Here is a 55,402-nt window from a genome sequence, read left to right as displayed (position 1 = left end):
CGTCCTCGGCGCCGCCGGGGCGGGCCTGGTCATCGCCCAGGCAATGCTGATCGCCGAGGTCGTGGTGGGCGCGTTCCAGCACGGGTTCGACGTGGCTCGGCTGAGCACGCCGCTGCTGCTGATGGTGGCCGTGGCGGCCGGCCGGGGGCTCGTGTCCTGGCTGACCGAGCTGGCGGCGCACCGGGCGAGCGCGGCCGTGAAGTCGGAGCTGCGGGGCCGTCTCCTCGAGCGGGCGGCCGGGCTCGGGCCCGGCTGGCTCACCGGTCAGCGCACCGGTTCCCTCGTGGCGCTCGCGACCCGGGGCGTCGACGCCCTGGACGACTACTTCTCGCGCTATCTGCCGCAGTTGGGGCTCGCGGTGGTGGTCCCGGTGGCGGTGCTCGCCCGCGTCGTCACCGAGGACTGGGTGTCGGCGGCGATCATCGTCGGCACGCTGCCCCTCATCCCCGTCTTCATGATCCTCATCGGCTGGGCCACCCAGTCCCGGATGGACCGTCAGTGGCGGCTGCTGTCCCGGCTGTCGGGCCACTTCCTGGACGTCGTCGCCGGGCTGCCCACCCTGAAGGTGTTCGGCCGCGCGAAGGCGCAGGCCGAGTCCATCCGCACGATCACCGGCGAGTACCGCAGGGCCACGATGCGCACGCTGCGGATCGCCTTCCTGTCCTCGTTCGCCCTCGAACTGCTCGCGACCCTGTCGGTCGCCCTGGTCGCCGTCACCATCGGCATGCGGCTCGTGCACGGTGACATGGACCTCTACGTGGGCATCGTCATCCTCGTCCTGGCGCCCGAGGCGTATCTGCCGCTGCGCCAGGTCGGGGCACAGTTCCACGCGGCGGCCGAGGGGCTCGCCGCCGCCGAGGAGATCTTCGACGTCCTGGAGACGCCGCTGCCCGAGAGCGGCACGAAGGCGCTGCCCGAGGAGGGCGGCATCGCCTTCGACCGCGTCTCGGTCCGCTACGAGGGGCGCGACGCGGACGCCGTCTCGTCGGTCTTCTTCGAGGTGGCCCAGGGCGAGACGGTCGCCCTGGTGGGCCCGAGCGGTGCGGGCAAGTCGACGCTCCTGAGCGCCCTGTTGGGCTTCGTCCGGCCGCGCGACGGGCGCGTCCTGGTGGGCGGCGCTGATCTGTCCGAGGTGGCGCGGGAGGCCTGGCACGCGCGCGTGGCGTGGGTGCCGCAGCGGCCGCAGCTGTACGCGGGCTCCATCGCGGAGAACGTACGGCTCGCCCGGCCCGGCGCGGACGACGCCGCGGTGCGGGCGGCGCTCGGCGAGGCCGGCGCCCTGGACTTCGTCGAGGCGCTCCCCGAGGGCCTCGACTCCCGGCTCGGCGACGACGGGGCCGGGCTCTCGGCGGGACAGCGGCAGCGCCTCGCGCTCGCCCGCGCCTTCCTCGCCGACCGGCCCGTGGTCCTCCTGGACGAGCCGACCGCGGCGCTGGACGGTGACACCGAGGCGGGCATCGTCGAGGCGGTCCGCCGGCTCGCCGTGGGCCGCACCGTGGTCCTGGTCGTCCACCGCCCGGCGCTGCTCGCCGTGGCGGACCGGGTGGTACGGCTCGCACCGCCCGCCGCCACCGACGGCCCGGCGCCGGTGGCCCCGGCGGCCCCCGCGTCCGTCCCGGCGCAGACCCGCCAGGAAGTACCCGTGGCCGCTGCGGAGCACCCCGACAAGCGAGCCGAGGGACGGGGCGTCCTCAGCCGGCTCCGTGCCGCCGCCCGGCCGCGCCGCTCCCGGCTCGCCCTCGCGCTGCTGCTCGGGGCGCTCGCGCTCGGCAGCGCGGTCGGTCTGATGGCGACCAGCGGCTGGCTGATCTCGCGGGCCTCGCAGCAGCCGCCCGTGCTCTACCTGATGGTCGCGGTCACCGCCACGCGCGCGTTCGGCATCGGCCGGGCCTGCTTCCGGTACGCGGAGCGGCTCGTGTCGCACGACGCCGTGCTGCGGATGCTGGCCGACACCCGGGTCGCCGTGTACCGGCGCCTGGAGCGGCTCGCGCCCGCGGGCCTGCGCGCGACCCGGCGCGGCGACCTGCTGTCCCGCCTCGTGAGCGATGTCGACGCGCTGCAGGACTACTGGCTGCGCTGGCTGCTGCCCGCGTCGGCCGCCGCCCTGGTGGGCGTGGGGTCGGTCGCCTTCACCGCGTGGCTGCTCCCCGCGGCGGGCGCCGTTCTCGCGGCCGGACTGCTGCTCGCCGGGGTCGGTGTGCCGCTGCTGGCCGCGGCCGTCGCCCGCCGGGCCGAGCGCCGGCTGGCCCCCGCGCGCGGGTTGCTCGCCACCCGCGCGGCCGAACTGCTCACCGGCACCGCCGAGCTGACCGTCTCCGGCGCGCTGCCGCGTCGCATGACGGAGGCTCGCGAGGCCGACTCCGCCCTGACCCGGATCGCCTCGCGCGCCGCCACCGCGACCGCGCTCGGCGACGGGCTCACCGCCCTGATCACGGGCCTGACCGTGGCCGGGGCCGCGCTCGCCGGCGTCCAGGGCGTACGCGCCGGGCAGCTCGACGGGGTGGTGCTCGCGGTCGTCGTGCTCACCCCGCTCGCCGCCTTCGAGGCGGTGCTCGGGCTGCCGCTCGCGGTGCAGTACCGCCAGCGGGTCCGCAAGAGCGCCGAGCGGGTCCACGAGGTCCTGGACGCGCCCGACCCCGTACGGGAGCCGGAGCGGCCCGTGCCCGCGCCGCAGGACCCGTTCCCGCTCGTCGTGCGGGGGCTCACGGCCCGGTACGAGGGGCAGGCGCGGGACGCGCTCGCCGGGGTGGACCTCACGCTGGCGCGCGGGCGCCGGGTCGCGGTCGTGGGCCCCTCGGGTTCCGGCAAGACCACGCTCGCGCAGGTGCTGCTGCGCTTCCTGGACCCGTGCGCGGGGACGTACACGCTCGGCGGCGTCGACGCCACGCACGTCGACGGGGACGACGTGCGCCGCGCGGTCGGGCTGTGCGCCCAGGACGCGCACCTCTTCGACAGCACCGTCCGCGAGAACCTGCTGCTGGCCAGGAAGGACGCCACGGAGGACGAGCTGCGGGCCGCCCTCGGGCGCGTACGCCTCCTGGACTGGGTGGACGCGCTGCCCGACGGGCTCGACACCCTGGTGGGCGAGCACGCGGCGCGGCTGTCGGGCGGGCAGCGCCAGCGGCTCGCGCTGGCTCGCGCCCTGCTCGCGGACTTCCCGGTTCTCGTCCTCGACGAGCCGGCCGAGCACCTGGACCTGGAGACGGCCGACGCCCTCACCGCGGACCTGCTGGACGCGACCCGGGGCCGTACGACGGTGCTGATCACGCACCGGCTCGCGGGTCTGGAGGCCGTGGACGAGGTGCTGGTGCTGGACGGCGGGGCGGTCGTGCAGCGCGGCCCGTACGCGGAGTTGGCCGCCGTCGAGGGGCCGCTGCGCACCCTGCGGGAGCGGGAGGGCGCGCTTCCGGCCCTGTCCGGCCAGTGAACCCGACTTTCGTCGCCAAATAGGACTAATTACTCTCGGGGGCATGGTTGCACCCACGGACCCCGGCGCCCCCGCCCCCGCCCCCGCCCCCGCCAAGGAGACCACCCGGGCCACGCGCGGCCTCCAGGGGCTCTCGGCCGAGCTGACCTCGCGCGTGCCGCAGCTCCTGGAGGCGATGCGCTCGGTCGGCACCGGACTGGAGCTGCACTCCACCCTCGACCGCATCTGCGAGACCGCGGCCGAGCTCGCGGGCGCCCGCTACGCGGCGATCGGTGTCGTCGCCGAGGACGGCAAGGGTCTGTCGGACTTCGTCTACCACGGCCTGGACGAGGAGACGGCGCGCCGCATCGGCCGGCTGCCCGACGGCCACCGCGGGCTGCTCGGCGCGCTCATCCACGACCCGGTGCCGATGCGGATGGCCGACCTCGCCGACGACCCGCGCTCCTGCGGCTTCCCGCCGCGGCACCCGCCGATGCGCACGTTCCTGGGAGTGCCCATCCGCGTCCAGGGCGAGATCTTCGGCAACCTCTACCTGACGGAGAAGCGCGGCGGCGAGGAGTTCAACGACCACGACCTGAACATGGTCCGGGTGCTCGCCACGGAGGCGGGCATCGCGATCGGCAACGCGCGCCTGTACGAGGCGGCCCGGCAGCGGGAGCGATGGATCGACGGTTCCGTGGCCGTCACCACGGCGCTCCTGTCCGGAGGGGACGCGGAGGACGCCCTTCAGGTGGTCGCCGAGCAGGCCCGGCACCTGTCCGACTCGGCGGCCGGCCTCGTGCTGCTGCCCGACGCCGAGGGTGGCATGGAGGTCGTCGCGGTGGCCGCCGACCACCCCTCCGCGGCGCTCGGCGTCGTGCTCCCACCGGAGAGCGTGATCGTCACCGAACTGCTCTGCGGGGAGCCCGTGTTCATCGAGGACGCGGCCACGGACCCGCGGGTCACGACCGATCTCGCGAGCGCCTACGGCCCCGCGATGCTGCTCCCGCTGCGCAGCGAGGACCGGGTGCTCGGCACGCTGGTGACGCCACGCGCGCGGGGAGCGCGGCCCTTCAGCGAGGCGGAGCGCACGCTCGGCGCCCAGTTCGCCTCGCAGGCGGCGCTGGCCCTGATGATGGCCGAGGCGCAGCGGGACCGGGAGCGGCTGGCCGTCTACGAGGACCGTGACCGCATCGCGCGCGACCTGCACGACCTGGTGATCCAGCGGCTGTTCGCCACCGGGATGATGCTGGAGACGGCCCAGCGCCGCTCGGTGGTGCCCGAGGTGCAGCGGGGGGTCGGCAAGGCGGTCGACGAGCTGGACACCACCATCCAGGAGATCCGCACCGCCATCTTCGCGCTCCAGCAGGGGCCGACGGAGGCGCCCGCGGGGCTGCGCACGCGCGTGCTGCGCGAGATCAACATGGCGGCGGTGCCGCTCGGCTTCAAGCCCGCGCACCACTTCGTGGGCCCGGTCGACACCCTCGTCGGCGAGGTCACCGGCAAGAACCTCATCGCGGCCCTGCGCGAGGCGCTCTCCAACGCGTTCCGGCACGCGCGGGCCTCGTCCATCGAGGTCGTCGTCGACGCCACGGTGGCGCTGCCGGACGGCCGGCCGGGTGTGCGCCTGACCGTCGCGGACGACGGCGTGGGCATCCCCGACGGCGGTCGGCGCAGCGGCCTGAAGAACCTCAAGCGGCGCGCGGAGTCGCTCGGCGGCGACAGCTGGTACGGGCCCGGGACGGGCGAGGACGGGGGCGGCACGACGCTGGTGTGGCAGGCCCCGCACTGATGCCCGGCCGGCCCGTTCCCTGCCCTGCCTGAGGAGTTACGTTCCTGCGCCGTCCGGGGCAGCCGTTCCCCCGGGCGTACGCGCTCCACAGGTGCGCTCGGGCGGGGCGGGTGACGATCCGTTACATGTCCCAACGACCCCGCCGTTCCCGCAGTTCGCTCGTCGTCCCGGCGGCGCTGTGCGCGCTCGTCGCCCTCGGAGGCACCCCCGCGCTGTCCGTGGGGGCCGACGGCCCCGAGGCGAGCGCCGAGGTGGCGCGCCTGTACGAAGAGGCGTCGAAGGCCTCGCAGCACTACGAGGAGGGGCGCAGGGCCGCCGAACTCCAGAAGGCGGAGGCCCAGCGCATAGAGGGGCTGCTCGCCGAGGAACGGCGGGAGAGCGCCGTGCTCCACGACGACCTCGGGCGCATCGCCCGCGCCCAGTACCGCAACGGCGGCGACATCCCGGTCGCCGCCCAGATGCTGCTCTCCGCCGACCCCGAGGAGCTGATGCACGGTCAGCGTGCCGCCTGGCAGGCGGATCTGGCGCTGAACAACGCCGTCGCCAAGAGCCGGCGGGCCGAGAAGAAGCTGGAGGAGGGGCAGCGCAAGGCGACGGCCGCGTGGCTCTCCCTGAAGAAGCGCAACGACGAGCTGGCTGTCCTGAAGAAGAGCATCGCGAGCAGGCTCGAGGCGGCGCAGTGGACCTTGCAGGGCCAGGCCGACAGTTCGGTGGCCGCCGGTCAGTGCCGGGGCGCCGTCCGCCTCGACCAGCCCGCGTTCGCCTCCACGCGCGCGTGGGTGCCGCCGGTGGAGCGGTACGAGCTGTCGGCGGGCTTCGACAGCGCGGGGGCGCGCTGGGCGCACCGGCACACCGGGCAGGACTTCGCGGTCGCCATCGGCACGCCCGTGCGGTCGGTCGGGGACGGGCGCGTGGTGAGCGTGTCCTGCGGCGGCGCCTTCGGCATCCAGATCGTCGTGCGGCACGCGGGCGGCTACTACACGCAGTACGCGCACCTGTCGTCCGTCGCCGTCGACCAGGGCGAGCAGGTGAAGGCCGGACAGTGGATCGGGCAGTCCGGCACGACCGGGAACTCGACGGGGCCGCACCTGCACTTCGAGGTGCGGCTCACGCCGTATCTGGGCTCCGGGGTGGACCCGGTGACCTGGTTCGCGGAGCGGGGCGTGCCCTTGTGACGCCGACGCTGTGACGCGCCCCGCGAGGTCAGCGGCGCGCGAGGATCTCCTCGATGACGCGGGCCACGCCGTCCTCGTTGTTGGTGGCGGTGCGGCCGGTCGCGGCGGTCAGGACGTCCGGGTGCGCGTTGCCCATCGCGTAGGAGCGGCCCGCCCAGGCGAGCATCTCCATGTCGTTGGGCATGTCACCGAAGGCGACGACCTCGGACGGGTCGATGCCGCGCTCGGCGCAGCACAGCGCGAGCGTGCTCGCCTTGGAGACCTCACGCCCGCTGATCTCCAGGAGCGCGCTCGGGCTGGAGCGGGTGATGGCCGCCAGGTCGCCGACGGCCGCGCGGGCCAGCGCCAGGAACGCGTCCGGGTCGAGCTCGGGGTGGTAGGCGAGGAGCTTGAGCACGGGCTGGTCCGCGACGTCCTCGAAGTCGGCGGAGAGCAGCTTCTCCGCCGGGGCGACGGTCTCGCCCGGGTCCAGGTGCAGCGGCGGGTACGCCGGCTCGTGGTGCAGCCCGCCGGTGCGCTCGACGGCGTACGCGGTGCCCGGCGCCGCCTCCCGCAGGATCCGTACGACGTCCAGCGCGTCCGGCACCGCCAGCTCGCGGACCTTGACGAACCGGTGCCGGCCGGGGCCGTCGTGCAGGTCCACCACGGCGGCGCCGTTGCCGCAGATCGCCAGGCCGTGACCGTGGAGGTGGTCGGCGACCACGTCCATCCAGCGGGCCGGGCGGCCGGTCACGAAGAAGACCTCGATGCCGGCCTCCTCGGCGGCGGCGAGCGCGGCGACCGTACGAGGGGAAACGGTTTTGTCGTCGTGCAGCAGGGTGCCGTCGAGGTCCGTGGCGATCAGCCGGGGCGCGGAGAGGGCCGGGGTCCGGGGCCCAGGAGTCGATGAGGTCACCGCCCCATGGTCGCGCAGCTGCGTGCACGGGCGTGCGGCGGGGCGCGCAGATGAGTACGCACCTGGCGCGTCTGCGCACCCGCCCCGGACCGTCGGGAGCCGGATTCAGCCGAGCTGGGCGAGGGCGTCCGTGGCGATGGCCTCGAAGACCTTCTGGTCGGCGGCGAAGGCCGTGTCGGGGATCGGCCAGTGCAGCACGATCTCGGTGAAGCCCAGCTCCCGGTGGGCGCCCGCGAAGTCCACGAAGGCGTCGACGGACTCCAGCGGACGGGCCCGGTCGGGGGTGAAGCCGGAGAGCAGGATCTTGTCCATCCCGGCCACGTCCCGGCCGACGGCGTCGCAGGCCGCGGTCAGCTTCTCGATCTGTCCGCGAATGGCTTGAACCGACTCCTCCGGAGTGCCCGCCTCGAACAGCTTCGGGTCGCCGGTGGTCACCCAGGCCTGCCCGTGGCGGGCGGCGAGCTTCAGCCCGCGCGGTCCGGTCGCGGCCACCGCGAAGGGCAGCCGGGGGCGCTGCACACACCCCGGGATGTTCTGCGCGCCGCCCGCCGAGTAGAACGTGCCGTCGTAGGTCACGGTGTCCTCGGTGAGCAGGCGGTCGAGCAGCGGCACGAACTCGGCGAAGCGGTCGGCCCGTTCGCGCGGGGTCCACGGCTCCTGGTCGCCGCGCGCGAGGGCGGTGGCGTCGAATCCGGTGCCGCCCGCGCCGATGCCGAGCGTGATCCGGCCGCCGGAGATGTCGTCCAGGGAGATCAGTTCCTTGGCGAGGGTGACGGGGTGCCGGAAGTTCGGCGAGGTCACCAGGGTGCCCAGGCGCAGCCGCTCGGTCGCGGTCGCGGCGGCGGTCAGCGTGGGGACGGCGCCGAACCAGGGCCCGTCGCGGAACGGCACGCGCCAGGACAGGTGGTCGTAGGTGTACGCGGTGTGGAAGCCCAGCTCCTCGGCGCGCACCCAGGCCTCGCGGGCGCCTTCGTGCCAGCGGCGGTAGGGCAGGATCACGGTGCTCAGACGGAGCGGGGACTGCGGCGTGCGGGGCGATTCGGTCATGCCTGCGAGCCTAAGCGGCCCGGCTCCTTGGTGCCCTCAGCGGACCTGGCGGCTGAGCCAGGGGGTGAGCAGGGCCATCGGTACGAGCTCCTTGTAGGTGCGGTCGCCGGGCAGCGGGACCAGGAGCCGGTAGCCGGGCGGGAAGAACCGGCCGCGGACCTGGGCGAGACCGCTGAGGCAGGCGCGCAGGAAGGCGGGCACGTCGTCGCGGGGCACGTCGTGGAACTCGACGCCCTCGACGGTGATCCGCGCGTCCCCCTCCGGGAACAGCCGCACGTCGATCCGCGGCGAGCCGCCGAGCTCGACGTACGCCTCGTGCGGCAGCGAGCCGTCGGGATCGGTCGTGGTGCCGACGCCCGCGGCGGTGCGGCGGGAGGTGCGGTCGCTGCCGATGTCGTGCTCGACCACGCACTCCACGGCGAACTCGTCGGCGAGCGCGCGCAGCGCGGTGACGGCCGCCTCGGTGCTGGGCAGACGGGGCTGGGTGCCGGGTTCCTGGTCCATACCGGTCGATGATGCCTGAGCCGGGGCCCGGATCAGCCGGGAAAGCGCAGGTAGCGGGGAGGGACGGCGGCCGTCAGCCAGACTCCGTTCGCGCTCACGCGGAAGACGTGGCCGTCACGGTGCATGGCGCCCGCGTCGACGGACAGCACCACGGGACGGCCGCGCCGGGCGCCGACGCGGGTGGCGGTCTCCCGGTCGGCGGACAGGTGCACGTCGTGCCGGTCCATCGGGCGCAGCCCCTCGGCCCGGATCGCGTCCAGGAAGCGGGGGACGGTGCCGTGGTACAGGTACGCGGGCGGCTCGGCGGGCTCCAGGCCCAGGTCGACGGCGATCGTGTGGCCCTGGTTGGCCCGGATGCGGGTGCCGTCGATCGTGAAGCGCCGCTTGTCGTTCTCGGCGACGACACGGTCCAGCTCGGCGCGGGTGAAGGGGAAGCCGTGGGCGGCTGCCGCGGCGAGCAGCGTCTCGATCTCGACCCAGCCGGCCTCGTCCGGCGTGAGTCCGATGCGGTCCGGCCGGTGACGCAGATGGCGGGACAGGTACTTCGACACCTTCACGGTGCGGGGGTCGTCCATGGCGTCAGGGTGCCTCGGAAGCCCCGGCGAAGTCTTCGGAAATTTTTTGCTCGCATGTTTGATCCACAAGCAAGTCGCGTTATCCACAGGGGAATTGGCGATTCTGTGGACAACTCACAGGGTGATATGCCGGATTTGGCGAACTCAGTTATCTTTGTGGTGATTTGCGGCGAGCGAGTCCAATGTCCTGGCCTGTACCTCGCGTTCGGCCGCCGCCGCGATGAACGCGGAGACGTGCTCGGGCCCAACGAGCGTGCGGACGGCCCGCATCGTGCCGGCGGGCATCGTGATCGTCTGCGGTTCGTCGGGGGGCGTGGTCACCGGGCCCGCGGCCAGGTGCCGGTTGAGGTGCTGGGTCGCGAACAGGCGCATCGCGCGCGCCAGTTCGGCGTCCACCGACTGCTGGGCGAGCGGTCTCAGGCGCCGCACGAGCGAGGCGGCCTCGGCCGCTTCCGCGTCCGTCGGCGGGAGCGGACCGAGATAGCGGGCGAAGACGTGCTCGGTCGTGAACTCCAGGAAACGGGCGGCGATGTGCTCGATCTGCCCCCTCAACTCCCGCAGATGGCCCGAGATCGCGGACAGCGGGACGCCCGCGGCGTACAACTCCACGGCCACGGCCAGCTCTTGGGGACTCGGCACGAGGAACTCGTCGTCCCGGCCCGGAACTCGCTCCAGCACCCCGAGCTCGATCGCGTCCTGCACGGCGGCCTCGTCCGGGTCGCCGCCGAACCGCGCGTCGAGCTCCGCGCGCGTGATCCGCCCCGCCCGCTCGTCGGTCCACGGCTTGTCCACCTCGGCGACCAGACCGAGCACGCCGCCGAGCCCCCGGCCGGCGTCCCAGGCCTCCAGGAGCTCCTTGATCGAGGCCAGCGTGTACCCGCGGTCGAGCAGGTCGGCGATCTGCCGCAGCCGCGACAGATGCGTGTGCGTGTACACGTTGGACCGGCCGCGCCGCTCGGGCCGGGGCAGCAGGCCCCGGTCCTGATAGGCACGGATGGTGCGGACCGTGGCGCCGCTGTGGTGCGCCAGGTCCTCGATCCGGTATTCGGCGACCGACTGCTCCGTCACACCCCACGCCCCTCGGTCGTGCCGGCCCTGCGCGGCGAACCTTCCTGCGAGGGATGGTACGACCGGCACGGCCGGCCCACGACACTCACAACGGCGGCTCCATCCGCGCGAGCGCACGCAGGGCCCGGGGCGTGAAGCGGGACATCAGGTGCGCGCCGCGGGCCTCCGGGGTGACCGGCACGACCGCCTTGTTCTGCACGACGGCGCTCAGGATCGCGTCGGCGACCTTCTCCGGCGGATAGTTCCGCCGGCCGTACAGGCGCGAGGACTTCTCCTGACGGCGCTTCTCCTCCTCGGCGTCCGCGCCGGCGAAACGGGCCGTCGCCGTGATGTTCGTGTTCACCAGGCCCGGGCAGATCGCGGAGACGCCGATGCCCTGGCCGGACAGCTCGGCGCGCAGGCACTCGCTGAGCATGAGGACGGCGGCCTTCGAGGTGCTGTAGGCGGGCAGCGCCTTGGACGGCAGGTACGCGGCGGCCGACGCCGTGTTCACGATGTGGCCGCCCTGGCCGCGGTCGGCCATCTGCTTCCCGAAGAGGCGGCAGCCGTGGATGACCCCCCACAGGTTCACGTCGAGGACCTTCTTCCAGTCCTCGGGGGTCGTGTCGAAGAACGAGCCGGACAGGCCGATGCCCGCGTTGTTCACCAGCACGTCCACCACGCCGTACTCGGCCGCGACCTTCTCGGCGAGCTTCTCCATGGCCTGCTCGTCCGTGACGTCGACGGTCTCCGCCCACGCCTCGGGGGCGCCGATCAGCTGGGCCATCTCGGCGGTCCGCGCCACGCTCTCCGCGTCCCGGTCCACGGCGATCACGCGCGCGCCGGCCTCGGCGAACGCGAACGCGGTGGCCCGGCCGATGCCGCTGCCCGCGCCCGTGACCAGGACGAGCTGTCCGCCGAACCGGTCGGCGTACTTGCCGGACGCGGAGGTGCGCCGCGCGGGCACGCCGCCCTCCTGCTCCTCGTGCGCGGTGACGAACTCGCCGATCCAGGCCGACAGCTGGTCGGGCCGGGTACGCGGCACCCAGTGCTTGGCGGGCAGGCTGCGCCGGGTCAGCTCGGGCGCCCACAGCTCCAGCTGGTCGTAGAGCCGCGGCGACAGGAAGGCGTCCCCGAGCGGCGTGATGAGCTGCACGGGTGCGTGCGCGTACGCGTCCTCGCGGGGGCGGGTCAGCCGCGCCCGCACGTTGTCCCGGTAGAGCCAGGCCCCGTGGGCGGCGTCCGTGGGCAGCGACCCCGTCGGGTAGTCCCCGGCGGGGACACCCTCGACGCGCTCCAGGATCCTCGGCCAGCGCTTGCCGAGCGGGCCGCGCCAGGCCAGCTCCGGAACCACCGGCGTGTGCAGCATGTACACGTACCAGGACTTGGCGCCCTGGCCGAGCAGCTGGCCGACCTTGCGGGGCGTGGGCCGCTTCATGCGCTGCTTGATCCAGTGCCCGAAGTGGTCGAGCGACGGCCCCGACATCGAGGTGAAGGACGCGATGCGGCCCTCGGTGCGCTTGACCGTGACGAACTCCCAGGACTGCACGGAGCCCCAGTCGTGCCCCACCACGTGGACCGGGCGGTCAGGGCTCACGGCGTCGATGACGGCCACGAAGTCGTCGGTCAGCTTCTCCAGGGTGAAGCCGCCGCGCAGCGGGGACGGCGCCGTGGACCGGCCCATGCCGCGCACGTCGTAGAGGACCACGTGGAAGCGGTCCGCGAGGCGCGTGGCGACCTCGGACCACACCTCCTTGGAGTCCGGGTAGCCGTGCACCAGGACGACGGTGGGCCGCGCCGCGTCGCCGAGCTCCACGACGCACAGCTCGATCCCGCCCGTGGCCACCGTGCGCTCGCGCGCGCCGTGGATCTTCGTCAGGTCCGTCATCAGATGCCCTCCGCCCAGCGCCGCACGTGCGGCAGATCGTCGTCCAGCCAGAACGCGCTCTCCTCGGGGTCCTTGGAGTCCGTCACCACGAGGAGCTCCTCGAACTTGGCGCCCGTGCCGCGGAATCCGAGGTGCGGCTCCACCGCCCACAGCCCGGGCTGCGGCGGATGGTCGGAGAACCGGTACGGGGACCACAGCGGCGACCAGCCGTCCCGGTGCCCGTGCAGCGCGTCGCTCGCCAGGCCCTTGAGGGACTGGGCGCCGAAGCCGAACAGCGTCGGGTTCAGCCGGCGCTCCCTGACCCGGTCCACCTTGTGGGCGATGACGCCGAAGGGGTACGCCCGGTGCCGGTTCGCATACCCCTGGCGGACCATGAGCCGGTCCACGTCCTCGTAGATCTCCCGCAGCGTGCGGCGCTCGCGCACCTCGCGCAGGATCAGCTCGCGGTGCGCCTGGAGATCGGCGAGCAGTTTGTCGTGCAGGGGACTGGGGCCGAGACAGCCCGAGTAGCCGATGTCCGCCGTGTAGCCCTTGTGGACCGGGGCCATGTCGAGGATGAACGGCATGCCCGCCTCGAGCCTGCGGTTCGTCGGGAAGAACTGGAGCGGGACGCGGAAGTTCACGAACGCCGTGCGGTCACCGAACCAGGCGAAGGGCAGGTGGAACCAGTCCCGCACCCCGCGCTCACGCAGCCAGTCGCGCTGCATGCGCGCCGCCTCGCGCTCGGTCACCCCCGGCTTGAGCTGCGCCGCGACCGCCTCCGCGCACGCGTACGCGAGGGTCTGCACTTCCCTGAACCCCCGCAGCTCCGCGGAGAGTTCCCGTGCCACTGCTGTGGTCATGCCACCGTCCGTCCCGGTCCCGGCCGCCCGTGACCGGGACGTCGCCGTACGCGCTCGTAACTTGACACTGATGAATGTGACAATGACCGGCGTCGACGTCAAGGGCCCTGCGGCAGACTGTGGAAAACATCCGCGATGTGCACAACCGGGCCACCGCGACGAGTGACGCGCCGGTCCCGGGCCACTACTGGAGGCTGACCCCCTAGGGACCCGTACGCCTCAGGTCTCATACGAGGTCGACCCCACGGTCTGACGTCAGTTGTGGCCTGCGCCACTAGCGTCGAAGCGTGACTGTGATCGCGACCGAAAGCCTGAGCAAGCGGTTCCCCCGGGTGACCGCGCTTGACCGGCTGACCATGGACATCGAGCCCGGGGTGACCGGACTCGTCGGAGCCAATGGAGCCGGCAAGTCCACCATGATCAAGATCCTGCTGGGTCTGTCCCCCGCCTCGGAGGGCCGAGCCGAAGTGCTCGGGCTCGACGTCGCGACCAAGGGCGCCGAGATCCGCGAGCGGGTCGGGTACATGCCCGAGCACGACTGCCTGCCGCCCGACGTCTCGGCCACCGAGTTCGTCGTCCACATGGCGCGCATGTCGGGTCTGCCGCCCACCGCCGCCCGCGAACGCACGGCGGACACGCTGCGCCACGTCGGCCTGTACGAGGAGCGCTACCGGCCCATCGGCGGCTACTCGACCGGCATGAAGCAGCGCGTGAAGCTGGCCCAGGCCCTCGTCCACGACCCGCAGCTGGTCTTCCTGGACGAGCCGACCAACGGCCTCGACCCGGTCGGCCGCGACGACATGCTCGACCTGATCCGCCGCGTCCACTCCGAGTTCGGCATCTCGGTCCTCGTCACCTCGCACCTGCTCGGCGAACTGGAGCGCACCTGCGACCACGTCGTCGTGATCGACGGCGGCAAGCTGCTCCGCTCCAGCTCCACCCAGGACTTCACCCAGAGCACCGCGACGCTCGCCGTCGAGGTCACCGACAGCGACGCACACCCCGACGGCACGCGCGCGTTGCGCGAGGCCCTCGCCGGACGCGGCGTCGAGACCCACACCGGCGGCGAACTGCCCGGCGCCGGGCACATCGTCCTGCTCACCGCCCAGGGCGAGCAGACCTACGACCTCGTGCGCGACGTCGTGGCCGACCTCGGCCTCGGCCTGGTGCGCATGGAGCAGCGCCGGCACCACATCGCGGAGGTCTTCCGCCCGGCCGACGACCAGCAGGAACCCCTCGCCCCCGTGGCGGCACAGCAGACGGGAGGCGGCCACGATGACCACTGAGCCCATGCCCACGGACCGTGCGTCCACCCAGATCCACAACATCGGCTACCGCCACTACGACGGCCCGCGCCTCGGCCGCGCCTACGCCCGTCGCTCGCTCTTCTCGCAGAGCCTGCGCGGCGCGTACGGCCTGGGCCGCTCGGCGAAGTCGAAGGTGCTGCCCATGCTGCTCTTCGTGGTGATGTGCGTGCCCGCGCTGATCATGGTCGCGGTCGCCGTCACCACCAAGGCGAAGGACCTGCCGCTCGACTACACGCGCTACGCGATCGTCCTCCAGGCGGTGATCGCCCTCTACGTGGCCTCACAGGCGCCCCAGGCCGTCTCGCGCGACCTGCGCTTCAAGTCCGTACCGCTCTACTTCTCGCGCCCCATCGAACGCGGCGACTACGTGGCGGCCAAGTTCGCCGCCATGACCTCCGCCCTGTTCATCCTCACCGCCGCGCCGCTCATCGTCCTCTACGTAGGCGCACTGCTCGCCAAGCTCGACTTCGCCGAGCAGACCGAGGGATTCGCCCAGGGACTGGTCTCCGTGGCACTGCTGTCACTGCTCCTCGCCGGCATCGGCCTCGTCGTCTCCGCCGTCACCCCGCGCCGCGGCTTCGGCATCGCCGCCGTGATCGCCGTCCTGACGATCTCCTTCGGCGCCGTCTCCACCGTCCAGGCGATCGCCGACGCGCAGGACAACGGCGGCGCGGTCTCCTGGCTCGGCCTGTTCTCGCCGATCACGCTCATCGACGGCGTGCAGACCGCCTTCCTGGGTGCCACGTCCGCCTTCCCCGGCGCGCACGGCCCCTCGTCCGGCCAGGGCGTGATCTACCTCCTCGTCGTCCTCGGCCTCATCGCCGGCTCCTACGGGCTGCTGATGCGCCGCTACCGGAAGGTCGGGCTGTGACCTCCATCAACATCGACCACGTCTCGCGCTGGTTCGGCAACGTGGTCGCCGTCAACGACATCACCATGACGGTCGGCCCCGGCGTCACGGGCCTGCTCGGCCCCAACGGAGCGGGCAAGTCCACGCTCATCAACATGATGGGCGGCTTCCTCGCCCCCTCCAACGGCTCGGTCACCCTCGACGGGCAGCCGATCTGGCGCAACGAGCAGATCTACCGCCACATCGGGATCGTCCCCGAGCGCGAGGCCATGTACGACTTCCTCACGGGACGCGAATTCGTCGTCGCCAACGCCGAGTTGCACGGCCTCGGCAAGAAGGAGGCGGGGCGGGCCCTCGCCACCGTGGAGATGGAGTACGCGCAGGACCGCAAGATCTCGACGTACTCCAAGGGCATGCGCCAGCGCGTGAAGATGGCCTCCGCGCTCGTCCACGACCCGTCCGTGCTCCTCCTGGACGAGCCGTTCAACGGTATGGACCCGCGTCAGCGCATGCAGCTCATGGACCTGCTGCGGCGCATGGGCGACGAGGGCCGCACGGTGCTCTTCTCCTCGCACATCCTCGAGGAGGTCGAGCAACTCGCCTCCCACATCGAGGTGATCGTCGCCGGACGGCACGCGGCCAGCGGTGACTTCCGCAAGATCCGCCGCCTGATGACCGACCGCCCGCACCGCTATCTGATCCGCTCCAGCGACGACCGCGCCCTGGCCGCCGCACTGATCGCGGACCCGTCCACCGCCGGCATCGAGGTCGACCTCAAGGAAGGCGCGCTGCGCGTCCAGGCCGTCGACTTCGGCCGCTTCACGGTGCTGCTGCCGAAGGTCGCGCAGGCGCACGGCATCCGCCTGCTCAGCGTCTCGCCGTCCGACGAATCCCTCGAGTCCGTCTTCTCGTATCTGGTCGCGGCCTAGTCACGGCGTAGGAGGCCCTGATGTACGACCCCACTGTCGCCCGGCTCACCTACCGGGCCCTGCTCGGCCGCCGCCGGGCCCTCATCCTGTTCGCCCTGCCCGTGCTGCTCATCGGCATCTCGGCGCTGGTCCGCGGCCTCACCGGCGCCGACGACCAGACCGCGTCCGACGTCCTCGGCGGCTTCGCGCTCGCCACGATGGTGCCGCTCATCGGCGTCATCGCCGGCACCGGCGCGATCGGCCCCGAGATCGACGACGGCTCCGTGGTCTATCTCCTGTCGAAGCCCGTGAAGCGGCCCACGATCATCTTCACCAAGCTCATCGTGGCCGTCGCCGTCACCATGGTCTTCTCCGCCGTCCCGACCCTGATCGCGGGCCTGATCCTGAACGGGAACGGGCAGCAGATCGCCGTCGCCTACACGGTCGCGGCCCTCGTCGCCTCCATCGCGTACGCCGCGATCTTCCTGCTGCTCGGCACGGTGACCCGCCACGCGGTCGTCTTCGGCCTCGTCTACGCCCTCGTGTGGGAGGCGCTCTTCGGCTCCCTGGTCGCCGGCGCCCGCACCCTCAGCGTGCAGCAGTGGTCCCTCGCGGTCGCCCACAAGGTGGCCGGGGGCGACCTCGTCACCTCGGACGTCGGCCTCCCCCTCGCGACGGTCCTCCTGGTGGCGGTCACGGTCCTGGCCACCTGGTACGCGGGCCAGAAGCTCCGCGCCCTGACCCTGGCGGGCGAGGAGTAGGCCGCGGGGTGGTTCTTCGGCAAGGCCGGGCGCCGCAGATGGCGGCGCCCCTGACTCCGGGCCCGCAGGCCCCGGGCTTTTAATCGGTGGCGGTGAACGGTCCGGCGCGGCACAGTAGTTGAGTCACCGCGCCGGGGCGTCAGGCTCCGGCGGGCCACCTACCGGGAGAGGAGCGCGACGATGAAGTTCAACAGTCCGTCGAGCTCCCGGCAGGGCAGCCCGAGGCAGGCTCCGGAGTAGTCACTGCACTCCGTCGAGCCCCGCCCCAGGGGTGCTGCCCGGGGCGGCCGCTTCGAGCACGTGCCCTTCGGGGCGCGTGGGCCGCCCACCCGGAGGATTGGCCGAGTGGTAAGGCAGCGGCTTGCTAAGCCGTCGTCGGGGTGGAAGCCCCGCGCGCGTTCGATCCGCGCATCCTCCGCAAGCGCAACCAGTTCAAGAGCCCGGCACTCAGCCGAGCAGACGCTCCAGGACCACCGCGATGCCGTCGTCCGCGTTCGACGTCGTCACCTCGTCGGCCACGGCCTTCAGCTCGTCGTGCGCGTTGGCCATCGCCACACCGTGCGCGGCCCAGCCGAACATCGGGATGTCGTTGGGCATGTCGCCGAACGCGATGGTGGTCGCCGCCTTCGCGCCCAGCCGGCGCGCCGCGAGCGACAGACCTGTGGCCTTCGACAGACCCAGCGGCAGCAGCTCCACGACGCCCGGACCGGCCATCACGATGCCCACGAGATCGCCCGCCACCGCGCGGGCGACCGCGGCCAGCTCGTCGTCCGACAGGGTCGGGTGCTGGACGTAGACCTTGTTGAGCGGCGCCGCCCACAGATCGGAGACGTCCGTGAACGGGATGACCGGGAGCGGCCCCTCCTGCACCTGGTAGCCGGGGCCGACGATCACCTCGCCCTCGATGCCGTCGCGGCTCGCGGCGATCGCCAGCGGGCCGGTCTCGGCCTCGATCTTCGACAGGGCGAGCCCCGCCAGCTGCCGGTCGAGCGTCACGGAGGTCAGGAGGCGGTGCTCCCCCGCGTGGTAGACCTGCGCGCCCTGGCCGCACACCGCGAGTCCCTCGTAACCGAGGTCGTCGAGGATGTGCCGGGTCCAGGGCACGGCCCGGCCGGTGACGACGATGTGCGCCGCGCCCACCGCGGTGGCCGCGGCGAGCGCCTCCCGCGTGCGCTCCGAGACCGTCTCGTCGGGACGCAGCAGCGTCCCGTCGAGGTCGGTCGCGACGAGCCGGTACGGAAAGGCGGCGGGTGCAATCGGAGCGGGCTGGCTCACTTGGTGATCGGCTCCAGACAGTTGTGACGCGGGTTCACGAACGCCCTACTTGGGCTCGAGAACCGTTCGTCCCCCCAGGTACGGGCGCAGGACCTCGGGCACCCGTACGGAGCCGTCGGCCTGCTGGTGATTCTCCAGGATCGCGACGATCGTGCGCGGAACGGCGCACAGCGTGCCGTTCAGCGTGGCGAGCGGCTGGACCTTCTTGCCGTCGCGCATGCGGACCGACAGACGACGGGCCTGGAACCCGTCGCAGTTCGACGCCGAGGTCAGCTCGCGGTACTTGCCCTGGGTCGGGATCCACGCCTCGCAGTCGAACTTGCGCGAGGCCGAGGAGCCGAGGTCACCCGTGGCGACGTCGATCACCTGGAAGGGCAGTTCGAGGCCGGTCAGCCACTGCTTCTCCCACTCCAGGAGCCGCTTGTGCTCGTTCTCCGCGTCGGCCGGGTCGATGTACGAGAACATCTCGACCTTGTCGAACTGGTGCACGCGGAAGATGCCGCGGGTGTCCTTGCCGTACGTGCCGGCCTCGCGGCGGAAGCAGGGGGAGAAGCCCGCGTAGCGCAGCGGCAGCTGGCTCGCGTCGAGGATCTCGTCCATGTGGTACGCGGCGAGCGGGACCTCGGAGGTGCCGACCAGGTAGTAGTCGTCCTTCTCCAGGTGGTACACGTTCTCCGCGGCCTGGCCGAGGAAGCCCGTGCCCTCCATGGCGCGCGGGCGCACCAGTGCGGGGGTCAGCATCGGGATGAAGCCGGCCTCGGTGGCCTGGGCGATCGCCGCGTTGACGAGCGCGAGCTCCAGGAGGGCGCCGACGCCCGTCAGGTAGTAGAAGCGCGAGCCGGAGACCTTCGCGCCCCGCTCGACGTCGATGGCACCGAGCGCCTCGCCGAGCTCCAGGTGGTCCTTGGGCTCGAAGCCCTCGGCGCCGAAGTCACGGATCGTGCCGTGCGTCTCCAGGACGACGAAGTCCTCCTCGCCGCCGCGCGGGACGTCGGGGTGCACGATGTTGCCCAGCTGGAGGGCGAGGGTCTTGGTCTCCTCCTCGGCCTCGCGCTGCTCGGCCTCGGCCGCCTTCACCTCGGCCTTGAGGGCCTCGCCCTTCTTGAGCAGCTCCGCGCGCTCCTCGGGCGTGGCCTTGCCCATGAGCTTGCCGAGCGCCTTCTGCTCGGAGCGGAGTTCGTCGAAGCGGAGCCCGGACGACCTGCGCCGCTCGTCGGCGGACAGGACGGAGTCGACGAGGGCGACGTCCTCTCCACGGGCGCGCTGGGAGGCGCGAACACGGTCGGGGTCCTCACGGAGCAGGCGAAGGTCAATCACCCCTCAAGGCTACCGTCGTGCGCTCGCGGCTCATGCCCCGATATCCGGGGCCCGGCGAAACGGCGGTTTATGTCCCATTTGCCGGAATGTGCATTTAGCCTGGAATGCAAGATCGGGAACCCCGTCAAGGAAAAGCGGGCCGGTCCCTGAATAGGGGCAGCGGGCGGGCGGGGCCTTGACCTGACTCCCTTGCGGCGTACGGAATTTGGCGCTCGCCATCCACAGGAATTCACCGTTCCGAAAAGTTATCCACAGGCTGTGCGGGAGATCTGTGGACTGCGGAAGAGATCGTTCCGAAAGCCGCATGTGGAGCGAAGCATTCTCGATCCAAACCCGCTTCGGACTCACTTTCGGGTGGAAATGCTTCACTCTGAAGAGTTGATCGACGGAAATGGGTGGACGAGGGGTGACGTGCGGGCCTGTGGAGGGAGTTGGGGTCGGTAGGGCGATTTGTCGACGGAATCGCCCCTTCCTGTCGACTTGTCCCCAGGTCGAGAAGGGCACCTGTGGATAACTTCTGTGGATGAAGAAAATCCGCTGGTAGGACCGGTGGTCCAGACCGCGAAGAGCCGGGCCCGACGGTGGAAAACCGGGCCCGGCTGTGGGAAACGGAGCTAGAAGCGGCCGTCCTGGCAGCGGGCCAGCCAGTCCGACGCGGCCATGAACTCACCATCCGAGGTCCCGGCCCGCGGCGTCCGCACGTCCGCGACGGAGACGCCCGCCCGCGGATACGAGCCGAGGTACCGCACCTGCGGGCACCTCCGCTTCAGCCCCATCAGCGCCTCCGCCACCCGGCGGTCCGAGATGTGCCCCTCGGCGTCGATCGCGAAGCAGTAGTCACCGATCCCCGTGCCGGTCGGCCGGGACTGCAGCAGCACCAGGTTGACCCCGCGGATCGCGAACTCCTGCAGCAGCTCCATCAGCCCGCCGGGGTGGTCGTCGCTCTGCCAGATGACCACGGACGTCTTGTCGGCCCCGGTCGGCGCCGCGGGCCGGGCCGGCCTGCCCACCAGGACGAACCGGGTCTGCGCGTTCTCCGCGTCGTGGATGTCGGTGACCAGGGGGGTCAGCCCGTAGCGCTCGGCCGCGAAGACACCGGCGAACGCGGCGTCGAAGCGGCCCTCCTGCACGAGCCGGGCACCGTCCGCGTTCGACGCCGCGGACTCCCAGGTCACGTCGCCCGCCAGATGGGTCTTCATCCAGTTCCGCACCTGGGGCTGGGCCGCCGGGTGCGCCGTCACCGTCTTGATGTCCGACAGCTGCGTACCGGGCCGCACGAGCAGCGCGAAGGTGATGTCGAGCAGCACCTCGCGGTAGATCATCAGCGGCTCGCCCGCGACGAGCTCGTCGAGCGTCGTCGTGATGCCGCCCTCGACCGAGTTCTCGATCGGCACGAACGCGGCCTCGGCCTCGCCGGCCCGGACGGCGTCGAGCGCCGCCGGCACCGACACCATGGGGACCAGCTCCCGGGTGGCCGTCTCCGGGAGCGTGCGCAGGGCGACTTCGGTGAAGGTGCCCTCGGGGCCGAGATACGCGTAGCTGGCTGGCATGCAGTCACCCTAATGCGGCCAGGGCCCGGTCCGCCCCGGGTCCTGGCCGGGCTCAGCCCTCCAGCAGGGACTGCCCCACGTATCCGCCCTTCGTGGCGCCGCCCGGCACGGCGAACAGGCCGCTCGACTCGTGCCGGATGAACTCCGACAGGGCGTCGCCCCGGTCGAGTTTGCGCTGCACCGGCACGAAACCGCGCAGCGGATCCGCCTGCCAGCAGATGAACAGCAGGCCCGCGTCCGGCGAGCCGTCCGCCGCGATGCCGTCGTGGAAGGAGAACGGGCGGCGCAGCATCGCGGCCCCGCCGTTCTGGTCCGGCCGGCTGATGCGGGCGTGCGCGTTGATCGGCACCACGAGATCACCGTCCGGGCCCGTCTTCTCCAGGTCCGGCTCGGTCGTCTCGGAGCCGCCGCTGAGCGGGGCGCCCGTCGACTTCCGGCGCCCGATGACCGCCTCCTGGGCCGACGCGCCGAGCTTCTCCCAGTCGTCGAGCAGCATCCGGATGCGGCGCACGACGGCGTACGAACCGTTCGCCATCCAGTCGGGGGAGCCCGAGCCGGGCACGAAGATCCGCCGGTCGAAGTCGGTGTCGGTCGGCTTCGGGTTGTTGGTGCCGTCGACCTGGCCCATGAGGTTGCGGGCGGTCATCGGGTGAGCGGTGGCGCCGGGCGAACGGTTGAAGCCGTTCATCTGCCAGCGCACCTTCGCCGCCCCGCCCGCGTCCTTCTGGATCGCGCGCAGGGCGTGGAAGGCGACCAGCGAGTCGTTCGCGCCGATCTGCACCCACAGGTCGCCGTTGCTGCGCGCCTTGTCGAGGTGGTCGGAGAAGAAGTCCGGCAGCGGGTCGAGCGCGCCCGGCCGCTGCTTCTCCAGGCCGGTACGGGCGAAGAAGCTGTGCCCGAAACCGAAGGTGATCGTCAGCGAGGAGGGGCCCGCGTCCCGCGCGACGTCCGTGTCGTCCGCGCCGGCGGGCTCCCCTGCCATCAGCCGCTCGGCCGTCGCCGACCAGCGGCGCAGCAGCGCGGCCGCCTCCTTGCGCCCTGCTCCGGCCGCGAGGTCGAACGCCACGACATGGCCGCGGGCCTGCATCGGCGTGGTGATCCCCGGCTGATGTTTCCCGTGAAACATCACCCGGTCCGCGCCGAGCGAGGTCAGCGCGGCCTGCTGTTCCGGCGCGTTCGCCGAGGCCACGGCGTATCCGGCGCCCGCTCCGACGGCGCCGAGGGCGACGCCGGTCGCCCCGGCCGTGCCGATCAGGCGGCGGCGGGAGATGCCGGTGGTGCCGGGCCCGGAGGTGTCCGTGGCCGTACGGCTCTGGGTGTCAGCCATGGTGGTTCAGCCGATCTTCGCGTTCTTGGTGACGGTCGCCTGGTCGATGTCGGAGGTGCGCACGGTCACCGCGATCTTCCACTCGCCCGCCACGGGTATCTGTACGCCGCTCGCGGTCCAGTGTCCCGTGGCGATGCGGTCGGGCACGACGGACAGCGGGCCGATCTTCTTCGCCTCCTGGGTGAAGGCGACCTTCACCTCGGGGACGTCGAAGGCCTTGCCGTTGGGGCGCAGCACATAGACGTGCATGTCGTTGTCGCCGGTGCGGCCCGGGTCCACGTCGAGCAGGACCGAGCCCTTGCCGTCGGCGGAGCCCGTGTCGAACGGCATCTTCAGGGAGACCGGCCCCGCCTGCGTCTGCGCGGCGGCGCCCGCGGCCTTGGCCTCCTCCTCCGTACGGCCCGGCTCGGTGCTGGTCAGGATCGTGGTGACGACGAGCAGGACCACGGCGACGCCGGCCTCGGCGAGCACCGAGCGGCGCAGTCCGAAGCGCTGCGGGTCGGCGTCGCGCACCCGCTTCTCGCGGGCGCTGGCCATCGCGGCGCGCTGCCGGGCGAGCTGCGCGGCCCGTTCGGGGCTCTCGCCGTCCTTGCCGCCGCTCTTGCCGGACCCGGAGGACCCGGAGGACCCGGAGGACCCGGAGGACCCGGAGGACCCGGAGGACCCGGAGGACCCCGCGTCCGCCTTGCTCTGGGCACCGCCCCCGACCTCGACCGGCTCCTTCGTCCCGGCCGTCCGCTGCTCGACCACGGTCGCGGTGAGCGCCTGCTCGGCGATCCGGCCGGTCCAGCGGCGGGAGATCCAGGCGATGCCGACGAGTAGCGCCACGAGCCCGATCTTGATCAGGAGCAGCTGTCCGTAGCGGGTGCCGGTCAGCGCCGACCAGGAGCCGACCTGCCGCCACGACTGGTAGAGCCCGGTCGCCGCGAGCACGACGACGCTGCCGAACGCGACCCGGGAGAAGCGGCGCACCGCCGAGGCCTCGATCGAGGGCGCCCGGTACAGCGCGACGAGCAGCGCGCTCAGCCCGCCGAACCAGGTGGCGACGGCCAGCAGGTGCAGTACGTCGACGGGCATCGCGACGCCGGTCTGGATGCCGGTGGAGGCGTGCTCGGCCATGGCCCAGGTGGCCCCGAGCCCGGCGGCGACGACCGCGCCACCGACGGCCAGCCCGAAGGTGAGGTCCTTGAGCTCCTTCTTGTCGCCGTCCTCGGCGCGCTTCACATAGGCGCCGAACAGGACGGCGATGAAGAGCGCGGCGGCGGCGAGCAGCAGCAGCCGGGAGGTGAGCGCCGCGCCGGACTTCGTCTGGAGGACCTGGCCGAGCAGCGTCATGTCGAAGACGTCGCCGAGCTTCCCGGAGCCGGTGTAGGCGCCGCGCATCAGCAGCATGGCGATGGTGGAGGCGGTCAGCGCGGTCCAGCCCGCCACGACGACACGCTGCACCGGCTTGATCCCGGCGCCGCGCGGCCAGCAGGCGAGCACGAACACGGCGCCGCCCACGAGGAGCACGTAGCCCGCGTAGGCGAGGTAGCGCGTGACGCCGTAGAGGGCGCCGACGACGCCTCCGCCCGCGTTCTGGTCGGTCAGCACCGCGGAGGTCTTGGAGGGGGCGCCGATCGAGAAGGTGAAGGCGCCCGAGACGGGGTGGCTGTCGGCCGACACGACCTGGTAGGCGACGGTGAACGTGCCGTCCGGCAGGCCGGAGTGCAGGCCGACGGTGTACTTCGTGCCACCGGCGCCGCGCGCCTTGCCGTCGTCGACCCGCTTGCCCGCGGGGTCGAGCACGCGCAGCGAGTCGTCCGACAGGGCGACGGTCTCGGAGAAGGTGAGCGTCACCCGCTTGGGCGCCGTCTCGACCACCGCTCCCTGCTGGGGATCGCTGCCGGTCAGCGCGGCGTGCGCGGACACGGGAGCGGCACCGGCCAGGAGCGCGCCGGTGACGGCGAGGAACAGCAGCACCAGGTGCCGGAAACGGGGAGCGATGGTCTTCACGTGCGGTCAGCCCCTCAATGAGACGCGTGCGACGTCGGGTTGTAGGTGGCGGCCTTCACCGGGAAGTCGGCCTTCACGGTGCCGGACTCGGCGAAGTGCAGCTCCACGGACACCTTGTCGCCCTCCTTCGGCTTCCGCTTCAGGTTCTCGAACATGAGGTGGTTGGCGCCGCGCTCGAAGTCCAGCTCGCCGTTCGCGGGCACCGCGAACGACTCCTGCTCCTTCATCACGCCGTCCTTGGTCGTGTGCAGGGTGACCTGGCCGGCGATCTCGCTGCTGACGGACTTCAGGGTGTCGGCCGCGCCGCCGTTGTGGACGACGAAGAAGCCGGCCGCCATGTCGCCGGAGGCGGGTTCGGGGATGAACGCGCCCTCGACCTTCAGGTCCGGCGCGTCCGCGTCCCCGTCGGCGGAGCCGGAGCCGCACGCGGTGAGGGCGAGGCCCGCCGCCAGCGTCAGGGCGCCGAGTGCGAGCGGGGTCCGTACGCGGCTCACGGCCGGGCCCCCTTGACGATCTTCGGCAGGTCCTTGGTGTAGTCGTCCACCGTGGCGTCCTCGCCGTACAGGACGTAACCGGCGTCGGTCTTCGGCGAGAACGCGATGACCTGGGTGCCGTGCATCGACACGAGCTTGCCGTTCTTGTCCTTCTGGGTCGGCTCGATGGAGATGCCGATGGTGCGGGCGCCGCCCTGGATGGTGGCGAAGTCACCGGTCAGGCCGATGAAGTCGGCGTCCTGCGCCTTGAGCCACTTGCCGAGCACGGCCGGGGTGTCACGGTCCGGGTCGGTCGTGACGAAGACGACCTGGAGCTTGTCCTGCTCGGACCGGGGCAGGGCCTTCTTGGCGACGGCGATGTTGCTCATCGTCAGCGGGCAGACGTCCGGGCAGTGGGTGTAGCCGAAGTAGATCAGTGTCGGCCTGCCCTTGGTCCGCTCGCGCAGGTCGAACTTCTTGCCGTGCGTGTCCGTGAGGACCAGGTCCGGCTTCTCGAACGGCTTGTCGAGCACGGTCGCGGCCTTCTGCGAACCGGCCTCGGTCGACACCTCGGTGACCGGCTCGGCGCTGTCGTCGCTGCCGGTGCCGCACGCGGAGAGCGCGAAGGCGGCCGCCGTGACCAGTCCGGCGGCGGCGAACAGCGTCTTCCTGCCCGCCTTCTTGTCGCGCGACTGCTTGCTCGTCTTCTTCATGGTGTTGCGCATAGAAAAACGTCCCATAGGTGAGGGTCCGGCCCGCGCCGGGGTCGCCCACCGCGACCCCGGCGCGGAACCGAGGGTGGCTCAGTTGTTGGTACGCCGACGGCCCGCCAGGACGCCGAACGCCACACCGGCGGCGCCGACGAGGATGCCGACGATGCCGAGCGTGCGGGCGGTGGTGTCGCTGGTGGAGCTGTCGGAAGCGGCCTCGGTGGAGGCCGAGGCCTGCTTCTTGTCGTCCTTGGCGGCGGCGCCCGCCGCCCCGTGACCGTCCTCCTCGGCGGCCGTCAGAGCGAGGACCGGCGCAGGGCTCTCCGGCTCCTCCTGGCCCTCCTGCGGGGCCTCGATCCAGCGCACGACCTCCTTGTCGTCGTACGTCTGGAGGGCCTTGAAGACGAGCTGGTCGGTGTCGGTCGGCAGCTGGCCGATGGAGAGCGGGAACTTCTGGAAGTAGCCCGGCCGGACGCCCTTGTCGTCACCCGAACCGGTCGCGGTCCAGGTCACCTTGGAGACGACCTCGCTGATCTTCTGGCCGTGCATCTCCAGCGGCTTGTCCAGCTTCGACTTCGTCACCTTCGCCTCCCAGCCCGGCACCGGCTCGGGCATCACCGAGGCGAGCGGGTGGTCGGTCGGGAAGGAGACCTCGAGCTTGACCGTCGAGGCGTCGTCGCGCTCGTTCGGCACCTTGAAGTCGACCACGGCGTACCCGCCCTTGGCGGCCGGACCCTCGGGCTGCACGGACACGTGCGCGAAGGCCGGGACGGACAGCAGGGCGACGGAGGAGACGGCGGCGGCACCGACGAGAGCGGCGCGGGACATCTTCTTCATGAGAGGAGAACTCCACAGTGAGCGGGACCCCTGAGGGGTCCGTCGGAGGATGAGGAGCGCGCCCGGAGACGGGCACGCGCGCGTGCCGCACGGCAGCACGCCTCGCCTCCCGCGTCACGCGGTGGAGGTGGAGTACGGGTGCCGTGTCAGGCAGCGAGAAGGAACGCGTCCTCGGCGGGTGGCCCGCGCCGGCTCACCGAGTGCTGGAGCACGGCGGCCCGCAGCCGCGGCGGCGCCGGGAACCCGGCACGCGGCGCGCACCCGAGCCCCGAGGGAACCTCCGTGAGGCCCGCGCGCAGGACGCGGACGAGGGCGAGCGCCGCCCGCAGGGACCGTACGAACGCCCCCTCGGCGACCATCTGCGCCGAGGCCCGCGAGAGCCGCAGGGCGCCGCTCAGGGCGAGGTCGCCGCAGCGCAGCAGCCAGCCGGCGCCGGCGGCGGCGAGCAGGTGCCCGAGCAGCATGGGCAGCGACGGCATCAGCGCCATCGCGCCGGCCGCGCCGGTCATGTGGTGCTGCGCCTCGCCGCTCGGCAGCCCGGCGTCGTCGAGGATCCGCTGCGCCTGGACCGGGCTGAGCGCCGAGGCACCCGCCCCGCACATCAGCCGCGCGGCGCGCTCGACCACGGACGGTTCGGCGGTCCCCATCGCCATGGTGCTGTGCTGCTGGCCGACCCCGAAGAGCGTGTGGAGGCCGATCTGGCCGACGCCCTGGAGGGCGGCGATGCCCGGCAGCGCGCGCTCGCGGCCCGCGAGGGGCACGGCGGCGCAGAAGACGGTCAGGAAGCCCAGCGAGAGCGTCCACAGGGGGACGGTGGCCGTGGACCCGAGGACGTGCCCCGCCGCGGACAGCACGACGCAGACCGCGGCGAACACCGCGGCCCTCAGCAGCCGGAGATCGGCCGCGCTGCGCGCCTGGCGCGGGTGGGGGGCAGACATGGCGGCCTCATCATCGCACTGGGCCCCTCGGCGCGGTGCGGCAGGTCCGCAAGGTCCGGAAATCTCCCCGTCGAGCTCCCTGGAGATCTCCTTTACAACGGGGACAGTACGGATCGCATCCGCCATATGGGCGGTATCACGTCAACCGCGCGATTGCGCGCGGGCGGTGACGGCAATACGTATCGGTATGTCGAGCCGCGGCCGGGAGGCGGGAGCATGAGCATCTGGTGGTCCCTCCGTCTGCGCCGCGAAGCGGCGAGCGTCCCGCTCGCCCGACGCCTCCTCCTGGGCGCCATGGAGACGGCCGGTGTCGACCCCGACATCTCCTTCGACCTGTCCGTCGCCCTCAGCGAGGCGTGTGCGAACGCGGTGGAGCACGGCGGCGCGTCCGAGACGGGCGGCACCTCGGGGGCGTACGAGGTGACGGCCTACCTGGAGGGCGAGCGCTGTCGCATCGAGGTGGCCGACTCCGGTCCGGGTTTCCCCGCCGTGCGGGGCCGCGCGCCGAGCTCGCACGCGGAGAACGGCCGGGGACTGTGCCTCATCGAGGAACTCTCCGACCACGTCGACTTCGAGAACCGGCCGGGCCACGGCGGTGCCGTCGTCAGCTTCGACAAGATCCTCAAGTGGAAGAAGGACGCGCCCCTTGTAGCGGTGTGACCACTACAAGGGGCGCGTTTTTCTGTGCTCTGTGGCGACGGTCAGCCCTTGAGGCGGGCCATCCACGCCTCGACCTCGTCGGCCCGCCGCGGCAGACCGGACGACAGGTTCTCGTTGCCGCCCTCGGTGACGAGGATGTCGTCCTCGATCCGGACGCCGATGCCGCGGTACTCCTGCGGCACCGTCAGGTCGTCGGCCTGGAAGTACAGACCGGGCTCGACGGTGAGCACCATGCCGGGCTCCAGCGTGCCGTCCACGTACGTCTCGGTCCGCGCGACGGCGCAGTCGTGGACGTCCATGCCGAGCATGTGACCGGTGCCGTGCAGCGTCCAGCGGCGCTGCAGCCCGAGCTCCAGGACCCGCTCGACCGGGCCCTCGACCAGGCCCCACTCGACGAGCTTCTCGGCGAGCACGCGCTGCGCGGCGTCGTGGAAGTCGCGGTACTTGGCGCCGGGCTTCACGGCCGCGATACCGGCCTCCTGGGCCTCGTACACGGCGTCGTAGATCTTCCGCTGGATCGCGCTGTACGTGCCGTTGATCGGCAGCGTGCGGGTGACGTCGGCGGTGTAGTACGTGTGCGTCTCGACGCCCGCGTCCAGGAGGAGCAGGTCGCCGGAGCGGACCGCGCCGTCGTTGCGGACCCAGTGCAGGGTGCAGGCGTGCGGGCCGGCGGCGCAGATGGAGCCGTAGCCGATGTCGTTGCCCTCCACGCGCGCGCGGAGGAAGAACGTGCCCTCGATGTAGCGCTCGGAGGTCGCCTCGGCCTTGTCGAGGACCTTCACGACGTCCTCGAAGCCGCGCACGGTGGAGTCGACGGCCTTCTGCAGCTCGCCGACCTCGAACGCGTCCTTCACGAGGCGGGCCTCGGACAGGAAGACGCGCAGCTCCTCGTCGCGCTCGGCGGTGACCTTGTCGGCCAGGGCCGCCTCGATGCCGGCGTCGAAGCCGCGCACCACGCGGACGGGGCCGGTGGCCTCGCGCAGCGCGTCGGCGAGCTCGCGCACGTCCGAGGCGGGGATGCCGTAGAGCGTGGCGGCCTCGGTGAGGGAGTGGCGGCGGCCGACCCACAGTTCGCCCTGGCCGTCGAGCCAGAACTCGCCGTTCTCGCGGTCCGAGCGCGGCAGGAGGTAGATCGTCTCCTTGTGGCCGTCCGCGGTGGGCTCCAGGACGAGGACGCCGTCCTCCGTCTGGTTGCCGGTCAGGTACGCGTACTCGACGGAGGCGCGGAAGGCGTACTCCGTGTCGTTCGAGCGGGTCTTGAGGTTGCCCGCGGGGACCACGATGCGCTCGCCGGGGAAGCGGGCGGAGAGGGCCTTGCGGCGGGCGGCGGTCTCGGCGGCCTGGGCGATGGGCCGCAGATCGTGCAGCTCCGTGTCGGCCCAGCCGGACTTCATGTTCTCGGCGAGCTCGTCGGACACGCCCGGGTAGAGGCCGTTCTTGCGCTGCTTGATGGGCTCTTCGTCCGGGGTCTCCGGGGTGAGCTCCTGCGACACGGTTCCTCCTGTTTGCAGCCTGTATAGGGCGATGGACCCCCTCCATCGTACGAGCGTACGGAAGGGCGACCAGGGCCGGAGGACCCTTACCGGCTGTGCGCGGACGCCTACTCGAAGCGGGCGGCCAGGAGGACGACGTCCTCGTCGCTGTCGGCGGTGTCGAGGCCGTCGGGGAGCACGGCGTGCAGCACGTGGTCGGCGATCGCGCCGGGGTCGTCGCGGATGGTGCGCGGGACGCCGGCGGCCGCCGCGTGCAGCCGGGCGAAGGCGCGGTCCATGGGGTCGCCGGTGCGGTGCAGCAGCCCGTCGGTGTAGAGCAGCACCGTTTCGCCCGGTTCGGGCTCGACCTCCGTGCTCGGCGCCTCCCAGCAGGCGAGCATGCCGAGTGGCGCGGACAGCGTCGTCTCGACGAACTCGGTGCGGCGGGCGCCGATCAGGAGCGGCGGGCTGTGTCCCGCACCCGCGAGAACGATCTTGCGCTGGGCGGGCTCGCAGTAGGCGAACAGGGCGGTGGCGCTGCGCGCGGGCTCGGTGAGCCGCAGCAGCAGTTCGAGATCCGACAGGACCGCGACCGGGTCCTCGCCCTCCATGACGGCGTACGCCCGCAGGGAGGCGCGCAGCCGGCCCATCGCGGCGACCGCGCTCGCGCCGCAGCCGGTGACGGAGCCGACGGCGAGGCCGAGCGCGCCCTCGGGCAGCGGCAGGGCGTCGTACCAGTCGCCGCCGCCGCGCGGTCCGGTGCGGTGGCGCGCGGCGAGCTGGACGCCGGCCACGCGGGGGAGCCGGGGCGGCAGCAGTTCGTCGGAGACCGTGCGCGCCCACGCGCGCGTGCGCTCCAGTTCGAGGAGGCGGTCCAGGTGCTCGGTGGCGTAGCGCGCGTACAGGCCCACGAGGTGGCGTTGGCGCTCGACGGGCTCGGCGGGCTCGTCGTAGAGCCAGACGGCGGCGCCGATCCGGCCCGCGGCGTCGGTGGCGAGCGGCAGCGCGTAGCTGGCCGCGTAGCCGAGGCGGGCGGCGACCTCGCGGTGGCGCGGGTCGAGCCCGTCCTCGGAGAGCAGGTCGGTGTGGACCTCGGGGTCGGTGGTGAGCCCGTCGAGGATCCGCCCGTACGAGGTGGCGCCGCGCGGCACGGTCTCGATGTGACCGAGGTCGGGGCGGGACAGGCCGAGGCCGACGGTGGTGTCAGGGCCGCGGCCGTCGCCGGGTTCGAGCACGACGAGACCGCGCCGGGCGCCCACCAGGGCGGCTCCGGCGCGCAGCAGTTCGTGCAGGGCGTCCTCGAGCACGGCGGTGCGGGCGAGCCGCTCCGTGAGTTCGTGCAGGGTCGTGAGGTCCGAGACCCAGCCGGCGAGGCGGTCCTGGATCAGGGCGGAGGGGGCGGGCGTCGGCGGCGACGCGGCCGGTGTCCGTGACGGTGCGGGGGCCGGGGCGGACGAGACCGTGTGGGCAGGAGGGGGAACCTGTCCAGAAGGGGCATCGATTCCGGCCACTTTCGGCAGGCGCGGGGTTGTCATGGCTTCCGGCTTTCTGACCGGTGCATTTCGCTCCATTGCATGGCAAACCCCCATGTCAGCCTTATCAGCTCTGCGCCGCCAGCAGTGGTTCCACATCTACACGCACTGGAGAGGGGATGTCCAGCATTGTCCTGCTGGGATTCCTGGTGTCCGTGGTGGTCACGTGACTGCTGTTTCGACATGATCTCTGACCCTTCTCGGATCGACCGTGCGAAACCCTGCCGATTCGTCCCATTCCAGTTTGGCCAAAAACTGACCGGGGGATGGGTGTATTGCGGTCGACTGGCCTGGTTCGACGGAGCGTCACTACGGTCACGATGGGTACGTACTCGGTGAAGACCAGGGCCAGTTGGGATCGAGACCCCGGAACCTGGTGACGGACCCGGGCGTCATAACCATCGACGACCGTGCCCCATCCTCCCGCGAGGGAGGCGGCGAGAAATACGCGGGACGGCAAACGCCAGGCGTCGCCACCCCACGCCAGGCTTTTGAAGGACACAGCAGGCGCTCGGACCATAGGGGTCACCCCTGCCCGAGGCCGGCGGTCCCGGCCGGTACCAGGCGCTCCACCATGTACGCGCAGTGACTGTTCGACACATAGTGTGATGTGGCCCACAGCGTTCTCTTCGGTCAACGGAAAGGAACGAGCGCTCATGCGCGAGATCCCCGGAAGGCGACGCAGGCTCCTGTCCAGGCGTGACCACGGGAAGTCTGACCTGCTCAGCGCGGCCCTCACGTTCGCGACAGCGTGGCGGTGGCCGGTTCTGCCCGGCATAGGGCTCGAGACGGCGGGGCGCCGGGACGGCGTCCGCTGCGCGTGCCCCGACCCGGAGTGCACGGTGCCCGGCGCACACCCGTTCGACCCCGGACTGCTCGCGGCGACGACCGACGCGCGCATGGTCCGCTGGTGGTGGACGAAGCGCCCCGACGCGCCGATCGTGCTCGCCACCGGCGCCTCCTCCGGACCGGCCGGCGGGCGCGCGCCCTGCGCCGTGAGCCTGCCCGCCGCCGCGGGCGCCCGCGCGCTCGCGGTCCTCGACCGGGCGGGCATCCGGCTCGGCCCGGTGCTCGCGACCTCCGAGCGCCTCATGATCCTCGTGGCGCCCTACACGATGGAGCAGCTCGGCGAGCTCCTGTACGCCAAGGACTTCGTCCCCGGCTCCCTGCGCTTCCACGGCGAGGGCGGGTACATCACCCTGCCGCCGTCCACGACGGGCGCGGGCCCGGTCCGCTGGGAGCGCGCGCCGCTGCCCGGTTCGGCCGAGCCCTGGGTGCCGGACGTGGAGGCCGTGGTGGACGCGGTGGTGGACGCCCTCACTCGTACGGGTGTGAGCGCCCCCGAGTTGTGAGCCGTCGGGGCGCGCGGCGCGCCGGCGGGGTCGGGCGGCCCCGCTATGTTCGGCGCATGCCTCCCGCGCCCCCTCCCGCCCCGGACCAGGTCACGCCCCCGCCCGGGCACCGGAGGCCGCACACCCGCCTCCGCCTGTCCGGGCTCGCCTGCGCCGTGGTCCTCGCCGCGGCGCTCCCCCTGGCCGGGGCCTTCGCCGGACCGGTGGACGAGGGGTCGCACGGCGACGCGGCTCCCGGCGACACGGTTCCCGAGGGCCGGGGCCCCGAGCACTCGGCTCCCGCGGCCCGGTCGCTCGTCGGCGCCCTGGGCCGCTCCACGGTCTCCCGGTGCGGCCCCCAACTGGTCTCCCCCGAGGGTGTGGAGGCGCAGACCTGCGTGCTCACCCAGGGTGACGAGACGTGGGCGCGCACGTACTACCGGAACGCGACCGGCGCCGCGTTGTCCGCGGTGCTGACCCTCATGGCGCCGGACGGGCGCACGGTGCAGATCACGTGCGCGGTGGGCGGCGGTGACGAGCCGGGACTGTGCGAGACGCCGCGGGGCCGCACGCACGGCGCGGCCTCGGAACACCAGGCGGTGGCGGAGTACGCGAGCGATGCGGAGAGCCCGCTGCTGCTGCGCTCGGGGAGCAACTCGGCGCCGTAGTACCGGAGTTGATCGGTGTCCACGGGGGTGCGGCCCGGCCGCGGGCATGAAAACGCCCGGTTGCTGGCGACGGGGGATGCACCAGCAACCGGGCTATCTGAACGGTAACAAGAGATCGGCAGTTCGCAAATTCGATCTCTTCTATTCGGACATGGATTTACCTGCGACTACCGGGAGTTGTGACCGGAGTCACCTCTTCCGGAGGGGTTTTCCGGTGCCCGAGGGGCTGACCGGTCGGTCAGTGCGGGTCGGGCCCCGGTGGTCGCCGCGGGTCAGCTGAGCGTGACCTGTCGGTTGGTGAGGCCGCCCCGTGCGCGCCGCTCGTCGGCGGTCAGCGGAGCGTCCGAGGCCAGCGCCTCGGCGAGCCGCTCGGCGAACTCGGCGGCCGGCTTCTCGACGTCCTCGGCCTTCGTCGCGCTCGGCAGGTCCCAGACCGGGACGGTCAGCCCGTGCGCCCGGAACGAGCCCACCAGGCGCGTGCCCTCGCCCAGCGAGGACCGGCCGGCCGCGTGCAGCCGCGCCAGCGCGTCGAGGAGCTTCTCCTCCGGGTGCGGCATGACCCACCGCAGGTGGTTCTTCTCCGGCGTCTCGCACCAGTAGGCGCTGTCCACCCCGGTCAGCTTGACCGTCGGGATCGCCGCGGCGTTGGCCCGCTCCAGGGAGGCGGTCACGTCCGCCGACGCGTTCTCCGAGTCCGGGACCCAGAACTCGAAGCCCGTGTGGACGACCGGCTCGAAGGCGGCCTTCGGGTCGAGCACGTCCTGCAGGCGCGGGCCGTCGGAGGGCACGCGGCGCGCCGGCACCGGGTTGCCCGGCTCCGTCTCCAGGGCGCGCTGCAGGGTGTCGGCCAGGTCGCGGCTCAGGTCGCCCGACGGCGTGTCGTTCTGCAGGCCGATCAGCACCGAGCCGTCCTCGCGGCGCAGCCCGGGCCACGCCATGGGCAGCACGGTCGCGAGGGTGACCGACGGGACGCCCTCGGGCAGCCCGTCCTTCAGCGTCAGCTCGACCGTCGCCGCCGGGACCAGCTCGCGCAGCGCGATCCAGTCGCCCTCGCCGACGAGGCCCTCGAAGGGGCGCTGCACCAGCTCGGTCACGGCGTGCGCGGCGGCCCGGCCGTGACAGGCCTTGTAGCGGCGACCGCTGCCGCACGGGCAGGGTTCACGCGCCCCGACGACCGGGAAGTCCCCCTCGGCTCCACTGGTGATGTGCGGCTTGCCCTTTGTCTGGGGGCGCTTCTTGGCCATCTTGGGTGTCTCCCGGATACGGCTCTCGTACGTACTCGCGCGAGCCTAGCCGCTCGTACCGGCCGGCGGCCGACCTGAGACCGACAAGAGGGCGGCGGCGCCCAACTGACCACCGGGGAGCGGTGGTCAGCCCAGATCGTCGAACGCGTCCGCGAAATCCAGGCCCGCCAGATCGGCCACGGCCGGAGCTCCTACGCGCGTCGCGAAGTCCTCGCGACGGTGCATGGCCGCTTCGGCGTGCACGTCCTTGTGCACGACCACCCAGACCGTCACCTCGCCCCGGGCGTCGTCGCGGACGCCCCAGTCGTCGGACAGGGCCGTGATGATGTTGAGCCCGCGGCCGCCGTGTGCGGTGACCGAGGGAGTGGCCGGAACCGGGCGGGTCGGGCCGCCGCCGTCCGTCACCTCGACCGTGAGACATCCCCGGTCGTCGACCCGCCACGCGGCTCTCACGTCCCCGTCGCCGGCCAGATCGTCGCCCAGCGGCCTGCCGTGCCGGCACGCATTGCTGAGCAGCTCGGAAAGAATCAGAACGGCATCGTCGATCACTGATTCGGACACGCCGCCGGACCGCAGCTGGTCACGCATCCGATGTCTTGCCGCACCCACGCCCGCAGGGCCATGGGGTACGGCCATGCTCGACGACGCGGGCACCTCCTGTGCCACCACCAACGCCACCCCCGAGACCTCCTTTGCCCCACGCCACGGTGTGAATGCCCCAATGGACTGGACCGGAAACCGGCCAATCCGGGTCCCGTGACGCACTCATGACGATCGACTACGCACCGAACGCGCCGGAGCACTCCCCGTGACAGAGGGGTGTGAAAGTGGCCGGAATCAGCCCCTGTCGAGCCGGCGCAGCACCGCCGCGGGCCGGTTGGTGATGATCGCGTCGACGCCGAGCCGCACACAGAGGTCGACGTCCTCCGGCTCGTTCACCGTCCATACGTGGACGTGGTGCCCCGCACGCATGAGCTTCTCCACATAGGCGGGGTGGTTGCGCACGATCCGCATGCTGGGGCCCGCGATGCCCACGCCCTTGGGCAGCCGCCCCTCCCTGTGGCGCGGCGACACGAACTGCATCAGGTAAACGGTCGGCAGCGTCGGCGACGCCTCCCGCACGCGCGCGAGGGAGCGCGCGGAGAAGCTCATCACCCGTACGGGAGAGGGCTCGTCCGGCGTCGGTGCGTCCAGGCCGAAGCGCTTGAGGAGGTGCAGCAGCCGCTCCTCCACCTGGCCGGCCCAGCGCGTGGGGTGCTTCGTCTCGATCGCCAGCTCCACCGGCCGTCCGGCGTCGGCGACGAGCTCCAGCAACCGCTCCAGGGTGAGCACCGAGGTGTCCGCGGACGGCGCCGACGAGCTGCTCGCCCAATCGGGCCCCTCCTCGGGGTCCTTCCAGGAGCCGAAGTCGAGCGCGGCGAGATCCGCGAGCTCCAGGGCCGAGACCGCCCCGCGGCCGTTCGACGTACGGTTGACGCGGCGGTCGTGCACGCAGACGAGGTGGCCGTCCGCCGTGAGCCGCACATCGCATTCGAGGGCGTCGGCGCCGTCCTCGATCGCCTTCTTGTAGGCGGCCAGCGTGTGCTCGGGGGCGTCCTCCGAGGCACCGCGATGGGCGACGACCTGGATGCGTTGCTGTGGTGCGTGGGTCACCGCGTCATGGTGCCACCGTGCGACGCGCGACCGGGAAGAACCGGCCCAGCGGATGCGTCCGTTTCGCCGCACATAAAGGATGGCTACAGACGCACAGGCTCGGCTTATGGTGCCCTGACGTCTCGTGGGAAAAGCTGACCGCGTACAACAGCACGACCGGGTCGTGACAGGACCATGCCGGACCGGCGTCACCTGTGACGGTCCCGGACCGTCACAGGCCATGCCCATGGACCGAACAGCCGTGGATCGAGGAGAGAAGCTGTGAGCACCGAGAACGAGGGCACCGAGCACCCCCCGGCCCCGTCCGCACCCCCCGTGCCGGTGGACACTCCCGCTGCTCCCGCGCCGGCGGCGCAGCACGACCCCGCCGCCGACCCCGGAGCGCAGCCGCCCCACCCGGCGGGACCCGCCCCCGCGGGCGACTGGCCGCCCCCGCCGCCGGCCGTCCCCGCGTACGCCTCGGGCGGCGCGGGCGGCGCGGGCCACACCCCCGGTGACGGCGGCGGCTCCTGGGGCTCGGGCGGCGGCCAGAACCACTGGGGCGCCGGGTACCAGCCGCCGCAGCCCAAGCAGGGCGGCCGGCGCGGGCTGCTCGCCGGGGTCGTCGCCGCGGCGCTGATCGCGGGCGCGGTCGGCGGCGGCATCGGCTACTGGGCCGCGGAGCGGGGCGACGACGGGGGCACCGGCTCCACCACCGTCTCCGCGTCCAACCCGGCCGACCTCAAGCGCGACCCGGGCACGGTCGCGTCCATCGCCGCCAGGGCGCTGCCCAGCACGGTCACCATCGAGGCCGAGGGCAACAGCGGCGAGGGCGGCACCGGCACCGGCTTCGTGTACGACAAGGAAGGCCACATCCTCACCAACAACCACGTGGTGGCGGAGGCGGTCGACGGCGGCAAGCTCTCGGCGACGTTCTCGAACGGCAAGAAGTACGACGCCGAGGTCATCGGCCACGCGCAGGGCTACGACGTCGCGGTCATCAAGCTCAAGAACGCGCCGAACGACCTGCGGCCGCTCACGCTCGGCAACTCGGACAAGGTCGCGGTCGGCGACTCCACCATCGCGATCGGCGCGCCCTTCGGTCTGTCGAACACGGTGACCACGGGCATCGTCTCCGCGAAGGACCGCCCGGTCGCCTCCAGCGACGGCTCGGGCAACAGCAAGGCGTCGTACATGAGCGCCCTGCAGACCGACGCCTCGATCAACCCCGGCAACTCCGGCGGCCCGCTGCTCGACGGCAACGGGAACGTGATCGGCATCAACTCGGCCATCCAGTCCGCCTCCAGCGGCGGTCTCGGCGGCTCGGGCCAGTCCGGCTCGATCGGCCTCGGCTTCGCCATTCCGATCAACCAGGCCAGGATGGTCGCCGAGCAGCTCATCAAGACCGGTGAGCCGCTCTACCCGGTGATCGGCGCGTCCGTCTCCCTGGAGGAGGGCACGGGCGGCGCGAAGATCACCGAGCAGGGCGCGAGCGGCGCCGCGGCCGTCACGCCGAACGGCCCGGCGGCCAAGGCGGGCCTCAAGCCCGGCGACGTGATCACCAAGCTCGACGACACCGTGATCGACTCCGGCCCGACCCTGATCGGCCAGATCTGGACCCACAAGCCCGGCGACACGGTGAAGCTCACGTACACGCGCGACGGCAAGGACCACACCGTCGACGTGACCCTGGGCGAGCGCAAGGGCGACAGCTGACGGACCGACCACCGGACCTGACGCCGGAGGGGCTGCCGGATCGACCGGCAGCCCCTCCGGCGTTTTCCCGGTCCGTTTTCCCGGTCCGTTTTCCCGGTCCGTTTTCCCGGTCCGTTTTCCCGGTCCGTTCCGGTCCGTTCTCCGTCCGAGGGAACTCGTCACGGCCGAGCGGCGAAGGAGAGGTGAAAGCCCAAGCCTTCGACGCACGTTCCCTGGACGAGAGGAGCCCCGATGACCGGCGAGCCAGGCGTTCGCACGGGGGTGGAGAGCGATGCCTCGGTGATCGCGCGGTCGCGGGACGAACCCGAGGCGTTCGCCGTGCTCTTCGACCGGTACGCGGACGCGGTCCATTGCTATCTGTCCCGCAGGCTCGGCGGCGAGCCGGCCGACGACCTCATGGCGGAGACCTTCACGACCGCGTTCCAGCAGCGGCACCGGTACGACCCGGCGCGGGCCGCGGGCGAGGGCGCCCGGCCCTGGCTGTTCGGCATCGCGACCAACCTGGTCGGCCGGCACCGGCGGGCCGAGGCCCGGCGCTTCAGGGCGCTGGCGCGCGTCCCGGCCCCCGCCGACCACGAGGAACCGCTGGCCGAGCGGGCCGCGGCCCGGGTGGGTGCGCAGGCCGTACGCCGCGAACTGGCGGCGGCCCTGGCCGCACTGCCCGCACGGCACCGGGACGTGGTGCTCCTGGTCGCGTGGGGCGGTCTCGGCTACGAGGAGGTGGCCCAGGCCCTCGACGTCCCCGTCGGCACGGTCAGATCACGGCTGCACCGGGCCCGCGGCAAGCTGCGCGAAGCATTGGGCGGATCCGACCCGACGACCCTGCGAGAGGTGTCCGGCCATGAGTGACGAACTCGAACTCCTGCGGGACTGGGACGCGGACGCGGCCCCGCTCAGCGAGGCGGCCCGAGCGCGGGCCCGCCACCGCCTGCTCCACACGATGACGCGCACCGAGCGGCACCCCGAGGCCGCCTTCGGCCGCCGTCACGCCCTCCGCCTCGCGACCACCGCCGTGGCCGCCGCGGCGGTGACGGGAACGGCCGTACTGATCGCGCGGGACGGCGACGGCGAGGCCGACCGTGCCGGCCCCACACCCTCGGCCACGCAGACCCCGCGGATGGCCGAGGCCGGCGCCGTGACCGTGCTGCACGGGGCGGCGGCCCGACTGGGCAGGGCCGAGACACCCGTGGCACCGCGCGACGACCAGTACATCTACTCGAAGCGGATCATCCGGGAGACGGAGCGGGGCACCGGCAAGGTCAGGACGTACGTGGACACGAACTGGGACTCGGTGGACGGCTCCAGGCGCTCCCTGACCATGGAACTCGGCCATGTGATCTGGGAAGAGCCCATGAAGAAGGGCGAGAGTGTGTGGCCGCCCAGGCAGTGGAGCAAGCTGAAGCAGCTCCCCACCGACCCCGGGAAGCTCGCCTCGGCCGTCATCGGCATCGGCAGGCCAGGCAAGCCGACGAGCGAGTTCACCAAGGACGACTGGTACATGGCCTACTTCCTGCTCGGCGAGCTCCTGAAATGGCCGCTGTTGCCCGAGGGCCTGCGCCCGGCCGCCTACAAGGCGCTGGCCCTCGTGCCCGGGGTCAGAGCGGTCGACGGGGTGACCGACTCCGCTGGGCGCACCGGCGTGGGGATCGCCTCCAGCGACCCGCACGCGAAGGGCCGCTACCTCATCTTCGACCCGAAGACCTACGCCTTCCTGGGCTTCCGTGACGAGCGGATCTCGGCGTCCGGCGACAAGAAGTACGTCCAGGTGTCGCATGTGGTGGACTGGGCGATCGTGGACCGGTTGAGGCAGCGCCCCTAGCCGGTAGGCTGTAGCCGCTCCGCCGCAGGCGGGACACGGGTGGGTTGCCCGAGCGGCCTAAGGGAACGGTCTTGAAAACCGTCGTGGCGCGAGTCACCGTGGGTTCAAATCCCACACCCACCGCATGCAGGTCAGCTTAGGTGCTGGTCAGAAGGGGTGCCCCGTCCTGGGAGCACCCCTTTCGCGTTGGCTCTTGTCTCACCCTTTCTCGCCGGTATCCCAGCGTTGACCAGTACGTATGGGCCATCTGTGGGCCAGGATCAGGCTTCGGGGCTGTCGTCGAGCGCGCGAGAGATCAGGTCGTTGGAGTGCTGCTGACCGCCCTTCAGGATCTTGGCGTAGAAGCGGTAGAGCACAGCGATGCTGTGTCCGGCGCGGGCGGCAACCTCCGCGGGGTCCACCCCCGACTTGATCCAGAGCGAGACACCGGCATGGCGGAGCGAGTACGGCACGGCGGCGAGGTCCGATTTCACCTCACGCGGCGACAGCACCGCCTTTCGCGCGCTCTCCCAGATGTTGCAGTACTCGGTCGAGGGAACGCGCCCACCTCGAGCAGCCCGGAACAGACGGCCATCGTCGGCCGTGCCGTATCGGGCGATGTGCTCACGCAGCAGATGCACGAGAACAGGCGGGATAGGCACTGAGCGAGTTGCACCGAGCTTCCGGCGCTTCAGGCCGCGTTTGTCGTACGACGTGCCGTCGTCCGTCCATCCGCCCCCCACTTCTGGGCGACTCTCCCCCAGCAGGAGTTCACCCCACTCCGTCACGGTCTCCGGCGAGTTCGGCGGCAGAGTGCAGTCCGATTCCGTGAGCGCGACAATCTCTCCCGGCCGCATCGAGGCGTAGTAGAGGCATCCGAAGAAGGCGTGCAGGTGCTCGCCACGCGGTCCGGAGTCCCGGACAGCCCCGAGCAGGGATCTCGCCAGGCGCGGGTCGGGCACGTAGCGGAAGTCGATTTCGTCGTCGCTCTCGGGAGGAGTCCAGTCCACACGGGGCAGCGGATTGGAGGCGAGAAGCCCCTTCTCCTCCACCGTGTAGCGCAAGACGTTGCTCAGGACCATGCGCTTGCGCCTGGCGGTGTTCTCGGCGGCCTTTCCACCATCCAGACGCAGAGAGAGGGCTTCGAGGGCGGGACGAAGTAGGGCCGGGTCCTCCAGGTCTTTGACCTTGATCGAGTGAGCAGCGACCCACTCCAGTGCGGCTCGAATATCCGAGGGGGGTTCCTCGGCGGTGTGCCGGGGGACCCACTTCTCTTCCGGCCCCCGAACGGCCCGGAACGCCCACTGGTAGAGGGCGGCACGAAGCACGGCAGGGCGGGGCGCTCCCCGTTTGCTGGTGACGAGTACGGGCGTCACGACGGCCAGCGATTCGGCGATGCTCGCCCGATGCTTTGCGGCGGCGCGCGGCCACTTCATCAGCACGTACTCCGTCACGTGGTCGTACCAGGACGGCGAGGTGAGGGCCATCAACTCACTGGCCGGTAGCCCCGTCTCCTCGTCGAACTGCTGCTGGTCCCGGAGCGCGGCCATCAACTCGGAACGCCGGCCGTCGGCTTGGGGCTTGAGCTTGAAGCTCCGCGAGTGCGGGCGTTCGCCAACCCGCCACCGCAGTTCCCACGGTTTGGGTCGTCCTGCGCGCTTGCGGATGGACCAGATATCGACGTCGTACGTGAGCATGTCTCTCCAGACAGAACGAGGGGCCCGCCCTCGGAGCGGGCCCCGGTGAAGCAGGTGGGTCAGGCGGCGTTCTGCTCGCAGCGCTCCCACCATGAGTCGAGGTCGGCGCGGCTGACGCGGACCTGGCCGTTGGGGAGCTTGCGGAGGCGGGGGGCTTGGCCGCGGGCGCGCATGCGGTAGAAGGCGGCGCGGCTCATGCCGATTTCGTCGAGGACTTCGGGGAGCTTGAGCATCTGCGGGCGGGCCACGGTCTGGCTCCTTCGGGGCGCGAGTTTCCTAAGCGGGGATTTCTGCGTCATCACGTCATCTGCGTTCTCGACCACCTGTGACCTGCGGCTTTGAGTGACGGCAGGTTGCGGGGAACGTCACCGGGTGTGTCACCCAGGGGTGACGCTGGTGACGCGTGGTGACCGAGGATTCCGGCGTTGCGTCACCCCTGTTCTGGCAGGTGGCGGCGGGTTTCCGGCCTCTGGTGTCGCTGGTGACGCAGCTTCTTCCTACTTAGGACAAGAGAGGGGGAAGTGATCTTTTGTCTGTCGGTCAGAGAGTGAAGAAGGGGCCGCTTCGCGGCGCGACTTGTGCAGGGCGGCGATGCCGCCGAACAGCAAGAAGAGCACCCGTCGGCGGTCTGCCTGGCGTCCCTGAGCGTCCGTTCCGCGAGCGGCACGGGGTGCTCTTCTTGCTTGTGCCGGCCGCTGGATGGCCCCGGGTCAGAAGAGCGGGGTGCGCGGGGCTTCCTCGGCCGGTTTGGCGCGGGTGAGCTCGATGTAGCGGGCGGTCTTGGTGCGGCCCCAGTCGATGAGGACGCCGCGTGCGGCGAGGGTGGGCTGGAGGCGCTTGAGGCGGTCGGAGAGGACCTTGCCGGTGGTGGGCCAGCCCTTGGGCAGGGGACGGCAGTCCTCGCCGCTGTAGAGGAGGGTGAGGCAGTCCCGCCACTCCGTCGACGTCATCCGCTGCTCGGTCCCCGGCTCCATGCCGGTGGCGTGCTGCAGGACGGTCTGGGCGAGGAGGTCGCCCTCGATGACGTCGTCGTTGAGTTCGTCCAGGCTCGCCCGGTACGCGGCCAGGGACCCGAGACCGGTCGCGGCGTCGAGCTGCGCGCACAGGTGCGCGAAGTCCGCCATGCGCAGGTCGGTGGGGATCTCGGCCTGAGCGGCGCGCACCTTGACGGTGAGGTCGAGCAGGGAGCCGAGCACGACGGGAAGGGCTTCGGCGTACTCCGTCCACAGCTCCGTCTCGGTCCGCCGCATCCTGGGCCGCTCCAGACGCAGCGGGAGGAGGCGTTCGGCGAGGTCGGGGCGGATCACGCCGACGTCGATGCCGGTCATCAGGAGCGGGCGGCGGTAGCGGGCGATGGAGACGTCGCCGTCGGTGTAGAGGGCGCGCTTGACGGTCTCTGCCCCGGTGACGATGCAGCACATGGCGTCCGACATGTCCGGGGTCAGGTAGGAGAGGTTGTCGAGCGCGGTGACCCATCCTGCGGCGACGGCCGCGATCAGGTTCTCCTCGTCCTTCGGCGCGCGGCGCAGGTCGCCGGCCATGCCCTCGATGATGCGGGTGAGCATGCGGCCGGCCGTCGACTTGCCCGCGCCCTGCGGGCCGGTGAGGAACGGCGCGGGGACGGGAGCCCAGGGGCTGAGGCAGCCGATCAGCCACGCGACGACGAGGGACTCGGTCGCGGCGTCGGCGAAGTTGCACAGGCTCAGCAGCTTGTCGATGCCCTTGCCCTGGGTGTCCTTGACCGGGAGCGGCAGTTCCCCGGTGAGCTGCGTGCGGCGCCAGCGCACCTCGTGCGGGTCGGGGACGGTGACGTCCCAGCCGCCCGGGTGAATGCGGACGGACTGGCCGTCGTTGCGGCCCAGGTCCAGCCAGGTGGCGCCGTCGAATCCGGGGGCGACGCGGATGTGTACGCGCTCGACCGGCTCGCGCATGGCCAGTGCTTCGATCATGTCGAGCGCCTCCTTGAGGGCGGTGCCGCTGAACGCGCCGTGGCCGGCGTCGAACAGGCCGACCATGAGTTCTTGGCGGTGGCTTCCCGTCGTGCCCTGAGAGCGGATCGGACGCGCGATCGGGGCGCCGTTCTCCTGGGCGTAGACGGTGCCGTCGGCGGTGCGGAAGTAGCGGAAGTGGGCTTGCGCGTACTCGGTGATGACCTGCCGCGCGGGTGTCTTGTCGTCCTCGGACATCCTCAGATCCCCAACCGGTTGCGGGCGTTGGTCCACGCGTCCATGCAGTGCCGCAGGCCCTCGCCCTTGGCCTGCGCGGCGGCGAACAGCCGCGCCGTGTGCTCCTCGGTCAGGCAGCCACACCGGCCGTGCGCGGACAGCACGGCCAAGAACGTGCCGTAGACCGTGTTGTGCACGGCACTGGACGCCGCGCTGATGCGCGCCTCCGCCATGACGATGCCGCGCTCCAGGTAGCGGGGCGTGCGGTGCGGGCACGGACCCCCAGCGGCCCCCACGGGCGAGCTGGCGGGCACTGGGGCCGGGCGGGGCGCCGGGGGCTTCCTGATGCCGAGCGCGCGCACCGCATCGGGAAGCGGGACCATGCGGCCGGCGCCGGGCCCCAGCCAGCGGGCGTAGGACATACGCGACTTGATGTCCACACCGGGCCGCACACCGTTCACGGACGGCATGGTGCCCGCGTAGATCCAGTGCTGCCCGCGAGTGGTGGGCACGGTCCGCGTCGCCGGAAGGTTCCGGGTCGCCCAGGCGATGGCGTCGGCGTTGTCGAGGTCGACGACGGTCAGGCGCATGCCGCCGGGGTGGTAGGCGATGGCCGTCGCCTCACGCCACGCGCCCGCCCAGGCCGAGGAGGCGATGACGGTGGGGTCGGTGGTGGCGGCGGCCCAGGCGTGGCAGGGGCGGGGGCAGGTGCAGGGCCCGGCCTGCTTCATGTTCGGCCGGCCGCCGCACACGTTCTTGGCGCAGTCCGGGCAGTTCCCGAACGGGGCCTTGTGGATGCGCAGCGGCAGGACGGGCACACCGTCGGCCGCGAGGCGTAGCGCGGTGGCGAGGTGGTCTCGCCGGATCGGGTCGGGATGGGTCATGCTGGAGGTCTCCTGCTCTCTGAGTGGGATGGGAACCCGGGGCGGGCGCGGTCTTGTGGTGAGAGGCGCCCGCCTCGGGCATGTCTGGACATGGGCAGGGTGAGGCACGGCCGTTCGGTGGCCGGCCGTCGCTTGCTGGTTCCAGGGTCTGGAGAATCCCCGGTTTCGGTAACCGGGACTTCGCCCCTACAATCCGCCCGCCCTGCGGCGTCAACTGGGCGGCGGCGAGCCGCTGATATGCGGCTTCGAGCGGAAGCAAGATGGAGGCTCGGAGTGTCCGAGCAAGTTGTATGCACGGAGTGTCCGAGCAAGTTGGTGCGAGAGTCGTACTCCCGTCGGGAGTACGACTCTCGCGTCCTTCGCCCCGGGGGTGGCGAAGGGGGAAAACGAGTCGCGGGTCAGGCTGCGCGTTCGAGGTCCTCGCCGGTGATGGCTTCGGTGACCATGGCGACCAGGTCGCGGGCGGCGGGCGGGGTGACCGCGTTGCCGAGCATGAGGACCTTGGTGCGCTTGTCGTTGGCGAGCAGCCGGTAGGTGTCGGGGAACGCCATCGCGGCGGCGTACTCGTGGGGTTCGAGCATCCGGAAGCGGCACTCGTCGACCGAGGCGACCTGACCGCCGTACAGGGTGCCGTGCCGGTCGATGGTGGTCACGGTTGGCAGCGGCCGACCGGCCGGGCGGGCCTGGCCGTTGCCGTAGTACGGGACGACCAGGTCGGGCGCGGTGACCAGGCCGTGGTGGTTGCCGCCTGCGGTCACCGTGGCGAGCGGGGAGCTGATGGCCCGGTGCGAGGACGACCCGCCGCGCAGTTCGACCATGTACGGGGGCAGCGCGAGCCCGGTCTCGTTGCGGGTGGTCACCGTGCGCAGAGGCGCCGTCGCGGGCGCCGCCTTCTTCCCCTCGCGTCCTTCGACCGGAACGGCGAGCGGGGCGGAGAACGCCTCGAATCCGGCGAGGATGCGGCGCATGGTGTCCTTGGCGAGGGGCCGTTTGCGCTCCCCGATCTGCGCGGCCGGGAGGGTCCAGTCGATGGCGTCGGAGGCCGGGCGGACGGACGGTTCCACGATGCTGTTGCGGCACTCCACACGCGGGCAGCGCCACACGTACTGGGCGCGCCGGCCGTAGCGTCCCCACCGTCGGTCGGGCCGCTTGAACCCCTGGATCGCACGGACGGGGCCGTGCTCGTCGCAGGTCGCGTACGGGCGGGTCCACTTGTCGAAGTCCGGCATGCGCTCGCCCTTGCGCCACAGCACCACATACATGCGGTCGCGGGACTGCGGGGCGGGCGGGCCGTAGGCGGCGGCGTGCATGGAGTTCATCCACACGATGCGGTGCTCATATCCCCACGCGTGCAGGGTGGACAGCCAGGCGGAGAAGGCGGCGCCGGGGGCCTGCTCGGGGCCCCACCAGTAGGCGTCGACGACGTTCTCGACGATGATCGCGCGGTAGTTGTGGGCCTCGGCGAAGCGCGGGACGTCGTGCATGGTGGCGCGCGAGCGGATCGCGGTCTCGTCTGCACCGGAGGCGGCGAACAGGCCGTCGGAGAACTCGCCGTGGCCGCGTCGGCGGCCCTTGGCGATGGAGTGGTTGGTGCACTCCGGGGAGGCCCACAGGATGTCGGTGGCGGGGTAGCGGCGGGGGTCGACCTGGGAGATGTCGGCGCAGTCGTGGTCGGCGTCGGGGTGGTTGGCCTGGTGGGTGTCGACGGCGTGCCGGGCGTGGTTGGCGGCCATCCGCACACTCACGCCGGGCACGGAGATCGCGCCGGTCGAGGAACCCCCGGCGCCGCAGAACAGATCGGTCAAGGTCAGCACGTACTTGCTCCTGCTCTCTGGGCGGGATGGGAGAGGCCGGGCGGGCGCGGTCTTGTGGTGGTGGGAGGCGCCCGCCCGGTCACATCTACTGGTCGTCGTCGGTGAGTTCGCAGCCGAGCGGGGCGAGGGCCGCGTGTACCTGGTCGAGTGCGATGGCCAGGTGCTGGGCGCGGCGGATGGCGTTGCGGGTGTGCTGGACGGCGGCTGCGGCGGCCTGGTCGGCGTCGGCCTCGCCGTCAGCGGTGAGGCGGCCGGCGTGCTGGGCGGTGTAGACCGGGGTGAGCGCCTGGGTGATGGCCTGGGGCAGCATGCGGGCCATCCGGGCGAGTGAGGCGATGACGGTGTAGGCGTCGCCGGGGTACTGCCAGTCCTGCCCGGGGGCGAGGGTGGCGTGGTTGAGGCTGCGGACGGCTTCTGCGGCGGTGGCGGCCCAGGACGCGGGGCTCACGTGGGTGCTCATTTTCGGGCTCTCCATCGGTCGGGTCAGAGGTCGGTGAGGGCGGCGGTGGGGATCTCCACGACGTCAATGACGTCGGTGACGTTGGACCAGCGCCCCGGGGTGAAGCGGACGTAGGCGACGTGGAGCGGGGTGCCCGTGCGGTCCGTGGTCTCGTAGACGTGCACGGCGTCGACGCCGGTACGGCTGTTGCGGGCCCGGCGGATGAGCTGGAGTGCGGTGCCGGTGCTGATCGGTTCGGGACGGCAGGTGCGGTTGTCGACGTGGGTGTGCAGCGTCGCGACGGTGCGGCGGGCGTTCATGCGGCCTCCTCGGCGGCAGGGGCGAGGTGAGGTGTCGTGCGGCGGCGATCGGCGAGGACGGTGACCGTGGCGAGCGGCTCCGGCGCCCCGGCGGACTCGGGGACGGGGAGCGGCTCGCCGGGGCCGGGCCCGCCGCCCTGGGGGTGGGCGGCGAGCGCGGTGGCGAGGGTGGCCTCGTGGCGGCGGGCGAGCGCGTGTCCGGCGAGTGTGATCGTGCCGAACACGGCGGCGGGCGCGGTGAGGACGGCGGCGGCGATGAGTCCGGCGTTCACGGCCGCTCACCGGCGGCCTGGTCGAGGAGCTGGGGGAGGTTGCCGCCCAGGATGGCGAGGCGGCGCTCGATGGCCTGCCAGGAGTCGGTGTCGATGGCCATGAGCGCGCCCAGGGTGGCGGGGATGTCGCCGCGCTGGTGGGCGGCGAGGGCGTCGCGGAGTTCGCCTGCGGCCATCAGGGTGGGGTGCTGGGGCATGGCGGTCTCCTCACATGGCCTGGATGGCGTCGATGACGGCGGAGGTGAGCTGGGTGATGGGGCCGGCGGCGCCGGAGTCGGCGAGGTAGAAGCCGAACAGGGCGGCCACGGCGGCGGTGCCGTAGCCCTTGTTGGCGCGCAGGAGCAGGGCGAGGATCAGCCCGAAGAGCAGGACGAGCGAGATGCTCACGGCCATGTCGGGGCTCCCTTCGAGGGGTTGGGCGCGGACGCCGGCTCGGGGGCGGCGTCGGCGCGGGGGCAGGAAGTCAGCAGCAGGGCGAGCGCGATCCCGGCGAGGGCAGCGCGGATGAGGGTGCGCATCAGCGGCTCTTGGCGAAGGGGCGGCCGGCGGCCGGGGCGGTGTCGGTCTGGCCCTCGCGGTAGATGCGCTGCCAGTGGTTGAACAGGCGGCGGCCGACGCGGACGCGCTTGCCGTAGCCGTGGCAGCGGCGGCAGTCCTTGCCGCGCTTGGGGCGGCCCTTGCGGTCGGTCTTGATGGCGTGGCCCATGCCGTGGCACTTACGGCAGTCGCCGTACGGGCTGCCCGCACACAGGCCGATGTAACCGAGCGTGACTATGAGCAGGCAGGCGCTAGCAAGGAGCAGGGGGGTCATGAGGTGCCCTCCAGGGCGGTTTTCGGGGATTCCCGCAGGTGAGGTGCTAGATACGAGTTCCCTGATCAGATCGGGAATAGGGTGCTAGCGGAGCTGCTAGGTCTAGCAGCGCTGCGGTGCTAGACCTAGCAGCGTTCCGCGTCATCCCCGGCCGGGCTTTCCGTCACGCTCGGTGATGGCAGCGGTGATGTCGGCGCGGGCGATGCCGCGCCGGGTGGTGCCCTTGCCCTTGTCGCTGGTGGCCCAGACGTCCTGCACGGTGACGCCGTGCGGGCGCAGGTTCTTGGCGACCGTTTCGGCCTTCCACCCGGTGTAGACCTCGGGGCGCAGGGCGGCGAGGCGGGTGGCGACCTTCTCGTTCCACACCTTCTCCTCGTCGACGGCGATGACGCTGAGGACGTCGGCGAGCAGGTCGAACGAGGCTTCCTCGGTCTCGGGCTGCTGACCTGCGGCGTGGCCGGTGATGTTGCCGTACTCCTCGCGCATGGCGCGGGCGCGGGCCACGACCTGCTCGGCGCCGACCGCGTCGACGAACGCGGAGGCGACGATGCGCGGGTCGTCGCCCTCACCGGCCATCCAGCAGATGCCACGGTCGGTGCGGGAGAACATCGTGGCCCGGTATCCGGCCTTGTACATCGAGGTGCCCAGCACCATGTCGTTGGCGGGCTGGGCCATGACCTTGAGGCAGAACCGCAGCACGGCGTTGGCGCTGATGCCGGTCGGCAGCGACTTCGCGTCGGGCCGCTGGGTGCCGAACAGCATCGTCATGCCGAGCGCCGGACCGCGTTTGCCCAGGTCAGTGCAGATTTCCTCGATCTCGGCACCGTACTTCTCGTGCTCGAAGGGGACCTGGCACTCATCGAACCCGGCCACGATCGGGTGCAGACCGAGGCTCTTGTCGTTGGCCAGTTCCGGGGTCACCTTCGACTCCGGGCACCGTGAGCGCGGCAGGCCCTTGATGACCTTCGCCCGCCGGCGCAGCTCCTTGCGCAGCTCGCGCAGGGAGTTGAGGACGTACTCGATGTCCTCGTCCTCGTCGCCCGCCCGGTAGCGGTGGCAGACCGGCTCCAGGGCGCCGAAGTCGCCGGTGCCCTTGAAGTCGAACGCGTGGACCTCCGCGCGCGGGTCGAGGGCGGCGATGAGCAGGAACAGCCGCATCAGGAACGTCTTGCCCATGCGCGGGATCGACCCGACGATGACGGACGCGAACATGAGGGTGACGGTCACGTCCCCCATGCGCTGGTCGTTGCCGAACACGACCGGCTTGAACAGGTCGACCGTGCCCGACTTCAGCAGCGGCCAGGCGGGCTTGGTGGTCTCGTTCATCGGCTTGTCCCCGACCCACAGCACGAGTCGGCCCTCGTGCTCGGTCGGGTCGGCCGACGGCCACACACAGCCGACCTTGCGCCGCAGCCCGGAGGCGAGCGCCTTGCGGGCCTCCATGATGTCCTCCGGGGTGACACCCCACGGAAGGTCGAGGTCGGCCCGGTAGCCGGGCCCGTCGCGGGTGATGTCGGACGTGAACCGCATGCCGTTCATGTCGCCGCCCTTCTTGATGGCGGCCGACAGCTTGGGGTTGCCGATGTTGTCCAGCGCCCGCAGGACGATCGGCGTGGTCAGCTTCTCCAGCTCGGTCTTGAGGACCGCGCGGCTGATGACGGGCTGGTCGGCCTGCCCGCCCTTGAAGCCGGCCGCCAGCACCGCGACGGAGGCGAACAGTGCCAGCCAGCCCGGAGCCAGCACGAACATGGCCAGCGCCAAAGGCACCCCGACCAGCGTCGACACGCCCAGGACCAGCATCCGAAGCCGCACCCGCCTATCCCGCTGACGCGACAGCTTCAGGTACTCGCCGGTGTTCTCGTGCGCGACCTCGTAGGCCCGCAGCGGCGCACCCTCGGTGTCCCACACCCAGCGGTTGGTCTGCGAGACCAGGCGGGCAGCGCCGCGCGGGGCGTCCACGGCCAGCCGCATCGCGTACCAGGGGGTGCGGATCCCGTGATAGGCCGTCGCGTACAGGGCGTTGCCGGTGGCGCGCTGCATCGTGGACACGAACCCGGGCTTGGACTTGAGCCAGGACGGCAGGATCGGCTTGCGCTTGAACGTCGTGATACCGGGCTTCGGGAGCGACGGAGAGTCGGCCATACGCGGCGGCGCCGACTCGCCCGACTCGTCGTCGTCCGGGTCGGCCGACTCAACGGCCGTGCCGTCGGCCGACTCACCGGCCACCGAGTCGGGCGACCCGTCGCCCGACTCGACACGGCTGCGGTCGGCCGACCCGGCACGGGCACTGCGCGCCTTGTCGAGGTCGACCACCTCACCGCCGAAGTCGGCGGCCATGTCGGCTTCGAGATGCTCGAAGAACTCACGGTTGTCGTCGGGGTGATTCACTGAACTGTCCTCCTCGGAGGCTGTAGAAGGGGCCCGGCCGCTGGCTGTAGGAGGTTGAGCGGCCGGACCCCGAGCGGGGTGAGTGCGGTTCACAGCTCGAACAGGCCCGGCGCCTCATCGCCGGCCCCGGAGACAGCACGGCGCGCGGCGCGGGCGGCGGCGGTGTGGCAGTCCGGGCACCACGCCAGCAACTCGCCGGCGGAGAGCGCGGCGGCGGCCACGGCCGTGGCGAGCGGGTCGGCCGGCGCGGCGATGAGCCGCACCAGGTGGCCGTGCTTGCTGGTGTAGGCGTCGTGCTCGTGCGGGCAGCGGCCCTCACCCTTGGTGTGCGGGTTGCCGCATTGCCCGGTGCACTGGCAGCGGAAGCCCGCCGCCCGCATCACCGGGCGCCACGTCGCGATGCCGGTCAGCGGCTCGCTCATGCCGCCACCCCCATCGCGGGAGGGGCGCTGCGGGCGCCGTGGCGGCCCGAGCGTCGCCCGGCGACCGTGGCGAACAGCCGCCCGAGTCCGGCCCGCTTGAGCCCGGCACGGGCCTGCTTGGCCGCGTACATGGACTCATCCGCCCGCCGCAGGAGCCCGGACAGGTCGTCGGCGGGGAAGTCGGCGGCGCGGACCCAGCCGAGCGAGACCGTGGTGGAGACGTTCGGGTCCATCCCGTCGACCGGGCGGGCGAGGATGCCGTGGAGGAGGGCGAGCAGGTCGCCGGCGGCGCCGTGCTCGTCGACCAGGACGGCGGCGAACTCGTCACCCCCGAGCCGACCGGCGACCCCGGAGCGGCCGACGTGGTGCGCCAGCCGCTCGGCGGTCGCCTTGAGGAGCGCGTCTCCGGCGGCGTGCCCGTAGGTGTCGTTGATGTGCTTGAACCGGTCCACGTCGGCGAGCACCACCACCGCGCGCGGATCCTTCAGCAGGACCGTGGCGCGGCGGGTGAACGCGTCGCGGGTACGCAGCCCGGTGAGAGGGTCACGCCGCGCCACGTGCAGGCGACGGCGCAACCGGCTGACGTGAAGCCACCATCCGGCCACGAGCGGCACGGCCGTGGCCAGCGCAGTTAAGAGCGCGCTCATGCCGCTTCCTCCTGCTCAGAATCGGCGGAGTGTTCCTCCTGCTCGGAGCCGACGGAGTGCAGGGGCGCCTTGGCGCGCTCGCCCAGGAGGGTGTCCCGGATCTCCCGGGCGGGCTTGGCGCCGCAGTTCAGCGCCTTGCGGAGGGCCTCAGCGTTGATGTCGGCGTCCGCCCAGCCCTCGGTGACCTTCCGGGCCTCGGTGAGCGACTCGTCGAACGAGCGCCGCGCAGGCGCCTTGGCCTTCCCGGCGCGGCGGCGCGGTGCGGCCGGCGGCTTGCTCGGAGGCTTCGGCGTCTCGTCCTTCGGCTCCTCGACAGGCTCAGGCTCCTCGATCCCCTCGGGGGCGAGGTCTCCGAGCTTGAGCAGGACACGGGCGCGGCGTGGCGTCTTCCAACGCCACATCCGGCCGTGTTCCTCGCGCAGGTCCGCGCGGGCCAACTGCCGCTCCCGCTCGCGGGCGAGGGCGTCGGCGTAGGAGGTGATCTCCCACAGTGTCATGCGCCGCCACAGCGCGAACGTGGTGACGGGGGCGAGGAGCCAGCGGGTGAACCGGATCTTGTCCATCCGGCGGCCGGTCGCGGCCCCGATCCGTACGGCGTAGATGTGCGCGCCGATCTCGGAGAAGACCACCCACAGCAGCGGCATCGTGCCGTGCGCAAGCTTGGCCCACACACCCTCGCCGGCGGCGACGTTCAACCCGCAGGTGACCAAGGTGAGGATCCAGGGCACAAAGCGGACCCAGGCCAGCGCCATGTCCATCCGGATCAGCAGCAGGTTGGCGACGCTGAACACGGGCACGGCCACGTCGATCCCGACGGGCAGCATCCACGGCTCGGCGAACCCCCAGCTCTGCGCGGCGGAGGAGACCGCGTCGAACGAGGCGATGAAGCCGAGCGAGCCGACTCCGGCCGCCGCAGCGGCACCGAGCCCGGCCAGCCCCAGTTCCGGACGCGTCAGCGGCGGCACCGCCGGACGCTCGGGCGTCACGATGTCAGTCATGCCGCCACCGCCTCTTCGAAGACGGGGTTGGTCATGCCGGTCAGGGCTGCGATGTCGTCGCCGGTCAGCTTCGTGTTCTCGTCCATCGCGTGGGCCACCGTGCGGATCTCCCGCCACAGGTGGGCGATCTTCCGTCGGGCCATGCCCTGCACCATCGGCCAGGACTTCCCGCCAGCCGGGACGTGGTCCGACGCGATCGGGAAACCGTGCTCGGTGAGCATCGCGATGGCCTGCTCGCGGTCGTGGGCAGCGGCGCAGGCAGCGGCCCGCTCCGGCGTCCACAGGCCGTAGGCCATCAGGTAGTTGACCTCACTGATGGTTCCGGCGGCGGCCATCGCGGCGAACCGCCACGCGTGCAAGCCCCGGGCACTCCAGGCGGTGTTCCCGGTCAGGCGCCAGCCACCCTCTTCGGGCTCCCAGGCGATGACCTCGCTGGTCAGCACCCCCATGCCGTAGGCCATGGCGAGCACGGCGTGACCGGCCTCGTGGAAGGCCATGCCGAGACGGGCCTGCTCGTAGGTGAGCGGCATGTTGAGCACCGGCTTGGGCTTGCCGAAGTAGTCGTTGAGCAGCTCGGGCGCGGGAGCGGTCGCCATCATGCCGCCACCGCCTTCCGGACCCGGCGGGTCCGGGCGGGACGCGGGGCGAGCGGGACGACGTTGAACAGGTCGGCCGCGTGCTGCTCGATCGCCGTGGCGGCGACGCGGATCGCGTCGTCCGGCATGCCGGGGTTGTCGGCGATGATGTCGCGGGCCGCGTCCAGACGGGCCGCGCGCTCCATCTCGCTCTCACCCTCGGCCCCGAGCCACAACTCAACCGGGGTGCCGAGGGCCAGTTCGATGAAGTCGGTGCTGGTCACGGCCTGGTGGCCGCTGATGTACGAGCGCATGACGAAACTCCTGATCACGGTGGGATGGGAGAGGACGGGGCGGGCGCGGTCTTGTGGTGAGAGGCGCCCGCCCCGATCGGAGGGGCAGTCAGAGAGCGGCGATGGTCACCGCCGGTCGGTGCCCGGGCAGCCGTTGACCATGTGGTCCACGCACTGCGGGCAGTCCTCCCGAGGGCCGAGGCCCCGGTGAACGGCGCGGCTGTTGTGGGCGTGCTCCCAGCACTGCGGGCACTCACCCTTGGGCGTGGACTTGCGAGCAGACGATCCGAACAGGCCCATCACAGGCCCCCTTTCGGTGTCGTGGGTCAGGACAGGCCGGTGATGGCCAGGGCAGCGACCGCGAGGGCGGTCAGATGGGCGGTCTGGTCGACGTGGGCGGCGCCGCCGTGCTGGGCGAACCCGGCCTGCCGGGCGAACGCCATCCAGCGGGCCACCGGCCAGCGCCGGTCGATGACCGAGTGCGTGACCCCGATCCAGGCGACGCCGGCCGCCACCGCGATGCCGTTCAGGTGCAGTCCCAGCACCGCCTCACCGATGGCGAGCGCGAGCAGAGTCACGGCGACGTGGGTGAGGGCGTGGGCGATGTTCGCCCGCCACCCGCAGGACCCCGCGCCGGCCTTGTGCGCGGCCTGGTGGTCCGTCTGGAGCGGGTAGTCCGACAGCAGGTGAGCGACGTAGAGCAGGACGAACAGCGAAGCGAACACGGGCTTTCTCCCTGGTCAGTGGCGGAGGGGCGGGAGGGGCGCGGCGGTCAGACCTTGACGCGGCGGGGGCGGTTGAAGATGCCGACCAGTCCGCCCGCGACGGTGGTGACCGAGGTGAAGACGACGAAGAGCGTCATCGTCCAGTTGGCGCCCAGGCCGCGGACGTAGTCGCCGTTGGCGATGCCGGCGGCCATGGCGACCACGAAGAACAGCAGGGTGGCGATGGCGCGGGCGGAGGTCATGGGCTTGAAGCCGCGGGCGACGACCTCGATGTCCGCCGGGCGGACGGGACGCAGGACGCCCCCGTTCACCTGGACGTCGACCACGTTCCCGGCCCGGTGGTTGGCCAGGCCGGCCACCGTGCCCAGGGCCTTGTCACTGCGGACGCGGACGACGTCACCGATGGCGAGCAGCATGGAAGTTCCCCCTCGAACGTTGTGGTGGACACCGGGACTCCGGCTCCCCTCAGCGCCGCTCGTACGAGACGAGCGGCGGAGGCAACCGGCCGCCGCAACAAACGCGGCGGAAGGGTGGAGGTTCAAAAGCGGCCGAAGCCGCCAAAGTTCTGCGGATGCCAGATCAAGCAATGCCGTCACCGCCCCGAAGAGCGGATCAGGGCAGGTCACCCGGCCCGACATGGGCGGTCGGGATGGTGACCCGCACCCATCGACCGCACGTGTTCATGCGGCTGGGTCGGCACTCTGTTGAGTTGTTGCAGCGCGTGCTCCGGGCCGTGCATCCGGGCGCTGTGCATGCAGGTCAAACACCCCTGCTCGGCAGCGACCTAGGTCGCTTGCCGTTGATGAGAAAGCTACCTAGGTCGCTTTGGGTCGTCAAGTGGTCTGGCGAACGGATCGCAAACGACCTAGGTCAAGTACGCTTTCCTGGTGGACTCACAGACGAAGAGGAAGCTCAACGCCCGCGAGATCGCGGCCAGGGTCAGAGACGAGATCGCCGCAGGGACGTTCGGCCCTGGAGATCGCCTCCCTGGCGCCCGGGCCTATGCCAAGAAGCTCGGCGTAGCCCTGATGACGGTGCAGAACGCCTACGCCCAGCTCCAAGACGATGGGCTGGTCGAAGGCCGGACGGGGAGTGGAACGTATGTCCGCGACCCCGCTCCCGGCGAGCAGGAGCCCCGTGAAGCCGCGCAGCGACTGACCGATCTGCAAGCCGAGGTCGCGCGCGTCTCCACCGAACTGGCCGGCCTTGTCGAGCGCGTCAAACAGCTTGAGGCGGTCGTCGCCCCCGCCGAGCAGAAGCCCGGCGCCTAGCGGCTCTCGCGGTGCGTTCGTCGTCATGCGTAAAGCGTGTCCTGGCGAGCGCGCCGTGAGTACGTACTCCTGCCGCCCCTGCACCGAACTAATCCGAACTTTGGCTTCTTCCTAAGGGCTGTCCCGTAAATGATCTTCAGGAAGCGGGGTCTGGTTCAGGCTCGTCGGGCGCTCTGCCTGTCAGTTGCGCTGCCTCACGCCCGTGCAGG

At 71.9% G+C, this 55,402-nt stretch carries 56 protein-coding genes and 2 tRNA genes (1 of these 58 cut by a window edge); 16 read left to right on the top strand and 42 right to left on the bottom strand.

Annotated elements, in window-relative coordinates; genetic code table 11:
* The 3 genes from cydD to ACZ4E1_RS10235 all read left to right on the top strand — a co-directional run.
* On the top strand, positions 1 to 3,427 hold the 3' portion of the coding sequence (gene cydD, locus ACZ4E1_RS10245; RefSeq protein ID WP_467537726.1) for a thiol reductant ABC exporter subunit CydD. It extends 68 nt beyond the left edge of the window; only the last 3,427 of its 3,495 coding nucleotides appear in the window; its start codon lies off the left edge, out of view; its stop codon occupies positions 3,425 to 3,427.
* A 43-nt stretch (positions 3,428 to 3,470) separates the two neighbouring features.
* Positions 3,471 to 5,198, top strand: coding sequence for a GAF domain-containing sensor histidine kinase (locus ACZ4E1_RS10240; RefSeq protein ID WP_467537724.1), 1,728 nt, complete (start codon positions 3,471 to 3,473; stop codon positions 5,196 to 5,198).
* Between the two features lie 125 nt (positions 5,199 to 5,323).
* On the top strand, positions 5,324 to 6,373 hold the full coding sequence (locus ACZ4E1_RS10235; RefSeq protein ID WP_467537722.1) for a M23 family metallopeptidase: 1,050 nt from the start codon (positions 5,324 to 5,326) through the stop codon (positions 6,371 to 6,373).
* Between the two features lie 28 nt (positions 6,374 to 6,401).
* Here ACZ4E1_RS10235 and ACZ4E1_RS10230 read toward each other — a convergent pair whose 3' ends face one another.
* The 7 genes from ACZ4E1_RS10230 to ACZ4E1_RS10200 form a co-directional block, all read right to left on the bottom strand.
* Positions 6,402 to 7,268 carry a Cof-type HAD-IIB family hydrolase gene (locus ACZ4E1_RS10230; protein WP_467537720.1) on the bottom strand — a complete coding sequence of 289 codons (867 nt, stop codon included), beginning with the start codon at positions 7,266 to 7,268 and terminating at the stop codon, positions 6,402 to 6,404.
* 105 nt (positions 7,269 to 7,373) lie between these two features.
* Entirely contained in the window at positions 7,374 to 8,315 is a 942-nt protein-coding gene (locus ACZ4E1_RS10225; protein WP_467537718.1) for an LLM class flavin-dependent oxidoreductase, read from the bottom strand.
* A 36-nt stretch (positions 8,316 to 8,351) separates the two neighbouring features.
* Positions 8,352 to 8,819 carry a hypothetical protein gene (locus tag ACZ4E1_RS10220; protein ID WP_467537716.1) on the bottom strand — a complete coding sequence of 156 codons (468 nt, stop codon included), beginning with the start codon at positions 8,817 to 8,819 and terminating at the stop codon, positions 8,352 to 8,354.
* A gap of 32 nt (positions 8,820 to 8,851) precedes the next feature.
* Positions 8,852 to 9,394, bottom strand: coding sequence for an RNA 2'-phosphotransferase (locus tag ACZ4E1_RS10215; protein ID WP_467537714.1), 543 nt, complete (start codon positions 9,392 to 9,394; stop codon positions 8,852 to 8,854).
* A gap of 144 nt (positions 9,395 to 9,538) precedes the next feature.
* The gene (locus tag ACZ4E1_RS10210; protein ID WP_467537713.1) at positions 9,539 to 10,462 is read right to left on the bottom strand and encodes a MerR family transcriptional regulator; all 924 of its coding nucleotides are present in this window, start codon (positions 10,460 to 10,462) and stop codon (positions 9,539 to 9,541) included.
* 85 nt (positions 10,463 to 10,547) lie between these two features.
* Entirely contained in the window at positions 10,548 to 12,329 is a 1,782-nt protein-coding gene (locus ACZ4E1_RS10205; RefSeq protein WP_467537711.1) for an SDR family oxidoreductase, read from the bottom strand.
* The gene (locus ACZ4E1_RS10200) at positions 12,329 to 13,171 is read right to left on the bottom strand and encodes a M24 family metallopeptidase (protein WP_467537709.1); all 843 of its coding nucleotides are present in this window, start codon (positions 13,169 to 13,171) and stop codon (positions 12,329 to 12,331) included. The genes ACZ4E1_RS10205 and ACZ4E1_RS10200 overlap by 1 nt, the downstream gene beginning before the upstream one ends.
* Positions 13,172 to 13,464: 293 nt before the next feature.
* Here ACZ4E1_RS10200 and ACZ4E1_RS10195 point away from each other — a divergent pair, with 293 nt between their 5' ends.
* The 5 genes from ACZ4E1_RS10195 (at position 13,465) to ACZ4E1_RS10175 (ending at position 17,415) form a co-directional block, all read left to right on the top strand.
* A complete protein-coding gene (locus ACZ4E1_RS10195; protein WP_467538541.1) occupies positions 13,465 to 14,457 on the top strand; it encodes an ABC transporter ATP-binding protein in 993 nt (330 codons plus the stop codon).
* Complete coding sequence (locus ACZ4E1_RS10190; protein WP_467537708.1) at positions 14,447 to 15,349, top strand: ABC transporter permease subunit; 903 nt, start codon at positions 14,447 to 14,449, stop codon at positions 15,347 to 15,349. The genes ACZ4E1_RS10195 and ACZ4E1_RS10190 overlap by 11 nt, the downstream gene beginning before the upstream one ends.
* A complete protein-coding gene (locus ACZ4E1_RS10185; protein ID WP_467537706.1) occupies positions 15,346 to 16,257 on the top strand; it encodes an ABC transporter ATP-binding protein in 912 nt (303 codons plus the stop codon). The genes ACZ4E1_RS10190 and ACZ4E1_RS10185 overlap by 4 nt, the downstream gene beginning before the upstream one ends.
* Positions 16,258 to 16,277: 20 nt before the next feature.
* Positions 16,278 to 16,997, top strand: a complete 720-nt coding sequence (locus ACZ4E1_RS10180) for an ABC transporter permease (protein WP_467537704.1) — start codon at positions 16,278 to 16,280, stop codon at positions 16,995 to 16,997.
* A gap of 331 nt (positions 16,998 to 17,328) precedes the next feature.
* Positions 17,329 to 17,415, top strand: a tRNA-Ser gene (locus ACZ4E1_RS10175).
* A 29-nt stretch (positions 17,416 to 17,444) separates the two neighbouring features.
* Here the strand turns inward: ACZ4E1_RS10175 and ACZ4E1_RS10170 are convergent.
* The 9 genes from ACZ4E1_RS10170 to ACZ4E1_RS10130 all read right to left on the bottom strand — a co-directional run bounded on the left by ACZ4E1_RS10170 (position 17,445) and on the right by ACZ4E1_RS10130 (position 27,419).
* Entirely contained in the window at positions 17,445 to 18,272 is an 828-nt protein-coding gene (locus ACZ4E1_RS10170) for an HAD family hydrolase (RefSeq protein ID WP_467537702.1), read from the bottom strand.
* A gap of 45 nt (positions 18,273 to 18,317) precedes the next feature.
* Positions 18,318 to 19,589, bottom strand: a complete 1,272-nt coding sequence (gene serS, locus ACZ4E1_RS10165; protein ID WP_467537700.1) for a serine--tRNA ligase — start codon at positions 19,587 to 19,589, stop codon at positions 18,318 to 18,320.
* A gap of 614 nt (positions 19,590 to 20,203) precedes the next feature.
* Entirely contained in the window at positions 20,204 to 21,139 is a 936-nt protein-coding gene (gene pheA / locus ACZ4E1_RS10160) for a prephenate dehydratase (protein ID WP_467537698.1), read from the bottom strand.
* 52 nt (positions 21,140 to 21,191) lie between these two features.
* On the bottom strand, positions 21,192 to 22,466 hold the full coding sequence (gene efeB / locus ACZ4E1_RS10155) for an iron uptake transporter deferrochelatase/peroxidase subunit (RefSeq protein WP_467537696.1): 1,275 nt from the start codon (positions 22,464 to 22,466) through the stop codon (positions 21,192 to 21,194).
* 6 nt (positions 22,467 to 22,472) lie between these two features.
* The gene (locus tag ACZ4E1_RS10150; protein WP_467537694.1) at positions 22,473 to 24,461 is read right to left on the bottom strand and encodes a copper resistance CopC/CopD family protein; all 1,989 of its coding nucleotides are present in this window, start codon (positions 24,459 to 24,461) and stop codon (positions 22,473 to 22,475) included.
* Positions 24,462 to 24,475: 14 nt separating this feature from the next.
* Entirely contained in the window at positions 24,476 to 24,955 is a 480-nt protein-coding gene (locus ACZ4E1_RS10145; protein ID WP_467537692.1) for a copper chaperone PCu(A)C, read from the bottom strand.
* On the bottom strand, positions 24,952 to 25,659 hold the full coding sequence (locus ACZ4E1_RS10140) for an SCO family protein (protein ID WP_467537690.1): 708 nt from the start codon (positions 25,657 to 25,659) through the stop codon (positions 24,952 to 24,954). Before ACZ4E1_RS10140 ends, ACZ4E1_RS10145 begins: the two co-directional genes overlap by 4 nt.
* A gap of 78 nt (positions 25,660 to 25,737) precedes the next feature.
* Positions 25,738 to 26,481: a YcnI family copper-binding membrane protein gene (locus ACZ4E1_RS10135; RefSeq protein WP_467537688.1), complete on the bottom strand. Its 744-nt coding sequence runs from the start codon at positions 26,479 to 26,481 to the stop codon at positions 25,738 to 25,740.
* A gap of 146 nt (positions 26,482 to 26,627) precedes the next feature.
* Complete coding sequence (locus tag ACZ4E1_RS10130) at positions 26,628 to 27,419, bottom strand: hypothetical protein (protein ID WP_467537686.1); 792 nt, start codon at positions 27,417 to 27,419, stop codon at positions 26,628 to 26,630.
* A gap of 216 nt (positions 27,420 to 27,635) precedes the next feature.
* Here ACZ4E1_RS10130 and ACZ4E1_RS10125 point away from each other — a divergent pair, with 216 nt between their 5' ends.
* Complete coding sequence (locus ACZ4E1_RS10125) at positions 27,636 to 28,079, top strand: ATP-binding protein (protein ID WP_467537684.1); 444 nt, start codon at positions 27,636 to 27,638, stop codon at positions 28,077 to 28,079.
* A 41-nt stretch (positions 28,080 to 28,120) separates the two neighbouring features.
* On the opposite strand, the gene ACZ4E1_RS10120 is transcribed toward ACZ4E1_RS10125, so the two are convergent.
* Positions 28,121 to 29,572: an aminopeptidase P family protein gene (locus ACZ4E1_RS10120; protein WP_467537683.1), complete on the bottom strand. Its 1,452-nt coding sequence runs from the start codon at positions 29,570 to 29,572 to the stop codon at positions 28,121 to 28,123.
* A gap of 107 nt (positions 29,573 to 29,679) precedes the next feature.
* Positions 29,680 to 31,086 (bottom strand): PP2C family protein-serine/threonine phosphatase, encoded by a 1,407-nt coding sequence (locus tag ACZ4E1_RS10115; protein WP_467537682.1) that lies wholly within the window; start codon positions 31,084 to 31,086, stop codon positions 29,680 to 29,682.
* Positions 31,087 to 31,739: 653 nt separating this feature from the next.
* Here ACZ4E1_RS10115 and ACZ4E1_RS10110 point away from each other — a divergent pair.
* Positions 31,740 to 32,435 (top strand): bifunctional DNA primase/polymerase, encoded by a 696-nt coding sequence (locus ACZ4E1_RS10110; RefSeq protein ID WP_467537680.1) that lies wholly within the window; start codon positions 31,740 to 31,742, stop codon positions 32,433 to 32,435.
* Between the two features lie 56 nt (positions 32,436 to 32,491).
* Complete coding sequence (locus ACZ4E1_RS10105; protein WP_467537678.1) at positions 32,492 to 33,082, top strand: hypothetical protein; 591 nt, start codon at positions 32,492 to 32,494, stop codon at positions 33,080 to 33,082.
* A 272-nt stretch (positions 33,083 to 33,354) separates the two neighbouring features.
* On the opposite strand, the gene ACZ4E1_RS10100 is transcribed toward ACZ4E1_RS10105, so the two are convergent.
* The 3 genes from ACZ4E1_RS10100 to ACZ4E1_RS10090 all read right to left on the bottom strand — a co-directional run bounded on the left by ACZ4E1_RS10100 (position 33,355) and on the right by ACZ4E1_RS10090 (position 35,979).
* The gene (locus ACZ4E1_RS10100) at positions 33,355 to 34,326 is read right to left on the bottom strand and encodes a DUF5926 family protein (protein WP_467537676.1); all 972 of its coding nucleotides are present in this window, start codon (positions 34,324 to 34,326) and stop codon (positions 33,355 to 33,357) included.
* 126 nt (positions 34,327 to 34,452) lie between these two features.
* On the bottom strand, positions 34,453 to 35,091 hold the full coding sequence (locus ACZ4E1_RS10095; RefSeq protein ID WP_384617394.1) for an ATP-binding protein: 639 nt from the start codon (positions 35,089 to 35,091) through the stop codon (positions 34,453 to 34,455).
* Between the two features lie 72 nt (positions 35,092 to 35,163).
* Positions 35,164 to 35,979: a glycerophosphodiester phosphodiesterase gene (locus ACZ4E1_RS10090; protein WP_467537674.1), complete on the bottom strand. Its 816-nt coding sequence runs from the start codon at positions 35,977 to 35,979 to the stop codon at positions 35,164 to 35,166.
* A gap of 261 nt (positions 35,980 to 36,240) precedes the next feature.
* On the opposite strand from ACZ4E1_RS10090, the gene ACZ4E1_RS10085 reads away from it, so the two are divergent.
* The 4 genes from ACZ4E1_RS10085 to ACZ4E1_RS10070 all read left to right on the top strand — a co-directional run bounded on the left by ACZ4E1_RS10085 (position 36,241) and on the right by ACZ4E1_RS10070 (position 39,616).
* Positions 36,241 to 37,674, top strand: coding sequence for a S1C family serine protease (locus ACZ4E1_RS10085; protein WP_467537673.1), 1,434 nt, complete (start codon positions 36,241 to 36,243; stop codon positions 37,672 to 37,674).
* A 231-nt stretch (positions 37,675 to 37,905) separates the two neighbouring features.
* Positions 37,906 to 38,523, top strand: a complete 618-nt coding sequence (locus ACZ4E1_RS10080; RefSeq protein WP_467537671.1) for an RNA polymerase sigma factor — start codon at positions 37,906 to 37,908, stop codon at positions 38,521 to 38,523.
* On the top strand, positions 38,516 to 39,493 hold the full coding sequence (locus ACZ4E1_RS10075; protein WP_467537669.1) for a CU044_5270 family protein: 978 nt from the start codon (positions 38,516 to 38,518) through the stop codon (positions 39,491 to 39,493). The genes ACZ4E1_RS10080 and ACZ4E1_RS10075 overlap by 8 nt, the downstream gene beginning before the upstream one ends.
* A gap of 38 nt (positions 39,494 to 39,531) precedes the next feature.
* Positions 39,532 to 39,616 (top strand) — tRNA-Ser (locus tag ACZ4E1_RS10070).
* 137 nt (positions 39,617 to 39,753) lie between these two features.
* On the opposite strand, the gene ACZ4E1_RS10065 is transcribed toward ACZ4E1_RS10070, so the two are convergent.
* The 21 genes from ACZ4E1_RS10065 to ACZ4E1_RS09965 all read right to left on the bottom strand — a co-directional run bounded on the left by ACZ4E1_RS10065 (position 39,754) and on the right by ACZ4E1_RS09965 (position 54,338).
* Positions 39,754 to 41,169 (bottom strand): tyrosine-type recombinase/integrase, encoded by a 1,416-nt coding sequence (locus ACZ4E1_RS10065; RefSeq protein WP_467537667.1) that lies wholly within the window; start codon positions 41,167 to 41,169, stop codon positions 39,754 to 39,756.
* A gap of 59 nt (positions 41,170 to 41,228) precedes the next feature.
* Positions 41,229 to 41,417 carry a helix-turn-helix transcriptional regulator gene (locus tag ACZ4E1_RS10060; protein ID WP_467537666.1) on the bottom strand — a complete coding sequence of 63 codons (189 nt, stop codon included), beginning with the start codon at positions 41,415 to 41,417 and terminating at the stop codon, positions 41,229 to 41,231.
* A 462-nt stretch (positions 41,418 to 41,879) separates the two neighbouring features.
* The gene (locus ACZ4E1_RS10055; protein ID WP_467537664.1) at positions 41,880 to 43,355 is read right to left on the bottom strand and encodes an ATP-binding protein; all 1,476 of its coding nucleotides are present in this window, start codon (positions 43,353 to 43,355) and stop codon (positions 41,880 to 41,882) included.
* A gap of 2 nt (positions 43,356 to 43,357) precedes the next feature.
* A complete protein-coding gene (locus tag ACZ4E1_RS10050) occupies positions 43,358 to 44,218 on the bottom strand; it encodes a bifunctional DNA primase/polymerase (protein WP_467537662.1) in 861 nt (286 codons plus the stop codon).
* A 398-nt stretch (positions 44,219 to 44,616) separates the two neighbouring features.
* Positions 44,617 to 46,032, bottom strand: a complete 1,416-nt coding sequence (locus tag ACZ4E1_RS10045; protein WP_467537660.1) for a DNA cytosine methyltransferase — start codon at positions 46,030 to 46,032, stop codon at positions 44,617 to 44,619.
* Positions 46,033 to 46,117: 85 nt separating this feature from the next.
* A complete protein-coding gene (locus tag ACZ4E1_RS10040) occupies positions 46,118 to 46,492 on the bottom strand; it encodes a hypothetical protein (RefSeq protein WP_467537658.1) in 375 nt (124 codons plus the stop codon).
* A 23-nt stretch (positions 46,493 to 46,515) separates the two neighbouring features.
* A complete protein-coding gene (locus tag ACZ4E1_RS10035) occupies positions 46,516 to 46,791 on the bottom strand; it encodes a hypothetical protein (RefSeq protein ID WP_467537656.1) in 276 nt (91 codons plus the stop codon).
* Positions 46,788 to 47,063: a hypothetical protein gene (locus tag ACZ4E1_RS10030; RefSeq protein WP_467537654.1), complete on the bottom strand. Its 276-nt coding sequence runs from the start codon at positions 47,061 to 47,063 to the stop codon at positions 46,788 to 46,790. Before ACZ4E1_RS10030 ends, ACZ4E1_RS10035 begins: the two co-directional genes overlap by 4 nt.
* Complete coding sequence (locus tag ACZ4E1_RS10025) at positions 47,060 to 47,260, bottom strand: hypothetical protein (RefSeq protein WP_467537653.1); 201 nt, start codon at positions 47,258 to 47,260, stop codon at positions 47,060 to 47,062. Before ACZ4E1_RS10025 ends, ACZ4E1_RS10030 begins: the two co-directional genes overlap by 4 nt.
* A 10-nt stretch (positions 47,261 to 47,270) precedes the next feature.
* A complete protein-coding gene (locus ACZ4E1_RS10020) occupies positions 47,271 to 47,456 on the bottom strand; it encodes a hypothetical protein (protein ID WP_467537651.1) in 186 nt (61 codons plus the stop codon).
* Positions 47,447 to 47,581 (bottom strand): hypothetical protein, encoded by a 135-nt coding sequence (locus ACZ4E1_RS10015; RefSeq protein ID WP_467537650.1) that lies wholly within the window; start codon positions 47,579 to 47,581, stop codon positions 47,447 to 47,449. The genes ACZ4E1_RS10020 and ACZ4E1_RS10015 overlap by 10 nt, the downstream gene beginning before the upstream one ends.
* Complete coding sequence (locus ACZ4E1_RS10010; RefSeq protein ID WP_467537648.1) at positions 47,581 to 47,874, bottom strand: hypothetical protein; 294 nt, start codon at positions 47,872 to 47,874, stop codon at positions 47,581 to 47,583. The genes ACZ4E1_RS10015 and ACZ4E1_RS10010 overlap by 1 nt, the downstream gene beginning before the upstream one ends.
* A gap of 141 nt (positions 47,875 to 48,015) precedes the next feature.
* The gene (locus ACZ4E1_RS10005; protein ID WP_467537646.1) at positions 48,016 to 50,262 is read right to left on the bottom strand and encodes a cell division protein FtsK; all 2,247 of its coding nucleotides are present in this window, start codon (positions 50,260 to 50,262) and stop codon (positions 48,016 to 48,018) included.
* Between the two features lie 89 nt (positions 50,263 to 50,351).
* Positions 50,352 to 50,684: a hypothetical protein gene (locus tag ACZ4E1_RS10000; protein ID WP_467537645.1), complete on the bottom strand. Its 333-nt coding sequence runs from the start codon at positions 50,682 to 50,684 to the stop codon at positions 50,352 to 50,354.
* A complete protein-coding gene (locus ACZ4E1_RS09995; RefSeq protein WP_467537643.1) occupies positions 50,681 to 51,331 on the bottom strand; it encodes a GGDEF domain-containing protein in 651 nt (216 codons plus the stop codon). The genes ACZ4E1_RS10000 and ACZ4E1_RS09995 overlap by 4 nt, the downstream gene beginning before the upstream one ends.
* Positions 51,328 to 52,329 carry a DUF2637 domain-containing protein gene (locus ACZ4E1_RS09990; protein WP_467537641.1) on the bottom strand — a complete coding sequence of 334 codons (1,002 nt, stop codon included), beginning with the start codon at positions 52,327 to 52,329 and terminating at the stop codon, positions 51,328 to 51,330. Before ACZ4E1_RS09990 ends, ACZ4E1_RS09995 begins: the two co-directional genes overlap by 4 nt.
* Positions 52,326 to 52,928, bottom strand: coding sequence for a hypothetical protein (locus ACZ4E1_RS09985; protein WP_467537639.1), 603 nt, complete (start codon positions 52,926 to 52,928; stop codon positions 52,326 to 52,328). Before ACZ4E1_RS09985 ends, ACZ4E1_RS09990 begins: the two co-directional genes overlap by 4 nt.
* A complete protein-coding gene (locus ACZ4E1_RS09980; protein WP_467537637.1) occupies positions 52,925 to 53,218 on the bottom strand; it encodes a hypothetical protein in 294 nt (97 codons plus the stop codon). Before ACZ4E1_RS09980 ends, ACZ4E1_RS09985 begins: the two co-directional genes overlap by 4 nt.
* A 105-nt stretch (positions 53,219 to 53,323) precedes the next feature.
* Complete coding sequence (locus ACZ4E1_RS09975) at positions 53,324 to 53,497, bottom strand: pRL2-8 (protein ID WP_467537636.1); 174 nt, start codon at positions 53,495 to 53,497, stop codon at positions 53,324 to 53,326.
* Between the two features lie 26 nt (positions 53,498 to 53,523).
* Positions 53,524 to 53,922, bottom strand: coding sequence for a DUF3307 domain-containing protein (locus tag ACZ4E1_RS09970; RefSeq protein ID WP_467537634.1), 399 nt, complete (start codon positions 53,920 to 53,922; stop codon positions 53,524 to 53,526).
* A gap of 47 nt (positions 53,923 to 53,969) precedes the next feature.
* Positions 53,970 to 54,338: a hypothetical protein gene (locus tag ACZ4E1_RS09965; protein WP_467537632.1), complete on the bottom strand. Its 369-nt coding sequence runs from the start codon at positions 54,336 to 54,338 to the stop codon at positions 53,970 to 53,972.
* Between the two features lie 471 nt (positions 54,339 to 54,809).
* On the opposite strand from ACZ4E1_RS09965, the gene ACZ4E1_RS09960 reads away from it, so the two are divergent.
* Positions 54,810 to 55,193, top strand: a complete 384-nt coding sequence (locus tag ACZ4E1_RS09960) for a GntR family transcriptional regulator (protein WP_467537629.1) — start codon at positions 54,810 to 54,812, stop codon at positions 55,191 to 55,193.
* The last annotated feature ends 209 nt before the right edge of the window (positions 55,194 to 55,402 follow it).

The sequence above is a fragment of the Streptomyces sp. NPDC025806 genome (assembly GCF_055558275.1).
This window is presented reverse-complemented; position numbering and strand designations above follow the sequence as displayed.

Coding starts and splice junctions, on each gene's coding strand:
- efeB (WP_467537696.1), bottom strand. CDS start 22,466: ATGGCTGACACCCAGAGCCGTACGGCCACGGACACCTCCGGGCCCGGC.
- ACZ4E1_RS10235 (WP_467537722.1), top strand. CDS start 5,324: ATGTCCCAACGACCCCGCCGTTCCCGCAGTTCGCTCGTCGTCCCGGCG.
- ACZ4E1_RS10080 (WP_467537671.1), top strand. CDS start 37,906: ATGACCGGCGAGCCAGGCGTTCGCACGGGGGTGGAGAGCGATGCCTCG.
- ACZ4E1_RS10015 (WP_467537650.1), bottom strand. CDS start 47,581: ATGCGCACCCTCATCCGCGCTGCCCTCGCCGGGATCGCGCTCGCCCTG.
- ACZ4E1_RS10190 (WP_467537708.1), top strand. CDS start 14,447: ATGACCACTGAGCCCATGCCCACGGACCGTGCGTCCACCCAGATCCAC.
- ACZ4E1_RS10065 (WP_467537667.1), bottom strand. CDS start 41,169: ATGCTCACGTACGACGTCGATATCTGGTCCATCCGCAAGCGCGCAGGA.
- ACZ4E1_RS09980 (WP_467537637.1), bottom strand. CDS start 53,218: ATGCGCTCGTACATCAGCGGCCACCAGGCCGTGACCAGCACCGACTTC.
- ACZ4E1_RS09995 (WP_467537643.1), bottom strand. CDS start 51,331: ATGAGCGCGCTCTTAACTGCGCTGGCCACGGCCGTGCCGCTCGTGGCC.
- ACZ4E1_RS10055 (WP_467537664.1), bottom strand. CDS start 43,355: ATGTCCGAGGACGACAAGACACCCGCGCGGCAGGTCATCACCGAGTAC.
- ACZ4E1_RS10140 (WP_467537690.1), bottom strand. CDS start 25,659: ATGCGCAACACCATGAAGAAGACGAGCAAGCAGTCGCGCGACAAGAAG.
- ACZ4E1_RS09990 (WP_467537641.1), bottom strand. CDS start 52,329: ATGACTGACATCGTGACGCCCGAGCGTCCGGCGGTGCCGCCGCTGACG.
- ACZ4E1_RS10025 (WP_467537653.1), bottom strand. CDS start 47,260: ATGCCCCAGCACCCCACCCTGATGGCCGCAGGCGAACTCCGCGACGCC.
- ACZ4E1_RS10050 (WP_467537662.1), bottom strand. CDS start 44,218: ATGACCCATCCCGACCCGATCCGGCGAGACCACCTCGCCACCGCGCTA.
- ACZ4E1_RS10225 (WP_467537718.1), bottom strand. CDS start 8,315: ATGACCGAATCGCCCCGCACGCCGCAGTCCCCGCTCCGTCTGAGCACC.
- ACZ4E1_RS10180 (WP_467537704.1), top strand. CDS start 16,278: ATGTACGACCCCACTGTCGCCCGGCTCACCTACCGGGCCCTGCTCGGC.
- ACZ4E1_RS10110 (WP_467537680.1), top strand. CDS start 31,740: ATGCGCGAGATCCCCGGAAGGCGACGCAGGCTCCTGTCCAGGCGTGAC.
- ACZ4E1_RS09985 (WP_467537639.1), bottom strand. CDS start 52,928: ATGATGGCGACCGCTCCCGCGCCCGAGCTGCTCAACGACTACTTCGGC.
- ACZ4E1_RS10130 (WP_467537686.1), bottom strand. CDS start 27,419: ATGTCTGCCCCCCACCCGCGCCAGGCGCGCAGCGCGGCCGATCTCCGG.
- pheA (WP_467537698.1), bottom strand. CDS start 21,139: ATGCCAGCCAGCTACGCGTATCTCGGCCCCGAGGGCACCTTCACCGAA.
- ACZ4E1_RS10200 (WP_467537709.1), bottom strand. CDS start 13,171: ATGACCACAGCAGTGGCACGGGAACTCTCCGCGGAGCTGCGGGGGTTC.
- ACZ4E1_RS10075 (WP_467537669.1), top strand. CDS start 38,516: ATGAGTGACGAACTCGAACTCCTGCGGGACTGGGACGCGGACGCGGCC.
- ACZ4E1_RS09975 (WP_467537636.1), bottom strand. CDS start 53,497: ATGGGCCTGTTCGGATCGTCTGCTCGCAAGTCCACGCCCAAGGGTGAG.
- ACZ4E1_RS09965 (WP_467537632.1), bottom strand. CDS start 54,338: ATGCTGCTCGCCATCGGTGACGTCGTCCGCGTCCGCAGTGACAAGGCC.
- ACZ4E1_RS10040 (WP_467537658.1), bottom strand. CDS start 46,492: ATGAGCACCCACGTGAGCCCCGCGTCCTGGGCCGCCACCGCCGCAGAA.
- ACZ4E1_RS10240 (WP_467537724.1), top strand. CDS start 3,471: ATGGTTGCACCCACGGACCCCGGCGCCCCCGCCCCCGCCCCCGCCCCC.
- ACZ4E1_RS10035 (WP_467537656.1), bottom strand. CDS start 46,791: ATGAACGCCCGCCGCACCGTCGCGACGCTGCACACCCACGTCGACAAC.
- ACZ4E1_RS10100 (WP_467537676.1), bottom strand. CDS start 34,326: ATGGCCAAGAAGCGCCCCCAGACAAAGGGCAAGCCGCACATCACCAGT.
- ACZ4E1_RS10115 (WP_467537682.1), bottom strand. CDS start 31,086: ATGACAACCCCGCGCCTGCCGAAAGTGGCCGGAATCGATGCCCCTTCT.
- ACZ4E1_RS10020 (WP_467537651.1), bottom strand. CDS start 47,456: ATGGCCGTGAGCATCTCGCTCGTCCTGCTCTTCGGGCTGATCCTCGCC.
- ACZ4E1_RS10220 (WP_467537716.1), bottom strand. CDS start 8,819: ATGGACCAGGAACCCGGCACCCAGCCCCGTCTGCCCAGCACCGAGGCG.
- ACZ4E1_RS10000 (WP_467537645.1), bottom strand. CDS start 50,684: ATGAGCGAGCCGCTGACCGGCATCGCGACGTGGCGCCCGGTGATGCGG.
- ACZ4E1_RS10205 (WP_467537711.1), bottom strand. CDS start 12,329: ATGACGGACCTGACGAAGATCCACGGCGCGCGCGAGCGCACGGTGGCC.
- ACZ4E1_RS10125 (WP_467537684.1), top strand. CDS start 27,636: ATGAGCATCTGGTGGTCCCTCCGTCTGCGCCGCGAAGCGGCGAGCGTC.
- ACZ4E1_RS10010 (WP_467537648.1), bottom strand. CDS start 47,874: ATGACCCCCCTGCTCCTTGCTAGCGCCTGCCTGCTCATAGTCACGCTC.
- ACZ4E1_RS10215 (WP_467537714.1), bottom strand. CDS start 9,394: ATGGACGACCCCCGCACCGTGAAGGTGTCGAAGTACCTGTCCCGCCAT.
- ACZ4E1_RS10105 (WP_467537678.1), top strand. CDS start 32,492: ATGCCTCCCGCGCCCCCTCCCGCCCCGGACCAGGTCACGCCCCCGCCC.
- ACZ4E1_RS10135 (WP_467537688.1), bottom strand. CDS start 26,481: ATGAAGAAGATGTCCCGCGCCGCTCTCGTCGGTGCCGCCGCCGTCTCC.